The organism is Bradyrhizobium xenonodulans (assembly GCF_027594865.1).
GTDB lineage: Bacteria > Pseudomonadota > Alphaproteobacteria > Rhizobiales > Xanthobacteraceae > Bradyrhizobium > Bradyrhizobium xenonodulans.
The window spans coordinates 7,626,198-7,682,195 of sequence record NZ_CP089391.1; the positions used below are offsets into that span (position 1 = coordinate 7,626,198).

The window sequence follows — 55,998 nt, forward strand, 5'->3', positions numbered from 1 at the left end:
CGAGCGCGCCTGTTCAGCGGCGACGAACATATCGGAGGCACGATGCTGGAGCGACTGGAACGAGCCGATCGCGACGCCAAACTGCTTGCGCGTCTTGATGTACTCGACCGTGGTCTTGAGCGACTCGTCCATCAGGCCGACCGCCTCGGCGCAGAGCGCGATGCGGGCTTCGTCCACCACGCGCTCGATCAGCGCAAGCGAGTCGTCGGGATTGCCGAGCACGGCGTCCGCGCCGATCTCGACACCGGTGAAGCTGATGTCGGCCGCGTGCAGGCCGTCCTGGGTCGGGTACGATTTCCTGGTGACGCCCTTGGCATTCGCAGGCACCAGGAACACGCCGATGCCGGTCTTGTCGCGGCGATCGCCCTTGGTGCGCGCGGTGACGATCAGCGTTTCCGCGTTCTCGCCGTTGAGCACGACGAATTTCTCGCCGTCGATGATGTAGCCGTCGCCCTTCTTCTTCGCGGTCGTTGCGACGTCGAACAGATCGTAGCGCGAGTTCTTCTCGAGCTGGGCAAACGCCAGCGTCTTGCTGCCGTCGATGATCCCGGGCACGTGCGCGGCCTTCTGCGCATCGGTGCCGGCATGGCGCAGGAAGCCGCCGCCGATCACGACCGTTGCCAGATAAGGCTCCAGCACCAGCGCCTTGCCGAGCGCTTCCATCACGATCATGGTCTCGACGCCGCCGCCGCCGAAGCCGCCATCGGCTTCGCTGAAGGGCAGGCCGAGCAGGCCCTGCTCCGCGAGCTTGAGCCAGACGGCCTGGCTCCAGCCGCCCTTCTCCTTCATGTATTTCTTGCGGCTCTCGAAATCGTAGGAATCGGTCAGCAGGCCGTCGATGCTGTCCTTGAGAAGCCGCTGCTCCTCGTTCAGATCAAAATCCATCTCTGTTTCCTCAAACTAACAGTCTTTGCTCGGAGAGAGGCCCCTCACCCCAACCCTCTCCCCGCGACGTGCGGGGCGAGGGAGAGGCGAGAGCATCACAATCCCAGCACCGCCTTGGCGATGATGTTGCGCTGGATCTCGTTGGAGCCGCCGTAGATCGAGACCTTGCGGTTGTTGAAGTAGCTCGGCGCGATCTGGGCGGTCCAGTCCATGGCTTCGTTGGAGCCGTCGTCGCCGTGCACGTCGTAGGGCGCGGCGAACGGGCCGATCACTTCCATCAGGAGCTCGGTGGTGGTCTGCTGGATCTCGGAGCCCTTGATCTTCAGCACCGAGGAGGCCGGATTGGGCTTGCCCTTGCCGTGCTTGCCTTCGTCGGCGACGACGCGGAGCTGGGTCAGCTCGAGCGCCTTCAGCTCGATCTCGCAGGCGGCCAGCTTTTCGCGGAACGCTGCGTCCTGGATGATCGGCTTGCCGCCGGCCTCGACCTTCGAGGCGAGATCCTTGATGCGGCGGATGCGCTCCTTGGAAACGCCGACCCGGGCGATGCCGGTGCGCTCATTGCCGAGCAGGAATTTTGCATAATCCCAGCCCTTGTTCTCCTCGCCGATGAGATTCTCGACGGGCACCTCGACGTCGTCGAAGAACACTTCGTTGACCTCGACGCCGCCGTCGATGGTCTGGATCGGGCGCACGGTGACGCCCTTCGACTTCATCGAGAACACGATGAAGGAGATGCCCATCTGCTTCTTGGCATTGTTGTCGGTGCGGCAGAGGCAGAAGATCATGTCGGCGTGCTGGGCCAGCGTCGTCCAGGTCTTCTGGCCGTTGATGATCCACTTGTCGCCCCTGCGCTCCGCTTTCGTCTTCAGGGAGGCGAGGTCGGAGCCTGAGCCGGGTTCGGAGAAGCCCTGGCACCACCAATCGTCGACATTGGCGATGCGCGGCAGATACTGCTTCTTCTGCTCCTCATTGCCGAAGGTGTAGATCACCGGGCCGACCATGCTGACGCCGAAGGCGAGCGGCTGCGGCGCCGGATAGGACTGCAGCTCCTCGTTGAAGATGTAATGCTGCACGCTGGTCCAACCAGTGCCGCCATATTGCTTGGGCCAATGGCTGACGCCCCAGCCCTTCTTGTTGAGGATGCGCCACCACGTCACCATCTCGTCCTTGCTGAGGTGACGGCCCTCGACCAGCTTGCGCCGGGTATCCGGCGGCACGTTGTCGCGGAAGAATGACCGCACTTCCTCGCGAAACGCCTGCTCTTCTTTCGTGAATGCGAGATCCATCGGATCCTCCTGTGAATTACTGCAACACCTCGAACAACCCGGCAGCGCCCATGCCGCCGCCGACGCACATGGTGACGACCGCATATTTCGCCTTGCGGCGGCGGCCTTCGATCAGGGCGTGGCCGGTGAGGCGCGCGCCCGACATGCCGTAGGGATGGCCGACCGCGATCGCGCCGCCGTCGACGTTGATCTTCTCGGGATCGATGCCGAGCTTGTCACGGCAATACAGCACCTGCACCGCGAAGGCTTCGTTCAATTCCCACAGGCCGATGTCGTCGACGGTGAGGCCGTGGCGCTTGAGCAGGCGCGGCACGGCGAAGACCGGGCCGATGCCCATCTCGTCCGGCTCGCAGCCGGCGGAGACGAAGCCGCGGAAGATGCCGAGCGGCTTGAGGCCGCGCTTGGCCGCTTCCTTGTCGCTCATGATGACGGAGGCGCTGGCACCGTCGGAGAGCTGGCTGGCATTGCCGGCGGTGATGGAAAACCCTTCGCCGCGCACCGGCTTGAGGCCGGCGAGGCCTTCGGCGGTGGTCTCGGGCCGCGGACCTTCGTCCTGCGACAAGGTCACTTCCTTGAACGACACCGCGCCGGTCGCCTTGTCGGTCACCGCCATCTGCGTGGTGATGGGCGCGAGTTCGTCCCTGAACTTGCCACCCTGCTGCGCCGCCGCTGTGCGGCGCTGGCTTTCCAGCGAATATTCGTCCTGCTTCTCGCGCGAGATGCCGTAGCGCTTGGCGACGATTTCGGCCGTGTCGATCATGGGCATGTAGACCTCGCCCTTGATCTCGAGCAGCGCCGGATCCTGCGCATGGAAGCCGTTCATCTTGTCGTTCTGCACGAGGCTGATCGACTCGCCGCCGCCGCCGACCGCGATCTCGACGCCGTCGAAGATCACCGAGCGCGCGGCGAGCGCGATGGCCTGAAGGCCCGAGGCGCATTGCCGGTCGATGGTGGTGCCGGCGACGGTGACGGGCAGGCCCGCGCGGAGCAGCGCCTTGCGCGCGATGTTGCCGCCGGTCGAACCTTGCTGGAGCGCTGCGCCCATCACGACGTCCTCGACCTCCTTCGGATCGACCTTGGCGCGCGCGACGGCTTCGCCGATGGCGTGGCCGAGCAAGGTCGCGCCTTCGGTGGCATTGAGCATGCCGCGATAGGCCTTGCCGATCGGGGTGCGGGCGGTGGAAACGATGACGGCGTCGGTCAAGAACGAGCTCCTGATGCGGTTTTGGTGGATTGTGACGGTTTCTGCTGCTGGCGCAATTCGTGGCGCGACAATTTTCCGACCGGGGTGCGCGGCAGATCGTCGACGAACTCGACCTCGGCCGGCAGTTCGTGCTTGCCGAGCTTGCCCGCAAGCTGCGCGCGCAGCTCGTCGAGCGAGAACGGCTTTGCGTCAGGCCGGAGCTTGATGAAGGCCTTGGCGGCCTCGCCGCGATAGGGGTCGGCAATGCCGAGCACGATCACCTCGTGCACGCCCGGCATGGTGTAGATCGCCTGCTCGATCATCTGCGGATAGACGTTGAAGCCGCCGGAGATGATCATGTCCTTCTTGCGATCGACCAGGAAGAAATAGCCGTCGGCGTCGACATAGCCGATGTCGCCGGTCAGGAAGCGGCCGTCGACGAAGGCTTCCGCGGATCCCTCGGGCTTGTTCCAGTACCCCTTGGTGACGTTCGGGCCCTTGATGCGAATCTCGCCGACCTCGCCCGGCGGCAGCACGCGCCTCGGATCGTCCAGCGCGACGACGTCGAGCTCGATGCCGGGCAGCATCAGGCCGATCGAGCCGGGCTTGTCCGGGCCCGAGGGCGGATGGCCGGTGCCGGGCGAACAGGTCTCGGTCATGCCCCAGCCGCTGCGCAGCTTCTTGCCGACCTTGCGCTCGAAGAAGTTCGCGATCTCCACCGGCAGCGGCGCACCGCCGGAGCCGATGACGTTGAGCGAGGAGAAGTCGCGCTTGTCGAGATCGGGCAGCGCGGCGATCGCGATCCACATCGTCGGCACGCCCGGGAAGTAAGTGGCGCGCTTGATCTCGATGTCGCGCATCACCGCTTCGACGTCGAACCGCTGATGCAGCGAGATCAGATTGCCGCGGCTGAGCGAGGACAGCAGCACCACGGTGAGCGCATAGATGTGGAACAGCGGCAGCACGCAGATCACGCGCTCGACGACATCGCCGCGCGCGGCGCGGGACGGCTTGCCCCAGACGTCGTAGATCGACACCGCGGAGGTGAGATTGCCGTGGGTGAGCATCGCCCCCTTGGGCAGGCCAGTGGTGCCGCCGGTATATTGCAGCAGCGCGACGTCGTCGGCCGTCACGGACGGCCACGCGGCCGGCACGGCCGCGCCTTCGACGAAGGTCTTGAAGGTGACGATGCGGGGATCGCTGGGGATCGCCGCCTGCGGCGTGCCGATTTTGCCCCAATCGTCGTCCTCGCAGACGACGAGGCGATCGATCAGGCCCTTCTCCAGGAACTTCAGCGCGGTCGGAAGCAGCGCGGCAAGGTTCGAGGTGACGAGCAGGCGGGAGCCTGAATCGGACACCTTGTGCGTCAGCGCGATCTCGCCGTCGAGCGGCGAGAGATGCGCGACGCGGGCGCCGGCCTTCAGCGCGCCGAAGAAGTTGACGGGATGGTCGGGCGTGTTGCCGAGGAACAGCGCGACCGAGCTGGTCTTGCCGCAACCGGCGCGCAGGAAGGCCGCAGCTGCACGCTCGGCCATGGCGGCGAGCTCGGTATAGCTGATCGGACGATCGCGGAATTCCAGCGCGGTGCGCGGGCCGTAATCGGCGGCGGCCGTCGACAAGAGGTCAGGCAGCGAGCCCTGGACGATGGTGTCGTCCCAACGCACGCCCTCGGGATAAAACTGTTCGCCGGGATGGGTCATTGCTTCCTTGGATCATGCAGACCGTCATTCCGGGACGATGCGAAGCATCGAACCCGGAATGAGGCGCGGGCAGTCAGCGGCCATCAAGCCGCCTTCGACGCGGCCGCAAGCGATGCGAACGTCCCACCTTCCGCCGCGAGCTTCTTCAGAAGCGGCGCGGGCTCGAGGCTCGGATCGTTGGTCTCCTTGGCGTAGAAGGCCAGGCGATCGGCGATGTGCTTGAGCCCGACGCTGTCGGCCCAGAACATCGGGCCGCCGCGGTAGATCGGCCAGCCGTAACCGTAGAGCCAGACCACGTCGATGTCGGAGGGTCGCGCCGCGATGCCCTCTTCGAGGATCTTCGCACCCTCATTGATCATCGGATACATCATGCGCTCGAGGATCTCCTCGTCGCTGACGACGCGCTTCTTGCGGCCGAGGCGGGCAAGCGTCTCGTCGATCAGCTTCTCGACCTCAGGATCGGGCAGCGCCGAACGCGAGCCGGCCTCGTACTTGTAGTAGCCCTTGCCGGTCTTCTGGCCGAAGCGGCCGGCTTCGCACAGCGCGTCCGCGATCTCCGACTTGATGCCGCGGTCTTTCCGCGAGCGCCAACCGATGTCGAGGCCGGCGAGGTCGCCCATCGCGAACGGCCCCATCGGCATGCCGAATTTCGTCACGACGGCGTCGACCTGCTGCGGCAGCGCGCCTTCGAACAACAGCTTCTCCGACTGCTTGCCGCGCTGCGCCAGCATGCGGTTGCCGACGAAGCCGTCGCAGACACCGACCACGGCCGGCACCTTCGCGATCTTGCGCGCGATCGAGACAGCCGTCACGAGCGCATCCGGCGCGGTCTTGTCGGCGCGCACGATCTCGCACAGCTTCATGACGTTGGCCGGCGAGAAGAAGTGCATGCCGAGCACGTCCTGCGGACGCTTGGTCGACTTCGCGATCTCGTCGATGTTGAGATAGGAGGTGTTGGAGGCGAGCACGGCGCCGGGCTTGACGTACTGGTCGAGCTTGCCGAACACTTCCTTCTTCACCGCCATGGTCTCGAACACGGCTTCGATGACGAGGTCGGCGTCGCCGACATTCTCGATGCCGACGACGCCGTTGATCAGCGCCATGCGCTTGGCGGGCGCATCGGCCGGAATGCCGCCGCGCGCGGCGGTCGCCTCCCAGTTCTTCTGCATGATGCCCATGCCGCGCTTGAGCTGCTCCTCGCCGGTCTCGATCAGGGTGACGGGAACACCGGCATTGGCAAAGGACATCGCGATGCCGCCGCCCATGGTGCCGGCGCCGAGAATGGCGACGCGGTTCACGGGGCGCGACTTGGTGCCTTCAGGCACGCCGGCGATCTTGGCGGCCTCGCGCTCGGCGAAGAAGGCATAGCGCTGCGCCTTGGACTGGTCGCTGGCGACGAGCTTCAAAAAGCCCTCGCGCTCCTTCTTCAGTCCCTCGTCGAACGGCAGGTCGATGGCATAGCCGACGGCGTCGGCGGCCGCGAACGGTGCTTCCAGGCCGCGCGACTTCTTGGTCATGGCCGCGACGGCATTGGTGAAGATCGAACGGTCGGCCTTGGCCGCGGCGATCTTGGAATCGTCGTCGCGCAGGCGCCGCAGCGGACGCTTCTCGGCGAGCAGTTTTCGCACGAAGGCTTCGCCGCCCGAGGCCGGGCCTTCGACGATCTCCTCGATCAGGCCGTTCTTGAGCGCCTCGGCAGCACCGATCGGATCACCGCCGACGATCATCTTGACCGCGAGCTCGGGACCGACCGCGCGCGGCAGGCGCTGGGTGCCGCCGGCGCCCGGCAGCAGGCCGAGCTTCACCTCGGGCAGGCCGAGCTTGGCCTCCTTGACAGCGACGCGGAAATGACAGGCGAGCGCGACCTCGAGGCCGCCGCCGAGCGCGGTGCCGTGGATCGCGGCCACGATCGGCTTCGGCGAGTTTTCCATCTCGGCCAGAACTTCGTTCAGGCCCGGCGGCTTCGGCGGCTTACCGAACTCGGTGATGTCGGCCCCGGCAATGAAGGTGCGGCCGGCGCAGGTCAGCACGATGCCCTTGATCGCGGGATCGGCGATCGCGGCCTTGATGCATTCGAGGATTCCGCCGCGCACTGCGGCACTCAGCGCATTGACCGGAGGGCTGTTCACCGTGACGATCCCGACTTCGTCATGACGCTCAAGCTTGACCACTTCGCTCACGGCTTCCCTCCTTGGTGGGGATTTACTTTTGTTCGATTTCGCGGTGCGGAATTTAATTCCGCATCTTGACGGCAGGGTTATTTTGAAGCACGGACGTTGTCAACGACTCCGCGCAAGAAGCAGATCAGGGATGAAGCGTACAGGAAAGAAGACTGCGACCGATCGGAATTTCGTCGTCGCGCTTTCCCGCGGACTGGATGTATTGCGCGCATTCCAACCCAATGACGGCCTTCTCGGCAATCAGGAGATTGCGGCTCGCACCAACCTGCCGAAGCCGACGGTCTCGCGACTGACCTACACGCTGACGAAGCTCGGCTATCTGGCGCCGGTTCCCCGTTTCGAGAAGTACCAGCTCACGCCCGCGGCGATGTCGCTCGGTTACGCCGCACTGGCCAATCTCGGCGTTCGGCATTTGTCCGAGCCGTTTCGCGAAGACCTGATGCGCGCCACGGGAGGCGCCGTCGCAGTCGGCGGCCGCGACCGTCACAGCATGATCTATTTCGGGCAAAGTCGCGGCAGCGAGACGGTCGGCGTTCAACTTGACGTCGGCTCCCGCGTGCCGATTGCAACCAGCGCGATGGGCCGGGCCTATTTCTGGGCGCTCGACGACGAGAACCGCGCTGAAGTGTCCCGCATCCTGCGCGAACATTACGGCAGCCGCTGGCCCAAGATGCGCGATGGCCTCGAGCGTTCCGGCGAGACCGTTGCGAAATACGGTTTCGCGATTTCAGTCGGCGACTGGCACGACGACATCGGCGCCGCCGGCGTCGCGCTCAAGCTCAACGACGGAACCGGACCTTACGCATTCAATTGCGGCGCGCCCGCATTCCGCTTCACGGAAGAGCGTTTGATCAACGACATTGGACCGCGTCTGCTTGCGATGGTAAGGAACATCGAAGCGGCACTCGGGGGACTGATGCCGCAATCCAAAAAAGAAGTCAGCAAAAAGCTGAAATCAGGAGGAAAAGTTGCGCGCGTGGCCGAGGGGTTCAGATAGCCTTTGTCATCACCAGGAGCGGTTCGCATCGCCCCTTCGCCCACTGAAAAGTGTGGGCGAGACGACATGACGCAGGCACAGCTCGCGCAGGGGACATCGCCCTTGCTCGCGGTTCGCGACGTCAGCGTCGTGTTCGGCGGCATCATTGCGCTCAACGGCGTATCCTTCGACATGCACAAGGGTCAGATTCTCGGACTGATCGGCCCCAACGGCGCCGGCAAGACCACGCTGTTCAACTGCCTTTCACGGCTCTACCAGCCGTCGTCCGGCGACATCCTGATGGAAGGCGTGAGCATTCTATCGCGGCCTCCGCACCGGATCGCCGAGATTGGCATCGGCCGTACCTTCCAGAACGTGGCGCTGTTTCCGAATCTTTCGGTGATGGACAACGTCCGCGTCGGCGCCCACTCGAAGACATCCAGCGACATCATCAGCGACTCCCTGAGACTGGCCTGGGTCCGGCGCAGCGAGAACGACGTCAACAAGAAGGTCCACGAGATCCTCGCTTATCTGAAGCTCGAGGACGTCGCCCACACCGTCGTCTCAGGCCTGCCCTTCGGCACACAGAAGCGCGTCGAGCTGGCCCGTGCACTGGCGGCCGATCCAAAAATCCTGCTGCTCGACGAGCCCGCCGGCGGCCTCAATCACGAGGAAGTCCATGTGCTCGGCGACCTCATCCGCAAAATCCGCGATGAGCGCCACATGACCGTGCTGCTGGTCGAGCACCACATGGGCCTCGTGATGTCGATCGCCGACCACGTCGTCGCGCTGAATTTCGGCAAGAAGCTCGCGGAAGGCACCCCAGCCCAGGTGCAGGCAGACCCCGACGTCATCAAGGCCTATCTCGGGAGCAAGGACCAATGACGGCACTGCTCAACGTCAAGGACCTGCGCGCCTATTACGGCCAGGTCCAGGCGCTCCATGGCCTGTCCTTCTCGCTCAACGAGGGATCGCTGACGACGCTGCTCGGCGCCAACGGCGCCGGCAAGACCACGACCTTGCGCGCGATCTGCAACATGGTGCGCTCGACCGGCGCGATCGAGTTCGAAGGCCAGCCGCTGAGCAACCGCTCCACCGAGAGCATCGTGCGCTTCGGCATCGCCCACGTGCCGCAGGGCCGCGGCACCTTCACCACCATGACGGTGGAGGAGAATCTTCAGCTCGGGGCCATCACCCGCAAGGACAGCGCCGGCATCGTCTCCGACATCGAGCGCATGTACGCGCATTTCCCGGTCTTGAAGCAGCGTCACACCCAGCAGGCCGGCACGCTCTCGGGCGGCGAGCAGCAGATGCTCGCGGTCGCCCGCGCGCTGATGCTGCGGCCGCGCCTGATGCTGCTCGACGAGCCATCCTTCGGACTCGCGCCGCTGGTGGTGCGCGACCTGTTCGGCATCCTCGGCAAGATCAACCGCGAGGACAAGGTGTCGATCCTGGTGGTCGAGCAGAACGCCCAGCTCGCGCTCGAGCTCGCCGACCAGGCCTATGTGATCGAGACCGGGCGCATCGTGATGTCGGGCAATGCCAAGGACATCGCGAACAACGAAGAAATCCGCAAATCCTATCTGGGTTATTGAGGAGCCGGCACGATGGAGCTTTTCACCAACCAAGTGCTGGCCGGCATCGCCACGGGCGCGATCTATGCCTGCATGGCGCTCGCCGTGGTCATGATCTACCAGGCGATCGACCATCTCAACTTCGCGCAGGGCGAGATGGCGATGTTCTCGACCTTCATCTCCTGGCAGCTGATGCAGTGGGGCGTGCCTTACTGGGCCGCCTTCGTCATCACGCTGGCGTTCTCCTTCGTCGCCGGCATCGCGATCGAGCGCATCCTGTTCAAGCCGCTGGCGAAGGCGCCGGTGCTGACCAACGTCGCCGGCTTCATCGCGCTGTATGCGATCATCAACTCCTCGGCCGGGCTACTCTGGGACTTCACCATCAAGCAGTATCCGACCCCGTTCGGCTCCTCGCCGTTCCTGGGTAGCCAGCTGATCTCGACCCACCAGGCCGGCATGATCGGCGTCACGGTGCTGCTGCTGCTCGGCCTCTACTTCTTCTTCCAGTACACGCGGATCGGCCTTGCGATGCGCGCCGCCGCGTCGGTGCCTGAATCGGCCCGGCTGGTCGGCATCAACACCAGCTGGATGATCGCGCTCGGCTGGGGCATGGCGACCGCGATCGGCTCGATCGCCGGCATGCTGATCGCTCCCGTCGTGTTCCTCGAGCCCAACATGATGGGCGGCGTGCTGATCTATGGCTTCGCGGCGGCGGTGCTCGGTGGCCTCACCAGCCCGTTCGGCGCCGTGGTCGGCGGCTTCCTGGTCGGCGTCTTCGAGAACCTCGCCGGCACCTACATTCCCGGCGTCGGCAACGAGCTCAAACTCCCGATCGCACTCGCGCTGATCATCTCCGTCCTGGTCGTCAAACCCGCTGGCCTGTTCGGCCGGCACATCGTCAAGCGAGTTTGATCATGAGCGCTGCAGAAGAAGTCGTTGAAGGCCACCAGGCGGTCGAGGCCGTTCCGAAGCGGGCCATGACGCTCGGCATGGGCACCTCGCTGGTCGTGCTCGCCGCGCTCATCATCGCGCCGGTCTTCGTCAAGAACTTCATCATCTTCCAGATGACGATGCTGCTGATCTATGGGCTCGCGGTGCTGGCGCTGAACATCCTGACCGGCGGAAGCGGCCAGTTCTCGCTCGGCCAGAGCGCGTTCTACGCCGTCGGCGCCTACACGACCGCGGTGCTGATGGAGCACTTCAACGTCAATTACGCGCTGACCTTGCCGATCGCCGGCGTGGTCTGCTTCGGCTTCGGCTTCCTGTTCGGGCAGCCCGCGCTGCGGCTCTCGGGCGTCTACCTCGCGCTCGCGACCTTCGCGCTCGCCACCGCCATGCCGCAACTTCTGAAGCTGAACTTCCTCGAGCACTGGACCGGCGGCGTGCAGGGCCTCGTCGTCACCAAACCGGACGCGCCGTTCGGCCTGAAGATGTCGCAGGACATGTGGCTCTATTACTTCACGCTCGTGGTCGTGATCGGCATCTACATCCTTGCCGTGAACCTGCTGCGCTCCCGCTCCGGCCGCGCCTTCATGGCGATCCGCGACAACGAGATCGCGGCCTCGGCGATGGGCGTCGACGTCGCGCTGTACAAGACGCTGGCCTTCGGCGTCTCCGCGGCCATCACCGGCATCGCCGGCTCGCTCGGCGCCATCGCGGTGCAGTTCGTCGCGCCCGACAGCTATACCATCACGCTCGCGATCTCGCTGTTCCTCGGCATGGTGGTCGGCGGCGTCGGCTGGCTGCCCGGCTCGATCGTGGGCGCCGCCTTCATCATCTTCGTCCCGAACATCGCGGAAGGCATCTCCAAGGGCCTCTCCGGCGCGGTGTTCGGCGTGCTGCTGTTCCTCGTCATCTACCTCGTTCCGCACGGTGCAAGGCAGGTCGCGATCCTGGGCCAGCAACTCGCCGGCAAGCTCAGGAAGAACTGAAGACTTCATCAAGACCGTTGCTTAACCAAGGAGACCCAATTGCTTTTCGGAAGAACACTGCGAACCGCCGCGCTCGCGACGGCGGTCGCGACCCTCGCCTCCGGCGCTGCCCTTGCCCAGAAGAAATACGACACCGGCGCGTCCGATACCGAGATCAAGATCGGCAACATCATGCCGTACAGCGGTCCGGCGTCGGCCTACGGCATCATCGGCAAGACCGAAGAAGCCTATTTCAAGATGATCAACGACAAGGGCGGCATCAACGGCCGCAAGATCAACTTCGTCAGCTATGACGACGCCTATTCGCCGCCGAAGGCCGTCGAGCAGGTCCGCAAGCTGGTCGAGAGCGACGAGGTGCTGGCCGTCTACAATCCGCTCGGCACGCCGTCCAACACCGCGATCCAGAAGTACCTGAACGCCAAGAAGATTCCGCAGCTGTTCGTCGCCACCGGCGCGACCAAGTGGAACGACCCGAAGAACTTCCCCTGGACCATCGGCTGGCAGCCCTCCTACCAGAGCGAAGCGCAGATCTACGCGAAATGGCTGATGAAGGAGAAGCCGAACGCCAAGGTCGCGATCCTCTATCAGAACGACGATTTCGGCAAAGACTACCTCAAGGGCACCAAGGACGGTCTCGGCGCCAAGGGCGCGTCCATGATCATCATGGAAGAGAGCTATGAGATCTCCGAGCCGTCGATCGACGGCCACATCGTCAAGATCAAGGCCGCCAATCCCGACGTGCTGCTGATCTACGCGATGCCGAAATTCGCCGCCCAGACCATCAAGAAGACCGCCGAGCTGAGCTGGAAGCCGCTCCAGATCCTCACCAACGTGTCGATCTCGGTCGGCAGCGTGATGAAGCCGGCCGGCTTCGAGGCCTCGCAGGACGTGCTGTCGGCGGCCTATGCCAAGGACTCCACCGACCCGCAATGGGCCAACGATCCCGGCATGAAGAGGTGGAACGAGTTCGTCGACAAGTACATGCCCGGCGCCGACAAGACCGACACCGGCATGGTTTACGGCTATGGCGCGGCGTCGACCCTGGTCAAGACGCTAGAAATGTGCGGCGACGACCTCACCCGCGCCAACCTGATGAAGCAGGCCGCCAGCCTGAAGGATTTTGCGCCGGACACGTTGCTGCCCGGTGTCAAGATCAACACCAGTACCACCGACTTCGCCCCGATTTCGCAGCTCCAGATGCAGCGCTTCAAGGGCGAGAAATGGGAACTTTTCGGCGAGATCATCAGCGGCGACGTCGCCTCCGAGTGACGCACTGCGTCATAGTCCAAACCTCATCCTCATCGACGAAGCCCCCGCGGACAACCGCGGGGGCTTTTTGTTGACGTCAAGCGTCAATCTTGTTCAATGCAGCGCCGATCCATTCCGGGTGGAGAAAGATGACTGTCGTTCGATTTCAGGTTGCGGCCTTCTCGGCCGGGCTCGCTTTGTGCACTGCGATGAGCGGCCCGGCACTGGCGCAAAAGAAATACGACAGCGGCGCCTCCGATACTGAAATCAAGATCGGCAACATCATGCCTTATAGCGGGCCAGCCTCCGCCTATGCCGCGATCGGCAGGACCGAGGAAGCCTATTTCAACAAGGTCAATGCCGAAGGCGGCATCAACGGCCGCAAGATCAAGTTCATCTCCTACGACGACGGCTATTCGCCGTCGAAGACGGTGGAGCAGGCGCGCAAGCTAGTCGAGAGCGACAATGTGCTGCTGATCTTCGGCTCGCTCGGCACCTCCACCAACGGCGCCATCCGCAAATACATGAACGAGAAGAAAGTCCCGCAGCTGTTCGTCGCGAGCGGCGCTTCCAAGTGGAACGATCCGAAGCAATATCCGTGGACGATGGGCTGGCAGCCGAGCTACGCCAGCGAGGCGCGCATCTACGCCAAATACATCATGAAGGAGAAGCCGGACGCGAAGATCGGCGTGCTCTACCAGAACGACGATTTCGGCAAGGACTATCTGAAGGGCCTGAAGGATGGCCTGGGCGCGAAAGCGTCGATGATCGCGATGGAAGACAGCTACGACACCTCCGAGCCCGCGATCGACGAGCACGTCGTCAAGCTGAAGGCCTCGGGCGCCGACGTCTTCATCAGCATCACCACGCCGAAATTCGCGGCGCAAGCCATCAAGAAGGCGGCCGAGATCAACTGGCACCCGGTGCATATCATCTCCAACGTCTCGGCATCGGTCGGCGGCGTGCTGGAGCCGGCGGGGATCGAGATCTCGCAAGGCATCCTGTCGGCGAGCTACACCAAGGACGGCTCCGACCCACAATGGAACGGCGATGACGGCATGAAGAAGTTCTACAACTTCCTCGCGCAATACGACCCGAAGGCCAGCAAGCTCGATGCCGGCGTGGTGTTCGGCTACGCCGCCGCCCAAACCATGGTGAAGGTGCTGCAGATGTGCGGCGACGAGCTCACCCATGAGAACGTCATGAAGCAGGCGGCGTCCTTGAAGGATTTCGAGCCGGACACGCTCTTGCCCGGCATCAAGATCAACACCGCCCCGGACAATTTCGCCCCGATCGAGCAGCTCCAGATGATGCGCTTCAAGGGCCGGAAATGGGAGCTGTTCGGCGACATCATCTCGAGCGAGATCGTCCACTGAAGCCACGCAACTCAAGATCGCTTCTGACCAGCAAATCAACTCAAGACAGCCAACCTTCTCGCAACCGCACACGCGCGCGCGCCGATCCTTAACGACTAAAGAAGCAGCCCCCGCGACGCAGCCGCGGGGGCTTTCTGTTGAACGCTCCCGTCAAATCGTATTGAATTGCGTTCGCGACGCCAAAAATAATCAAGCCAAGAAAAGGGACGCACACACACCAAGAAAATAGGGAGATAGGAATGCCCGCTGTCACCGGCAAACTCGCGACCGCGTCACTGGCCCTCGCGCTCATTGCGGCCTCGGCCTCAACTGCATCGGCCCAGAAGAAATACGATACCGGCGCGACCGATACCGAAATCAAGATCGGCAACATCATGCCCTACAGCGGACCGGCCTCCGCCTACGGCATCATCGGGCGGACCGAAGCCGCCTATTTCAAGAAGATCAACGACGAGGGCGGCATCAACGGCCGCAAGATCAACTTCATCAGCTACGACGACGCCTATTCGCCGCCGAAGACGGTGGAGCAGGCGCGCAAGCTGGTCGAGAGCGACGAGGTGCTGTTGATCTTCAACTCGCTCGGCACGCCGCCGAACACGGCGATCCAGAAATACATGAACTCGAAGAAGGTGCCGCAGCTCTTCGTCGCCACCGGCGCCACCAAGTGGAACGATCCGCAGAACTTCCCCTGGACGATGGGCTGGCAGCCCAACTACCAGAGCGAGACGCAGATCTATGCGAAGTGGCTGCTGAAGAACAAGCCGGACGCCAAGATCGCCGTGCTCTTCCAGAACGACGATTACGGCAAGGACTATCTGAAGGGCCTGAAGGACGGCCTGGGAGCGAAGGCCGCCTCGATGATCGTGATCGAGGAGAGCTACGAGACCTCCGAGCCGACCATCGACAATCACATCGTCAAGCTGAAGTCGACCGGCGCCGACGTCTTCATGAACATCACGACGCCGAAATTCGCGGCGCAGGCGATCAAGAAGAATGCCGAGATCGGCTGGAAGCCGCTGCACTTCCTCAACAACGTCTCGGCCTCCGTCGGCAGCGTGATGAAGCCGGCCGGATACGAGAACGGCCAGGACATCATCTCGGCCGATTATCTGAAGGACGCCGCGGATCCACAGTGGGCCGCCGATCCCGGCATGAAGGACTTCCTGGCCTTCATGGACAAGTACTTTCCGGAAGGCGACAAGCTCGATCACGGCACCATCGTCGGCTATGCCGTCGCGCAGACGCTGGTTCAGGTGCTCAAGCAAAGCGGCGACGACTTGACGCGTGCGAACATCATGAAGCAAGCCGCCAGCCTGAAGGACTTCCGCACGGAGGTGCTGCTGCCCGGCATCCAGATCAACACGTCCCCGACCGACTTCGCGCCGATCAGCCAGCTCCGGCTCGAGAAGTTCAAGGGCGAGAAATGGGACTTGTTCGGCGATGTGATCAGCGCCGACGTCGGCGGTTAGTCCCCTGAGAATACGACGATAACAAGCCCCCTGCGAGATCATCGCAGGGGGCTTTGCCATGCGCCGATTATGATCACGCGATTGCACAATCGAATGATGGTAAAGTCTGCTTACGATTTCGCGCCCGATGCGGTAGGCATGTGAACCGGCGCGCTTGCCGCCGGTCTCTTCCGTTCGCCTAGGGCTTTTCGTCATGACCGACCGACGTCCCCTGCTCCGCGCGCTCTACGACGCCGCCGTTGCCGCCGCCCATCCCAGCACGATTCTGGCGCCTCACTTGCGGCCCGCACCAAGAGGGCGCGTGATCTGCCTCGCCGCCGGCAAGGGCGCAGGCGCGATGGCCGCGGCCGCCGAGCGGCACTATCTCGACACGCTGAAGCTCGCGCCGGAGCGCCTCGTCGGCATCGCCACCACGCGCCACGGCTACGGCGTGCCGACGCGCCGCATCCGCGTGGTCGAGGCCGGCCATCCCGTGCCTGACGAGGCCGGCCTCAAGGGCGCGGCCGACACGCTCGCGCTCGCAGGCGAGGCCGGGCCGGACGATCTGCTCCTGGTGCTGCTGACCGGCGGCGGCTCGGCGAACTGGATCGCGCCGGTGGACGGCATCAGCTTTGCGCAGAAGCAGGCGGTCAACAAGGCGCTGCTCCGCTCCGGCGCGCCGATCGGCGAGATGAACACGGTCAGGAAACATCTGTCGCGGATCAAGGGCGGCCGTCTCGCGCGCGCCGGCAGGAATGCCGCCGAGATCGTGACGCTCGCGATCTCCGACGTGCCGCATGACGATCCCTCGGCGATCGCCTCCGGTCCCACCGTGCCGGATCCGACCACGCTGGCGGATGCGCGCGCGATCGTGGCCAGATACAAGCTCGACATCGACGATGCCGTCCGCCGCGCGCTCGACGATCCCAACAACGAAAGCTGCAAGCCCGACGATGCCGCCTTCGCGCGGGCATCGTTCGAGCTGATCGCGCGGCCCAAGCAGTCACTCGACGCCGCGGTGAAGCTCGCGCGCGAGGCCGGCTACGAGACCATCGACCTCGGCGCCGACCTCGAAGGCGAAGCGCGCGAGGTCGCTGCCGATCATGCCAGGCTCGCGCTCGAGGCTCGCGCGCAAGGCAAGCGCATCGCGATCCTCTCCGGCGGCGAGCTCACCGTCACCGTCCGCGGCAATGGCCGCGGCGGCCCCAACCAGGAATACGCGCTGGCGCTCGCCGCGTTGTTGAAGGACACGCCCGACATCTCGGCGCTTGCCGGCGATACCGACGGCGCCGACGGCGGTGCCGGCCATCCCACCGATCCCGCCGGCGCGTTGATCGACGCCGCGACCTTCGCGAAGATGAAGACGCAGGGGCTTCAGCCGCAGGCCTATCTCGACAACAACGACGCGACGACGTTCTTCGAGGCGACGGGCGATCTGCTGCAGCCGGGCCCGACGCTGACCAATGTGAACGACATCAGGGTGATTCTCGTCGATTGACCCGGCGCGTCGCGGGAGCGCCACCGGCTCGCGGAAGGCTTTCCGCGCCACCATAGTTAACGATGTCTGAGCCGGCGCGGCCATTCCCGTGACCGCCGGCGTCGCCCTTAACCTCGCGTTCGCCGCAGTTTCAGGAAGATGCCCTGGAACCGGGCAAATTGTTGGGCTCATTCACCACCGCCTGCTCTAATCCGCGCTGGTCTGGGGACAGCGCGCATGGACAGTGATCAGGAGGCCGCAGGCATTGACCCGCTCGTGCTCGGCGAGCTGCTGACCTGCGCCGCCAATAATCTGTGGCTCGGGATCATCCTCTTCGGCAGCGACCGCAAGGTCATCTTCTGCAATCGGCGCTACACGGAAATGTACGCGCTCGCGCCCGCGCAGGTGCGCGCAGGCACGCCGATCAGGAACCTGATCGAGCATCGGCTCAAACTGGGCCTCAACGTCCGCGGAGACGCCGGCGCCTATGTCCGCGCCCGCACGGAAGGTGCCGTCACCAGAGAGCAAACCGTCCAGCAATTCGCCGACGGAAGGATCATCGCCTACACCATCCACCCCCTGCCCGACGGCGGCGGCATGGCGACCCACGAAGACATTACCGAGCGCGAAGAGCTCAGTGCACGGCTGCAGGAGCGCAACTTTCAGTTCGACATCGCGATCAACAACATGTCGCACGGGCTCTGCTTCTTCGACGCGAACCACCGCCTGCTGGTCTGCAATACGCACTATGTCGACATGTACGGCCTGCCGCCCGACCGCGTTCGTCCGGGCACACCGCTCTCGGAGATCCTGGACCTGCGCTTCGAGGCCGGCAGCGTGCCGGCGATGACGCGCGAGGAATACGCCAGATGGCGGACCGGTGTCGCGACGTCCGCCGAGCCTACCGACAGCATCGTCGAGATGCGGAACGGACGCACCTTCAAGATCAGGCACCGGCCGATGCCCGATCTCGGCTGGGTTGCGACCCACGAGGACATCACCGAGCAGCGCAAGGCGGAGCTGCGGATCGCGCATATGGCGCATCACGATGCGCTGACGGACCTTGCCAACCGTGTCCTGCTCGGCGAGCGCCTCAAGCAGGCGCTCGAACAGGACCGGATGTTCGCGGTCCATCACATCGACCTCGACAAGTTCAAGGCCGTCAACGACACGCTGGGCCATCAGGCCGGCGACATCCTGCTGCAGGACGTCAGCCGCCGCCTCAGGCTGCTCGCCCGCGACAGCGATACGATCGCGCGCATGGGCGGCGATGAATTCGTCATCCTGCAGACGCCGATTTCCGGCCGCAGCGAGGCGGATGTGCTGGCGCGTGACGTCGTCAGCAGGCTGAGCGCGCCATTCGGGCTCGACGGACACCAGGCCGTTGCAAGCGCCAGCATCGGGATCGCCATTGCGCCGGGCGACGGGTCGACGCCCGAGCAGCTCCTGCACAACGCCGACCTCGCGCTGTATCGCGCCAAGAGCGACGGCCGCGGCATGTACCGCTTCTTCGAACCGGCCATGGACGAAGAGGCGCAAAGCCGTCGCGCGCTGGAGCAGGATTTGCGCAGCGGCCTCGCGGCCGGCGAGTTCGAGCTGCATTACCAGCCGATCGTGAAGACCGACGGCCGCGAGATCACCGGGTTCGAGGCGCTGATCCGCTGGCGACATCCGCGGCGCGGGCTCGTCGCGCCAAACAGCTTCATTCCGCTTGCCGAAGAGATCGGCCTGATCGTGCCGATCGGCGAATGGGTGATCCGGCAGGCCTGTGCCACCGCGAGCCGCTGGCCGTCCCATATGCACGTCGCCGTCAACATCTCGGCGGTGCAATTCCGCCAGGCGGGCCTCACGGAGGTGATCGTCGGCGCGCTGGCCGCTTCCGGGCTCGATCCGCAGCGGCTGGAGATCGAGATCACGGAAAGCGTCCTGCTGCAGGACCGGAACGGCACGCTGGCGACGCTGCACCAGCTCCGCGCGCTCGGCATCAGGATCGCCATGGATGATTTCGGCACCGGCTATTCCTCACTGACCTATCTGCAGTGCTTTCCTTTCGACAAGATCAAGATCGACCGGTCCTTCGTCAGCGGAGTCGGCAATGATGCGGGATCCCTCAGCATCGTGCGGGCGGTGGCGGCGATGGCGCGCGGACTGGGCATGACAACCACGGCCGAGGGCGTCGAGACCGACGAGCAGCGCGACCGGATCACGGCGGAAGGCTGCACGGAAATGCAGGGCTATCTGTTCAGCCGTCCCTTGCCCGCAGCAGAGATCGAGCGCCGCTTCCTGTCCGCGGAAGCGCCTGTCAGGCCCGATCGGTTCGCTGCGGCGTAACCGCCGGCGACCCGGGCGGGACCGCAGCCCTCAAAACTCGTTCGCGATCTTCGAGAGCATCCCGAGCAGAGCTTCACGGTTGGCCTGGCCGAGCAGCTCGTTCAGCCGCGACTCGTGCTTGGTGGCGACGAGCTTCTTGGCCCGCGTCAGCACGGCCTTGCCCTTGTCGGTCAGGACCAGGATGTGCGAGCGGCGGTCGTTGGTGGAGCGGATCCGCGCGCAAAGGTCGCGGCTCTCGAGATTGTCGAGCAGGGCCACGAAATTCGGACGCAGGATGCCGAGGGTGGAGGCGACCTCGGTCTGGTTACGGCCCGGATTCTTCTCGACCAGCAGCAGCACGGAGAACTGCGCCGGCGTCAGCTGGAGCGAGGCCATGCAGCGCAGGAAGTTCTCGAACACCTTCAGCTGCGCCCGTTTCAGCACATAGCCGAGCTGCTCCGAGAGCTCGCCGAGTTGGAGGGCCTCGGGCTGCGCCTCGGCCGCGTCCTTGCGGCCCTTGGCGGCCTCGCCGGGTTTTTCAGAAGACTTTTCAGCGGTTTTGGAAACGGTCATCGCCTCGTGCTCGTGATCCCGCTAAATTCGAGGCGGGTCGTCCGCCCACCCTTGAAGTTATATTTGATAATTGTTATGGACCATATCAAATATCGTCAGCGTTTCAATGGCTGTGAGCGGACCGTCCACCGCAATTGCGGAGACGGTCCTTGATCTTGAGGGGGAGCGTCCGGTCTTGAATACCACCATCATGCTGTTCCTGGTGCAGGACGGCATCACCAATGGCGCGATCTATGCGCTGCTCGGCCTGGCGCTGGTGCTGGTGTTCGCCGTCACGCGCGTCATCCTCATTCCCCAGGGCGAATTCGTCACCTATGGCGCGCTGACCTACGCTTCGCTCGCCGCGGGCCAGATGCCCGGCACGGCCAAGCTGGCGCTGGCGCTGGGCATCGGCGCCTTCGCCTTCGACCTGTTCGTGGCCCGCAAGGCGCTGCATGGCAGGCTGATCGTGCGCAGCTTCGTCGCCAACATCGTGCTGCCTTCCATCGTGCTGGCGCTGACGATCTACTTCGCCGCCCAGAAGCCGCCGGTCGCCGTCTGCATCGCGCTGTCGCTGGTGATCGTGGCAATGACCGGCCTGTATCTCTACCGCATCGCGTTCCAGCCGCTGGCGCACACCTCCGTGCTGGTGCTGCTGATCGCCTCCGTCGGCGTCCATCTCGCGCTTCAGGGACTGGGCCTCTTGTTCTTCGGCGCCGAAGGCCAGCGCGGACCCGCCGTGCTGTCCGGCGCCTTCACCGCCGGTGCCCTGCGCTTCACCGGCCAGAGCCTCACCGTCTACGGCATCACCATCGCCTTCATCGTCGGGCTCTGGCTGTTCTTCGGGCTGACGCTCTACGGCAAGGCGCTGCGCGCAACCGCCGTGAACCGGCTCGGTGCGCGGCTGGCCGGCATCCGTACCACCCTGTCGGGACAGATCGCCTTCCTGCTCGCGTCCGTCATCGGCGCGCTGTCGGGCATCATGATCGTGCCGATCACGACGCTCTATTACGACAGCGGCTTCCTGATCGGCCTGAAGGGCTTTGTCGCCGCGATCATCGGCGGCCTCGTCAGCTACCCCCTCACCGCCGTCGCGGCGCTGGTCGTCGGCATCGTCGAGGCGTTCTCGTCCTTCTATGCCTCCAACTACAAGGAGGTGATCGTCTTCATGCTGCTGATTCCCGTGCTGCTGCTGCGCTCGCTCGCCGCGCCTGCGGTCGAGGAAGAGAAGGACTGAGGCCAAGATGCAGAGCCGGCTCCCCATCCTCATCTTTGCGCTTGTCATGGCGACGATCCCGTTCGTGCCGGGCATGCCCCCGTTCTGGATCGTGCTGCTCGACAATATCGGCCTTGCGGCCCTCGTCGCCATGGGCCTCGTGCTACTGACCGGCGTCGGCGGCCTGACCTCGTTCGGTCAAGCCGCCTTCGTCGGCTTTGGCGCCTACACCACTGCGGTGCTGTCGACGGCCTACGGCCTGTCGCCGTGGCTGACGCTGCCGTTGTCGCTCCTGGTCAGCGGATCGCTCGCGGTGCTGCTCGGCCTCGTCACCGTCCGCCTCTCCGGCCACTATCTGCCGCTCGGCACCCTCGCCTGGGGACTCGGCCTGTTCTACCTCTTCAGCAAGCTCGAATTTTTGGGGCGCAACGACGGCATCTCGGCGATCCCGCCGCTGTCGATCGGCACCTTCAAAATGCTTTCGCCCGGCTCGATCTATTACGCGATCTGGGTGGCCGTGATCCTCTCGGCCCTGCTGACCATGAACCTGCTGGACTCCCGCACCGGCCGTGCCATCCGGGCGCTGCGCCGCGGCCATGTCGCGGCCGAGGCGTTCGGCGTGCACACGCCGCGCGCAAAACTGCTCGTGTTCATCCATGCCGCCGTGCTGGCCGGCCTGTCCGGCTGGCTCTATGCCCATCTCCAGCGCGCGGTGAATCCGACGCCGTTCGGTGCGCAGGCCGGCATCGAATATCTCTTCATCGCCGTGGTCGGCGGCGCCGGCTATGTCTGGGGCGGCGTGCTCGGCGCGGCGATCGTCGTGGTCCTGAAAGAGGTGCTGCAGAGCTATCTGCCGCTGATCCTGCCCGGCTCCGGCCAGGTCGAGACCATCGTGTTCGGCATCATGCTGGTGGCGCTGCTGCAGCTGGCGCCCGGCGGTCTCTGGCCCTGGCTGATGTCGTTCCTGCCCGAACGCACCAGCGGCAAGAAGCCCGACACCTCGCTGAAGCTGGAGCAGCGCACCCGCGCGCCCGGCGAGGCCAGCGTGCTCCTCCAGGTCGAGAAGGCGCGCAAGCAATTTGGCGGCGTGGTCGCGGTCAACAACGTCTCCTTCGACGTCCAGGCCCGCGAGATCGTCGCACTGATCGGACCGAACGGCGCCGGCAAGAGCACGACGTTCAACCTGATCACCGGCGTGCTGTCGGCGACATCAGGCTCGATCTCGGTGCTCGGCAACAAGGTCGACAACGCCCCTCCGCAGGAGATCGTCAAGCTCGGCATCAGCAGGACCTTCCAGCACGTCAAGCTGGTCCCCGATATGACCGTGCTGGAGAATGTTGCGATCGGCGCACATCTGCGCGGCCATTCGGGCCCGATCTCCTCGATGCTCCGGCTCGACCGCGCGGACGAAGCCAAGCTGCTCGCGGAGGCCGCCCGCCAGATCGAGCGCGTCGGCCTCACCGAGCAGATGCACCAGCTTGCAGGCAGCCTTTCGCTCGGCCAGCAGCGCATCGTCGAGATCGCGCGCGCTCTCTGCGTCGATCCGATGCTGCTGCTGCTCGACGAGCCGGCCGCCGGCCTGCGCCACATGGAGAAGCAGCGGCTCGCGACGCTGCTGCGCGAGCTGCGCGACGGCGGAATGTCCGTCCTTTTGGTCGAGCACGATATGGGCTTCGTGATGAACCTCGCCGACCGCATCGTGGTGCTCGATTTCGGCACCAAGATCGCCGAAGGTACCCCCGCCACGATCAAGACCAACCCCGAAGTGATCAAGGCCTATCTCGGAGTGGCGGCATGAGCACGCTGTTGTCCGTCGCCGACGCGCATGTCGCCTACGGCAAGGTCGAGGCGGTGCGCTCGGTCTCGCTCGAGGTCGGCGCCAACCAGATCGTCACCATCGTCGGCGCCAACGGCGCCGGCAAGACCACGCTGCTGTCGGCCATCATGGGCATTCTGCCGCTGAAGGGCCGCGTCGCCTTTGCCGGGCAGGATCTCGCCCGGTTCGACATCGAGGATCGCGTCGCGATGGGGCTTGGGCTCGTGCCCGAGCACCGCGAATTGTTCGTGACCATGAATGTCGAGGACAATCTCGAGCTGGGCGCCTTCCGCATCGAGCGAAGCAAGGCCAAAGCCTCGATAGAGCGGATCTACACGCTGTTTCCCCGGCTGAAGGAGCGCCGCAAGCAGCTCGCCGGCACGCTCTCCGGCGGCGAGCAGCAGATGCTCGCGATGGGCCGCGCGCTGATGGGCGAGCCCAAGCTGCTGATGCTGGACGAGCCGAGCCTCGGCCTCGCCCCCATCATCGTCGCCGACATCTTCCGCATCGTCACCGAGCTCCGCGCCAGCGGCGTCTCCGTGCTGCTGGTCGAGCAGAACGCACAGGCCGCGCTGAAGATCGCCGACCAGGCCTATGTGATGGAGCTCGGCGAGTTCGTGCTCAGCGGCAAGGCCAGCGACATCGCCGCAAACGAACGCGTCGCGGCGAGCTATCTCGGCTTCCAGCACGAAGGCGCGAGTGTCATCTGACATTGCGGCTTGCTCCCCCACCCTCTCCCACAGGGGAGAGGGTGCACCGAGCGTGTCGCATCTGCTTTCACTTGAAAACTCAACCCGCCGCCTTCTCGCCCTTCAACGCCGCCACCTCCTCCTCAAGCTCCGCGATCCGCTGGTCCCTTGCCGCCAGCGCCGCCGCCACATCCGGCGCGTCGAACTTCTGCGGGATGTGCTGCGGGCAGTTGGTGTCCCACGCCGCGATCTTGAACAGGATCACCTGCTCCGGCCTGGCGCGGTATCCCTTCGGCATCAGCGACGTGGTCAGCGCCTCGTCGTCCTCGACCACGCGCGCCTCGCCCCAGATCTTCACGCGGCGGCGATGGGCGTAGTCCATCACGAAGATGTAGGCCTTGGGATTCTCCGACAGGTTTCCCTGCGTGATGTATTGCCGGTTGCCGGCGTAGTCGGTGAAGGCCAACGTCTGCTTGTCCAGCACCTTCAAGAAGCCTTTCGGCCCGCCGCGGTGCTGGATGTAGGGCTGGCCGTCGGCCGAGGCTGTCGCAAAGTAGAAGCTGTTGGCGTCGGCCAGGAACGCTGCGAGGTTGTCGTCGACCTCGGTGCGCCATCCCCGCTGCTCGGCATGGGCGTAGCCGTCGCGCGATCCCTTTCGGGTCTGGATCGATTTCACCGCCGGCGAGAAGGCGACGTCGCTGGCATAGGTGTGAACTGCGGTCATCGGAATATCTCCTGGAATCCCGGCGCATTGCTGCGTCTTTCGGGTACTAAGGTGGACCTCCCCGCGGTTAAAACAATCGCGACGCTTGACACTTCATCGTTGCAATATATGCAATAATGCCATGGACCGCCTCGAAGCCATGCATGTCTTCGTCACCGTCGCCGATCTGCGCGGCTTTGCGCCGGCAGCGCGCAAGCTGCGGCTGTCGCCGTCGGCGGTGACGCGGCTGATCGCGGCGCTGGAGGAGCATCTCGGCGCGCGGCTGCTGCAGCGGACCACGCGGCAGGTGCGATTGACCGACGTCGGCACCCGCTATCTGGAGCGCGCCCGGCGCATTCTTGCCGATGTCGAGGAAGCCGACGGCTCGGCGCGGGAGGAGCGCAACCGGCCGAGCGGACGTCTCGTGGTGTCGGCGCCGGTCGGCTTCGGCCGGCTCCACGTCGGGCCGGTCATGACCGCGTACCTGAAGCGCTATCCCGAGGTGGCCTGCGAGCTCCGCCTGTCGGACCACCTCGTCAACCTCGTGGAAGATGCGGTCGACGCCGCGGTGCGGATCGGCCATCTCGCCGACTCCTCGCTGGTCGCGCGCCAGGTCGGCGAGATGCGGCGGATCGTGGTGGCAACGCCGGGCTATCTCAAGCGTCATGGCGAGCCGAAGACGCCGGAGGAATTGCCCGTGCATCAGACCATCGCGTTCGGTCCGTCCGTGAGCTGGCGCTTCGTGCAGGACGGCCGCGACATCGAAGTCACGCCGACGCCACGTTTTACCAGCAACAGCGCCGACGCCGCATTGCAGTACGCCGAAGCCGGCGGCGGCGCGACGCGCGTGCTGGCCTATCAGGCCGCCGAAGGCCTGAAGCGCGGGCGCTTGAAAATCGTGCTGGCCAAATACGAGCAGCCGGCGCTGCCGATCCACATCGTCTACCCGACCTCGCGCCTGCTCTCGGCCAAGGTGCGCGCGTTCATCGATCTCGTGGTCGAGACGACGGAGTGGAAGTTTGGGTGACGACCGTGTCCCGGCTCTGCAGCGCACCGCAGGAGGCGCTGCGCTGCGTCCGGGGCAGGAGACCGGCTACCCCTTCTTCGGCACCACGCGGAACGTGCCGCTGGCCCGCGCAATCACGGCATCGTCGGCCTTCACCAGGCACTGTGCGAAGCAGATCGTCTTGCCGGTCTTGATCACGTCGCTCTCGATCGAACACCACTGGCCGATCTCGGCGGAGCCGACGAAATCGATCGCGAGCGAGACCGTCACGAACGAGATGGTCCAGTTCGTCACCTGCGCGCAGCTATAGCCCATGGCGTTGTCGGCGAGCGCCGTGATGAGGCCGCCATGGATCAGGCCGCGACCATTGGTGTGCGGCCTTGCCAGCCGCAGGCCGATGATGACGGCCTTGTCAGTTTTCTTTGCGTAGAGCGGCTCCCAGGGTTCGGTGAGCGGGCTCTTGCGGGAGAGCGGCTCGAAGCCGTCGGGGATGTCGGTGTCGGTCATGAATGTCTCGCGTCGTTGCTTGCCGGCATTGAACGCGAAGTCGATGACAGTTTCACCGCCTACAAAGTTTTAAACGGGATTTGCGCGGGTGTTTGAAATGGGCGGGCGGGCGCAAACACAGATCTCGTAGGGTGGGCAAAGGCACGAAGTGCCGTGCCCACGACCTCGCCATGATCGAGAGCGCTGGTGGGCACGCTGCGCTTTGCCCACCCTACGGCACCGACATCGCCGTCAAAGCGGCAGCCCCACGTAATTCTCCGACAGCGAGGTCATCGCGGCCTGTGACTGCGTGACGTAGTCGAGCTCGGCGAGCTGGATGCGCGCGCCAATGGTGCCGGTATCCGGAAATTTGTGCAGCATCGAGGTCATCCACCAGGAGAAGCGCACGGCTTTCCAGACCCGCGCCAGCGCCGTGGTGGAATAGGCATCGATGCCCGCGCTGGATTTCTCGTCGTAGAATTCGCGCAGCGCGCTCGACAAATAATGCGCATCGCTGGCGGCGAGATTCAGGCCCTTGGCGCCCGTCGGCGGCACGATGTGCGCGGCGTCGCCGCACAAGAACATCCTGCCGAAGCGCATCGGCTCGGCGACGAAGCTGCGCAGCGGCGCGATGCTCTTTTCGATCGAGGGGCCGGTGACGAGGCTGTCGGCCGCCTCCTGGTCGAGCCGGCGCTTCAATTCGTCCCAGAAACGGTCGTCCGGCCACTGATCGACATGGTCGTCGAGCGCACACTGCACGTAATGCCGGCTGCGCTTCATCGAGCGCATGGTGCAGAGCGCAAAGCCGCGGGCGTGGTTGGAATAGATCAGCTCGTGGCTGACCGGCGGCGTATCGGAGAGGATGCCGAGCCAGCCGAATGGATAGACCCGCTCGAACTCCTCGATCGCCATGGCCGGGACGCTGGCGCGGCTGACGCCGTGAAAGCCGTCGCAGCCGGCGATGAAATCGCAATCGAGCGTATGGGTGACGCCGTCCTTCACCCAGGTGACCCGCGGGTGACTGCCGTCGAAATCATGCGGCTGCACATCCTTGGCTTCATAGATCGAAACGAGGCCCGCGGCCTTGCGCGCATTCATCAGATCGAGCGTGACCTCGGTCTGGCCGTAGATCATCACCGTCTTGCCGGTCGCGCCCTTCATGTCGATGCGGTGACGGCGGCCGGAAAACGCAAGCTCGATGCCTTCATGCAAGAGGCCCTCGGCATGCGCCCGTGCGCCGGCGCCGATCTCGTCGAGCAGCGCGACGGTTCCCTCCTCCAGCAGGCCGGCGCGGATGCGTCCCAGCACGTAATCCGGGCTTTGCCGCTCCAGGATGACATTGTCGATGCCATATTGGTGCAGCAGTTGCCCAAGCAACAATCCGGCCGGCCCGGCCCCGATGATTGCGACTTTTGTCCGCAATACTCGCTCCTCCCGATCCTGTAGGCTTTCGTCGCGGCTCGCTTGTCGCGGTCATCCGCACACGATAATTATATCATATAATTGTTGGGAAAAGGGGAGCGCGCGTCGCAGCTCACGGCGACAAATCCAAGCGACATCGATGACGCGGCGGCACGCCGCGCCAGTTCCGGCTTGAACGCGCCGGGCAATTAGATAACATGTTAATTAAAGAAACCGGGCCAAGAAGCCTGCCGTCAAAAAGAGGGAGACGACCGATGAGGAAAGCGTGCCTGGCGCTACTGCTGGCAGCTAGCGTGACGCCTGCATTCGCGCAGGACAAGACCATCGACCTGAAGGTTTCGCACTGGGTGCCGGCCTCGCACCCGCTGCAGAAGTCGCTGGAAGACTGGGTCGCCGCGGTGAACAAGGATTCCGGCGGCACCATCACCGGTAAGGTGTTTCCAGCCCAGCAGCTCGGCAAGGCGTTCGACCATTACGACATGGCGCGCGACGGCATCGCCGACGTCACCTATGTCAATCCCGGCTACCAGCCCGGCCGCTTTCCGGTGATCGGCGCCGGCGAGCTGCCATTCCTCGTCTCCGACGCCAAGGGTGGCTCCATGGGCCTGGATGCCTGGTACCGCAAATACGCCGAGAAGGAGATGAAGGACGTCAAATATTGCCTCGCCTTCGTCCACTCGCCCTCCTCGTTCCATTCCAAGGCCAAGAAGATCGTGATGCCGGAGGACGTGAAGGGCATGAAGATCCGCCCTGCCCACGCCACCATGGCCAATTTCGTCACCTCGCTCGGCGGCACCAATGTGCAGTCCTCGGCGCCGGAAGTGCGCGACATCATCGAGCGCGGCGTCGCCGACGGCGTGACCTTCCCCTGGGGCTCCCTCGTGCTGTTCGGCATCGACAAGGTGACCAAGTACGACATGGAGGCGCCGCTCTACACCACGACTTTCGTGTTCGTGATCAACAAGGACAAGTACAATGCGATGTCCGACAAGCAGAAGGCGGCGATCGACAAGAACTGCTCGGTCGAGATGGCGGGTGTGGTCGGCGAGCACTGGGGCAAGTTCGAGGACGCCGGCGTCGACAAGGTCAAGGCCGAGAGCAGTCACGAGGTCTACAAGCTGACGGCCGAGCAGACCGCCGCCTGGAAGAAGTCCGCCGAGCCGCTGGTCAAGACCTGGGGCGACGGCGCCAAGAAGGCGGGTGCTGATCCGGATGCGGCGCTGGCGGACTTGAAGGCGTCGTTGAAGAAGTACAACGCGCTGGCGGAGTAGCCGCTACTGCGGCCGCGCACTCGCTGCACCTCTCCCGCCTGCGGGAGAGGTCGGCGCGAAGCGCCGGGTGAGGGTTCTCTCCGCTTGGGGGGGCTCGCCCAGCGGAGACACCCTCTCCCCAACCCTCCCCCGCAAGCGGGGGAGGGAGCCCACCTTCCTCGCGGAAACGGCTGCATCCAACTTCGCTGACTTTAAATAGGATTCTTCCCCCATGAAGCGCTCCTGGATGGACCGCATCATCGACACGATCGAATGGATCGCGGCCGGCTTCGTCGGCATTGTCGCGCTCGACATCTTCCTGTCGGTGCTGCTGCGCAACACGCTGAACTATTCGATCCCGGACTCGTTCGACATCGGCCGCATGCTGCTCGGCATCCTGATCTTCTGGGGCATCGCCGCGACCTCCTATCGCGGCACCCACATCACGGTGGATCTCGTCTGGGGCAATGTCGGACCGCGCTATCAGCGCTGGATCGACGTGTTCGCGACGCTGGTGCTGCTGTTCGTCGTCACCGTGCAGACCTGGACGCTGTTCGACAAGGTGCGCGGCACCTACAACGACAACGTCCAGACCTTCGACATGCACATGCCGACCTGGCCGTTCTTCGCGATCGCCTGGATCGGCGACGTCTCGGCCGTGCTGCTGATCGCGATCCGCACCTACCGGCTGATCTTCCATCCCGAAGAGATGCACGACCCCAAGCTGAAGGCGACGGAGTAATCATGAGCACCGATGCCGTCGCCGTAATCGGCTTCGTTTCCCTCTTCATCCTGATGCTGCTGCGCGTGCCCGTTGGCATGGCCATGGGCCTCGTCGGCGTCTCCGGCTTCGCCTATCTCGTCAACGGGACGGCGGCGCTGAAGCTGGTCGGCCAGACCTCGATGCGCACGGTCACCGACTATACTTTCGGCGTCATCCCGATGTTCCTGCTGATGGGCTCCTTCGTCAGCCATTCCGGCATGAGCCGCGAGCTGTTCCGCGCCGCCAACGGTTTTGTCGGGCATCTGCGCGGCGGGCTCGGCATCGCCACCGTCGGCGCCTGCGGCGGCTTCGCCGCGATCTGCGGCTCGTCGGTCGCGACCGCCGCGACCTTCTCCGCGGTCGCGTATCCCGAGATGCGCCGCTTCGGCTATCCGCAATCCTTCGCCACGGGCGTGATCGCGGCGGGCGGCACGCTGGGCGCGATGCTGCCGCCCTCCACCGTGCTCGCGGTCTACGGCATCATCACCGAGCAGGACATCGGAAAACTCTTCATCGCCGGCATTATCCCGGGCCTGCTGGCGATGAGCATGTACATGATCACGATCTTCCTGATCGGCTATTTCCGCCCCGACTTCCTGCCCAAGGGCAAGGTGCTGCCGTGGCGCGAGCGCTTCGCCGGATTGAAGGAGATCTGGGCGCCGGTGCTGCTGTTCGTGTTCGTGATCGGCGGCCTCTACGGCCTGCCCTTCCTGCCGCGCTTCACGCCGACGGAAGCGGGCGGCGTCGGTGCCGCGGGCGCCTTCATCATCGGCGTGGTCACGGGCCGGCTCGACCGCGAGAAGATTCTGGCCTCGCTGCTCCAGGCGACGCGCACCGCGGCCGCGGTGTTCACCGTGCTGATCGGCGCGTTGATCTTCGGCTATTTCCTCACGGTGACGCAGACGCCGCAGAAGGTGACCGAATTCCTCACCGGCCTCGGCCTCGGCCCCTACGGCGTGCTGGCGTTGATCATGGTGATGTATCTCGTGCTCGGCTGCCTGATGGACGCCATGGCGATGATCATCCTGACCGTGCCGATCATCTTCCCCGTCATCACGCATCTCGGCTTCGATCCGATCTGGTTCGGCGTCATCATCGTGATGACCGTCGAGCTCGGCCTGATCCATCCGCCGGTGGGAATGAACGTCTTTGTCATCAAAAGCGTGGTGAAGGACGTGTCCTTCTCCACCATCTTCAAGGGCGTGATCCCGTTCGTCGCGACCGACCTCGTGCGCCTCGTGATCCTGATCGCCTTCCCGCTGCTGGCGACATGGCTGCCGACGCGGATGATGGCGCATTGACGAGGTGAAGCGATGACCACACCTGCGCTCGAGACCAAATACGTCTTCACCATCACCGCCAAAATCGGCGACGTCGTCACCGCCGGCGAGACCGGCATCGGCGTGCGCCGGATCATTCCGATCATCGGCGGCGAGGTGACGGGCGGGATCGCCGGAAAAGTGCTGCCGTTCGGCGCCGACTTCCAGACCATCCGCCCCAACGAGCTGATCGACCTGGAGGCCAAATATGCATTCGAGACCGATGACGGCGCCATTGTCTATGTCGAGAACAAGGGGATGCGCTTCGGCCCGGTCGAGCTGCTGCAAAAGCTCAAGCGCGGCGAGCCGGTCGACCCAAAACTGATCTATTTCCGCACCGTGCCGAAGTTCGAGACAGGGCACGAGAGGTACCGCTGGCTGATGCAGCACATCTTTGTCGGCTCGGCCGCGCGGCACGCAGATCGCGTGGTGATCGACGTGCATCAGGTGGTGTGATCCGCGCCTCGGCGCGCTTGCAACGAAGCTTCCGCAAAAATAGCATCGGACCCATTGCAAGTATGGATCCGATCATTTTTGATTTGAGGAGGCGACGATGGACGTTCAGTCGATGCGCCGTTTACTGGGAATGCTTGGCTTCACTGGCTTGCTGGTCGCGGGCCCCGCCGCAGCGGGAGGTGCTCCGTCCGGCCTTTTGAACAAGACGGTCACGATGTCGTGGAGCACGAGCGGGACCGCGAAGCGGGCGGACGGTACCAATGTCAGCTTCTCGAACGTCAACACGCGGCTGGTCTATGTCAGCTCGGCGGGGCGGCCATTCCTGCGGGCGCAGGTGCGCGGCGGGAAGAAGACCAGAGAGGGCGAGCTTGCTCCCGGCGAAGGCGGCGGATCGCGCGGCGTGAGCTTCCAGGGCGACAAGCTGGTCGGCACCGAAGCCTTCGCCAGCGGCGCCCGCCGCTACGTCGCGAGCTTCGACGCCTCGTTCTCCAGTTGCTCGCTGTCAGTGATCGACGCCAAGGAGGGCAGCGCCCAGATCAAGCGCCGCGGTCCCGACGGCGCCATGTACGAGATATCAAGTGTCAGTACGGGATCGCCGACCTGCTCGATCCAGACCGGCAACGCTTTCGCGCATTAGGCCGGACTGGCGCCCTGATGCTGCTTCCCGCCCTCCATCCGAGGGCGCCGGAAGGCCGCGCCGCCCCCTTGTTGACTCTCCCAGAATTCGTTATAGAACATAACTATTCTGATAAGGACGCAAATGACACAGGGAAACGCCGAGACCGCTGACGCGGGTGCCTCCGGGCTGCTCCGGATCGAGCGGGCGGACCGGGTTCTGACCGTGGGCCTGAACCGGCCGGCCAAGCGCAATGCGCTCAACGACGGCATCATCCTGGAAATCGGCGAGTGCTTTGCGTCGCTGCCCGAGGATATCGGCGCGGTCGTCATCCATGGCATCGGCGATCATTTCTCCAGCGGGCTCGATCTGTCCGAACTCCAGGACCACGACGCCACCGGCGGCCTTCTCCATTCTCAAATGTGGCACCGGGTGTTCGACCGTATCCAGTACAGCCGCGTGCCCGTGATCGCAGCGCTGAAGGGCGCCGTGATCGGCGGCGGGCTGGAGCTCGCTTGCGCCGCCCATATCCGCGTCGCCGAGCCCTCGACCTATTTCGCGCTGCCGGAAGGGCAGCGCGGCATCTTCGTCGGCGGCGGCGGCTCGGTGCGGCTGCCGCGGCTGATCGGTGTCGCCAGGATGATGGACATGATGCTGACCGGGCGCGTCTATAGCGCGACCGAAGGCGCCTCCTACGGCTTTGCGCAATATGTGACTGAGGCCGGCAACGGGCTCGGCAAGGCGTTGGAGCTTGCGACCAAGGTCGCCTCCAACGCGCCGCTGACGAATTTCGCCGTGATTCAGGCGCTGCCGATGATCGCGGAGGCCAATCCGCAGACCGGCCTGCTGATGGAATCGCTGATGGCGACCGTCGCGCAGAGCGACAAAGAGGCAAAGCGCAGGATCCGCGAATTCCTCGAGCACAAGACCGCAAAGGTGAAGCCCAAGTCATGAGCGCGCAGCCGTCCTCTTCCAGCATGGAGCGCGGCGCGAGCACTTCCCCGCTGCGGCCCATTTCGTTCGGCGATCCCGCCGTCAACATCGAGCGCCGCGACGACGGCACCATCTATCTGCGGCCGAAGCAGCCGCTCGGCGACTATCCCGCCCGCATCACCGATCGCCTGCATCACTGGGCGACGACGACGCCGGACCGCATCTTCATGGCGGAGCGCGAAGGCGGCCGCGGCTGGCGCAAGATCACCTATGCCGAGCTGCTGACCGCGAGTCGGCACATCGCCTCCGCGCTGATTGCACGCGGCCTCTCGGCGGAGCGGCCGGTCGTCATCCTCTCCGGCAATTCGATCGATCACGCGCTGCTCGCGTTCGGTTCGTTCTATGCCGGCATTCCGTTCTGCCCGGTGTCGCCGGCCTATTCGCTGGTGTCGAAGGACTACGGCAAGCTGTCTTACCTGATGAAGCTGCTGACGCCCGGCCTCGTCTTCGCCGAGGATGCCGACAGGTTCGCGGATGCGCTCGCCGCCAACGTCTCGCTCGGCACCGAGATTGCCGCCTCCTTTGGCCACGTGCCGGGCCGCGACGTCACGCTGCTCGCCGATCTCATGGCAACGCCGATCCGCGGCGATCTCGACGCGGTGCACGGCAGGATCGGCCCCGACACGATCGCGAAATTTTTGCTGACCTCGGGCTCGACCGGCAATCCCAAGGCCGTCATCAACACCCAGCGCATGATCTGCGCCAACCAGGTGATGCTGCGCGAGACGCTCGCCTTCCTCAAGGACGAGCCGCCCGTCATCATCGACTGGCTGCCCTGGAACCATACCTTCGGCGGCAACCACAATATCGGGCTGACGCTCTACAATGGCGGCTCGATGTATCTGGACGCCGGCAAGCCGGTGCCCGGCGGCATCGAGGAAACCGTGCGCAATCTCCAGGAGATTTCGCCGACGGTCTATTTCAACGTCCCCAAGGGCTACGAGTCGCTGCTGCCCTATCTGCGCGACGACCAGGGCCTGCGCGCAAAATTCTTCGACAAGCTGCATGCGATGTTCTTCTCGGGCGCGGCGCTCTCGCCTTTCGTCTGGAACAGCCTCGACGAGCTCGCGATAAAGGAAAAAGGCTATCGCGTGCCGATGCTGACCGGCCTTGGCGCGACCGAGACCGCGCCGTTCTTCATGTCGGTCAATCCGCGCACCAGCCGCTCCGGCCATGTCGGGCTTCCCGTGTCCGGCAATGACGCCAAGCTCGTGCCGAACAACGGCAAGATGGAAGTGCGCGCCAAGGGTCCGAACGTGATGCCCGGCTACTGGCGCCAGCCCGACATCACCGCGAAATCCTTCGACGAGGAAGGATTTTACATGATGGGCGATGCGCTCAAGCCCGCCGATCCCGACGATCTCAACGCCGGCTTCGATTTCGACGGCCGCGTCAGCGAGGATTTCAAGCTCGGCAGCGGCACCTGGGTCAGTGTCGGCCCGCTGCGCGCGCGGCTCACCGCGGCCTGCGCGCCGCTGGTGCGCGATGTCGTCATCGCCGGCATCAACCGCGACGAAATCTCCGCGATCGTGCTGCTCGACCTCGACGGCTGCCGCCTGATCAACCCGACACTGCCGGCCGACGATCTCACCGTCACCGCACGCGACCGGCTGGTGCGCGAGGCCTTCCGCGAACGCCTGATGCGCTTCCTCAGCCAGGCCACCGGCTCCTCGACGCGGATCACGCGTGCGATCCTGCTGGATACGCCGCTCTCGATCGACAAGGGCGAAGTCACCGACAAGGGCTCGATCAACCAGCGCGCGGTGCTCGAGCATCGCGCCGCATTGATCGACGAGCTCTACGCTGCCAATCCATCGGACCGTGTGATATCGGTCGCTTGAGAAATCATCGCACCAGGAGAACGCCATGTTGTTGAAGGATCAGGCAGCCATCGTCACCGGCGGCGCATCGGGACTGGGTGCTGCGACCGCGCGAAAGCTGGCGGCGCAGGGCGCCAGGGTCGCGGTGTTCGACCTCAATGCCAAGCTCGCCGAGACGGTCGCCGCCGAGATCAAGGGCGTCGCCGTGACCTGCGACGTCTCCGATGCGGCGTCCGCTGAAGCTGCGATCGCGCAGGCGACCAAGGCGCACGGGCCGGCGCGCGTACTGGTGAACTGCGCCGGCATCGGCGTGGCCAAGCGCGTGGTCGGCCGCGACGGCCCGATGGCGCTCGCCGATTTCGACAAGGTGATCAAGGTCAATCTGATCGGCACCTTCAACATGCTGCGCCTTGCCGCAACCGAAATGTCCAAGCTCGAGCCGCAGGCCACCGGCGAGCGCGGCGTCATCATCAACACCGCGTCCGTCGCGGCCTATGACGGCCAGATCGGGCAGTCGGCCTATTCGGCCTCCAAGGGTGGCATCGTCGGCATGACCTTGCCGATCGCGCGCGAGCTGGCGCAGTTCGACGTCCGCGTGCTGACCATCGCGCCCGGCCTGTTCCTGACGCCCCTGCTCGCGAACCTGCCGCAGGAAGCCCAGGACTCGCTCGCCGCTGCGATCCCCTTCCCGCGCCGGCTCGGCCACGCCGACGAGTTCGCGGCACTCGCCCTGCACATGGTCGAGAATTCCTACCTGAACGGCGAAGTGGTGCGCCTCGACGGCTCGCTGCGCATGGCCCCGAAGTAACGTCGTAGAGCAAGGCGCGACCTATGTTCGTGAACCGGCGCGAGGTCCAGATCCAGTGGGGCGACTGCGACCCCGCCAACATCGTCTATTACCCGCGCTATTTCGCGATGTTCGACGACTCGACGTCGACCCTGTTCGAGGTCGCCGGGTTCTCCAAGCAGGACCTGGTCCGCAAATACGGCCTGGTGGGGATTCCCATGGTCGACACGCGGTCCAAGTTCTACATCCCCTCGACCTATGGCGACTGGATCACCATCGAAACGAAGATCGAGAGCATCAAGCGCTCGAGCTTCGAGGTGAAGCACAACGTCTACAAGGGCGAAGCGCTGGCGATCGAGGGTTTCGAGACCCGCGTCCTGGTCGGCCGCGATCCCGTTAACCCCGACAAATTGAAATCGGCACCATTCCCGGCGGAAATGGTAGCCAAGTTCACCGGAAGCTAAATCGCCGCATCACCAAAAGAGGGGGCTGAATTACCCCCCGATTTCTGCTTTCAAAGAAACATGTCAAGGGAGGAATCAATGAAACGCTTTTATTTGACCGCCGCCATCACCGCGGCGACGCTTGCCCTGCCGGCGCTGCCCGCGTTGGCACAGACCGCCGAAGTCACCATCGGCATCACCACCACCACGACCGGCCCGGGCGCAGCCCTCGGCATTCCCGAGCGCAACGCATTGGAATTTGTGCCGAAGGAAATCGGCGGCGTGCCGCTGAAGGTGATCGTGCTCGACGACGGCGGCGATCCCACCACGGCGACCACCAACGCGCGCCGCTTCGTCACCGAATCCAAGGCCGACATCATCATGGGCTCGGCGCTGACGCCGCCGACGATCGCGGTCTCCAACGTCGCCAATGAAGCCGGCATTCCGCATTTCGGCCTGGCGCCGTTCCCGATCACGCCGGAGCGCATGAAGTGGTCGGTGGCGATGCCGCAGCCGATCCCGATCGTGGGCAAGGTGCTGTACGACCACATGAAGGCCAAGGGCGTGAAGACCGTCGGCTATATCGGCTATTCCGACTCCTATGGCGACCTCTGGTTCAACGATTTGAAGGCCCAGACCGGACCGATGGGCATCGCCATTGCCGATGAGGAGCGCTTCGCCCGCCCCGACACGTCGGTGACCGGACAGGTGCTCAAGCTCGTCGCCGCCAATCCCGACGCGATCCTGGTCGGCGCGTCCGGCACCGCGGCCGCGCTGCCGCAGACCGAGCTGCGCGAACGCGGCTATCAGGGCCTGATCTACCAGACCCACGGCGCCGCCAGCATGGACTTCATCCGCATCGCCGGCAAAGCGGCGGAGGGCGTGCTGATGGCCTCCGGTCCCGTCATGGACCCCGAGGATCAGCCGGACGAGGCGGCCACCAAGAAGCCTGGCCTCGCGCTCAACGCGGCCTATGAGGCCAAGTATGGCCCGAACAGCCGCAGCCAGTTCGCCGGCCATTCCTATGACGCCTTCGAGCTCCTCAAGCGCATCATTCCGGCGGCGCTGAAGACGGCAAAGCCCGGCACGCCGGAGTTCCGCGAAGCGATCCGCCAGGCCTTGCTATCCGAGAAGGAGCTGGCGGCGAGCCAGGGCGTCTACAACTTCACCGAAAAGGACCGCTACGGCCTCGACGAGCGCTCGCGCATCCTGCTCACGGTGAAGAACGGCAAGTACATGCTGGTGAAGTAGGCGCGGCGAAAAGTTGCGAGACGACGAGAGCCGGCCCATCGGGCCGGCTCTTTTGTTTTTGATTTTGAGACCGAGCTGCAGCTCCGACGCTGGTGTACCCCCTCTCCTGCTTGCGGGAGAGGGGCACCGAGCTCGCCGCGGGACTGAGCGCTACGCCGCCTGCCGCAGCGGGGTCCAGGCGAACTCCGGATAGTAATTGTCCATCATCCGGTCGACATAGGCGGTGAGGTTCGCAAATCCCTCGGCCCGCTGGCGAAGGCCGGATTCGAAGAACGGCGTCAGGATCCCGGCGAGCGCGCCGAAGGCGGTGGCATCGACGCCGCAGGGCTTGTTGCCCATCAGATAGGACTTGTCGCCGAGCTGCACCGACAGCGCGAACAGCGAACGCACCGCGAGATCGACGTCGTCATCGGGCGCGTGGCGGCCGAGGCCGGAGAGCAGATAGTTCTCAGCAACACGGAATTGTGCGTCCTCGCGCAACTTCTCGCGATTGTGTTCCGGCGCACCGTCGAAGAAATGCGCAGGGCCCTTGGCGAAATTGACCGGATCGACCCAGCGGGCACCGACCAGCCCCCAATAGACGTGATGCTCGATCATGCGCTCAAACGCCCAGGCCTGCGCCCGCTCGGCCAGCGACAGTCCGGCGTCGAAATCGAAGCCATAGCGGCGCTCGATATGGGCGCGGATGAAGGTGGAATCGGCCACGGCCTCGCCGCCATCGTCGATAAAGGGCAGTTGGCCCTTCGGCGAGGCCGGCGGCATCGCGCGCTCCTTCCGGTAGGGCAGTCCCGCCATCTTGAGCTGCACCTCCGTCTTGGTGACGAAGGGGCTGATTTCCGGCAGGCCGAAACCGGTGCCGAAACCGTAAAGCGTAATCATGAGAGCTCTCCTGAACGACCGAAAGAGTTGACGGAACCTAGTGCCGGGCTGCTGCCACCATGGTGGCAGCAGCCGTGATATCTTCTGCGAAACGGGCCCCCTGCCAGGCGCGGGCCATGACGTGGTGGGCCAGTGCGTCCGCAGCTTGGGTCAGCGAGCGTGCCACCACGCTTGCACGGGCAAACCGGAGGTCGACGGCCATGAGATCCAGCGAAACCAGGCGGCTGAACACCGATGCGGACCACACGGGTGCCCGCAGCGTCGGAAGGGCCGGGCCGAAATGGGTTGGAATGATCATGGACAAATCCTCTTCAGTCGATGTGTTGTCCCGGTATAGAACCCCCCTGCTGCCAACATCCTGTCAGCAGCAGCGCGCCGTTGCCTGATCCGCCCCCGATAAGAGAATTGTCATGAGACGCGCCGACCGGCTGTTTCAAATCATCCAGGTGCTGAGGCGCACCCGTAAGCCGCTGACCGCGGACGCGATCGCGGCCGAACTCGAAACATCGAAGCGCACCATCTATCGCGACATCGCAACCCTGATCGGCCAGCGCGTGCCGATCCGCGGCGAAGCCGGCATGGGCTACATCCTGGAAAAGGGTTTTGACCTGCCGCCCTTGATGCTGACACCGGACGAGATCGAGGCCGCGGTGCTCGGCGCGCAATGGGTCGCGGGCCACGCCGATTCCGCGCTGGCGCGCGCGGCCGAAGATCTGATGGCCAAGATCGCCGACACCGTTCCCGAGCGCCTGCGTCCCTTCGTGCTGGAGCCTGCGAGCCGCGCGCGGCCGAGCTGGAACAGGGAGCCGGATCGCCTCGACATGGTGCGCACCCGCACCCAGATCCACGAAGGCAAGAAGATCATGCTGCGCTATCGCGATGAGCAGGGCCGCCCCAGCGAGCGAATGATCTGGCCGATCTCGGTCGGCTATCTCGAAGCCGTGCGCCTGCTCGCCGCCTGGTGCGAGCTGCGCGGCGACTTCCGCAGCTTCCGCACCGACCGCGTGGTGGAGGCCTCCTATCTCGACGAAAGATATCCGGAGCGGCGCGACGTGCTGCGCGCAAGATGGCGGCAGAGCCTGGTCTGGGGCCCGCCAAAGGACACGTGACGAGGATGGAAGAGATCGACCTGTCGAGCTGTTGCCAGAGCTGCGGCGCCTGCTGCGGCTATTCGGAGAACTGGCCACGCTTCTCGATCGAGAGCGAGGAAGAGCTGGCCGCAATCCCGGAAGCGCTCGTCAACGCGCGGCAATCCGGCATGCGCTGCCAGGGTGATCGCTGTTCGGCGTTGCAGGGAGAGATCGGAAAGCAGACGGCCTGCGGCATCTATGAGGTGCGGCCGGAGGTCTGCCGCACATGCATGCCGGGCGACGCCGAATGCGCGATGGCGCGGCGGAAATTCGGACTGCCGGTGATCGTTAGCACATGATCCGGAAAAGTGTGCAGCGGTTTTCCACGCGACAAACGCGGCGCGTTTGCGCGGAGATCATGCGCCAACAAACAAGGCTTAGGCGGGAACGGCTTCGCTGATCTCGTCGTCGATCTCGTCGTCCAGCGGTGCAAGCACCGAGAGCGGCTTGGTCGACAGCGTGATCGGCTTGCGGCCACCCGACAGCGACGGCGACGATTTGGCCGAGCCTCCGCGCGACAGCGCGTAGAGCGTCGAGCCGACACGGCCACCGTTCTCGATCAGGTCGCGCTCGTTGCAGCTGCCTGCGATCGCGACGGCCAGCGAATGAAGGTGGCTGCGGCGATAGCAGAACAGCGCCAGCCTGGCGCGTGCGTCAGGGGAAACACTCTCAACCAACCTCGGCAGGCCACTCTCGCTGGCGCGGTACATCTCGCCAAGGAGCTCGTCGCGGACCGGGCAGAAATCGCTTTCAAAGGCGTCGCGGCTTGAAAACATTGCAGTTCTCCCTCGTGTGGGGAAGATGCAGTGCAATTCTCTAATGAAAGGTTAACCACGCTGCCCGGTAGTCGTCCGGGGTGGTTGCGCCCTCGCCGCGAATCGGAGGCAACAGGCAGCTTCCCCGTGGCCATCCTTCGAGACGCCCGCCTTCGGCGAGCCCTCAGGATGAGGTCTGGTCCTGCTGAAAGATTCTATCCCCTGATGGTGAGGAGGCGCGAAGCGCCGTCTCGAACCATGCAGGCCCGGCAGCTACTCCGAACGCCGCCAGCCTCAGTTCGCCGCCATGAAGATGGAGAGGCCGAAGCCGGTCAGATGGTGCAGCGCCTGATCGACGCCGATCAGGGTCCAGAACCAGGGATGCTGGAGGTCGACGCCGCAATTGGCGGAGACGAGCCCCTTGGCCCGGTCGATCGTGATGTGGATCACGAAGTCGATGAAGGCGACGAACCAGAATTTGGGCGCCACGATCAGGATCAACGGCAGCGCAACCGCAAGGTGAATCAGGCAATGCACCAGAAGCGGGAGGGCCCAGCCGTGCTTCTGGTCCTTGCCCTGCGCCATCCAGGCGGTCTGGAGGACGAAATCGGCGATGATGTGCTTGAAGGTGAGAAGCAACATCCAGCCAATGAGCGCTTCGACTGGAACCGCCGATGACAGGGGTGGAAACGACAAAGCTGACGCCCTCATTGACGTGGCAAGAAGAATTGGAGCGTTCAGCGCAACTTCTTCTCGGACCGGTCAAGTCGCCGGGACGTGTGATTTATGACATCTCCCGCGGCGGAATGCAGCCGGGGGGAACCGGAAAATCGCAAACTGTGGCTAACTGGTGATAGGATGATCAATCGCCGCGCCGGATCGAGTAAGGTTACCTTCGGCTCGAAATTTGCATTCCGGTTCCGGCGCGCTATCATTGTCGGCAGAGAATATCGTTCTTTTTTCAGACGGTTAGGAATTGCAGGCGCCCGCCGCGATCACATCCGCGAGCTACCCGTCACCCAGGAATAAGGCCCGAGTGCTGCCATGGGTACTGACATGAGTACTGAAGGCCCGACCTCGTCACCATCAGAGCCGCCGCCGCGGCGTCCCAAGGTGATCAAGACCAATCAACAGCAGGTCTTTCTCTACGTCGTGCTGACCCTGCTGCTGTCGCTCGCCACCGTCTGGGGCGGCCGCGCCCTGGTCCACAGTTCGGAGACGCTGACCTTTGCGGTCGGCGCGCCCAACAGCGACGAGGCGATGTTCGCCGCCAAGCTCGCCACGGTGATGAAGAACAACGCCTCGCGTTTCCGGATCAAGATCGTCAACAATCCAGACAGCGCCAAGGCGCTCGCCCAGTTCGACCGCAAGCAGGCCGACCTCGCCGTGTTGCGTACCGATGCCAAGGTGCCGCTGCGGGCGCGCACGCTCGCAATCCTCGAGCACGATCTCGTGCTCCTGCTCGGCCCCGGCAACAAGAAGATCAAGTCGCTCGCCGAGCTGAAGAAGAAAAAGGTTGCGGTCGTCGCCGAGAGCGAGGCCTCACTCGCCTTCGTCCGCAGCATTCTCGACATCCCCGACGGTCCTGATGCCGCGAAAATCCAGATGGCGCTGCAGGGCGCGACGCTCGACAAGCTGTTCGCCCCGGCGAGCGGCTTCGGCGCGGTGATCGCCGTCGTGCACGCCTCCAGAGCGGTGCGCGACAAGGCCTATGAGCAGGCCGCCAGGCGCGGCGGCTTCACGCTCAACGCGGTCGACGAGGCCAAGGCGCTGGCGCGCAGGATCCCCGGCATTTCCAGCGAGACGCTGAGCGCAGGCACGCTCTCGGCCTCGCCGGAAATTCCCGATGACGACCTCGACACGATCGGCCTCGAATGGCTGCTGGTGACGCAATCGAAGATGTCGGCATCGACGGCGGGCGAGCTGGCGCGCACCATCTATGAGAACAAATCCGCGCTCGGGCTCGACAACGGCTTTGCCAGCAGGATCGAGCCGGCCTCCGTCGAGAAGGACGCCTACGTGATGGCGCATCAGGGGGCGGCCGACTACATCAACGACGACACCAAGTCGTTCATGGATAAGTACAGCGACCTGATGTATCTGGGCGCCGCCGCGCTCAGCGTCATCGGCTCGATCTTCGCTGCGATCTACGCCAAGATCACCCGCATCGCGCCGGAGAAGGCCAGCGAGCTCTCCACCGCCATCCTCGACGTCGGCGAGCGCATCGAGCATGCCCATTCGCTGGATCAGCTCGAATGTCTCCAGGACGAGCTGGAGGGCATTTTGCGCGGCGCCGTCATAGGCCTTCGAGACGGCACGATCAGTACCGATGGGCTCGATACCTTCAAGCTCGGCTACGAGTTCGTCCGCGACGAGATCGGCATGCGCCGCGATTACCTCAAGCGCCACGCCGGCGAGGCCGACAAGCTCGCCCAGGATACGGCCCCTCCCCAGCAGGACGAGAGCAATATCGTGGTGGTGAAAACCGCTCAGAGCGCCTGACCTATCGATTCGGGGGTCTTGCTGCGGCACCTTGCCGATCTTTCCCGCGAATCACCGGGATGAATTCGGGAACCGTCCCTGCCCACAACCGTTTGTTCCCGGATACAACCGGAGAACGCATCATGCGTACGCTCCTCCTCATCATCCTTCTGGGAATGCTGGTTGCGGCTGGTTACTTCGCCTATTCGGCAATGGCGGTCGAGGGTGGGCCGATCCCGACGGAAGGCTATGTGGCACTGGCGCTCGGGGCGGGTTTTTCCGTCGTGGTCGGCGTCGGCCTGATGATGCTGCTCTTTTTCAGCAGCCGCCGCGGCTACGACGAACCGCCGCATTTCAGGTAGGGCCACCTCGGCACCGGACCGTGCAGCCCTGTTCGTCGATGTCCAGGGCGGCCCGGGCTCGTCGTTGACGGCCCCTGCCCGGGCGGGCACTTTGGCGCTGGCGTCCCAGCCGGGACCGCAGCAGCCAAGTCCAAGACCGAGCCCGCTCTCCCGCATGTCCAAGCCGCTGATCCCCGCTCTGGCCCAGTTCGTGGCCGCCACGGCCGGCCGCAACATGACCAAGGCGGCTTACGCGGCTGTGACCGTTGGCGTGCTCAGCATGGTCTTGCTGACCGACAACCGGGCCCATGAGGCGCGCGGCTGGGTCAGTGGCCTGCTCTGGACCTGCCTTGCTTATTTCGTGTTCGAATGGCTGGTCCGGCTGCGCCATATGGCGCGGCAGGGGCGGCTGTCGCTCTATGTGTCCTCCTCCGCCGGGCTGGTCGATGCGGTGGGTGCGCTGGCCGTGCCGGCCGCGCTGCTTCTCGGCGTCGAGCCGAAAACGGCCTGGCTGCTCAGCGTGCTCTGGGTATTGAAGGTGGTGCCCGGCATTCCCGGCCTGCGGCAGCTCCGCCGCGTGCTGGTGCTGGAATCCGGGCCCCTGGTCAGCGTGCTCGTGATCTTCCTGATGGTGGTCTTCCTCGCCTCCGTCGCCGAATATTTTCTGGAGCGGGACGTGCAGCCGCAGACGTTCGGCAGCGTGCCGGCCGCGCTGTGGTGGGCCGTCGTCACATTGACCACGACGGGCTATGGCGACGTCGTGCCGATCACGCCGCTCGGCCGCATCGTCGCGGCGATGGTGATGATCTCCGGCCTCGGCGTATTCGGGCTCTGGACCGGTATCCTGGCGACCGGGTTTGCCTCCGAGACGAGGCGCGACAATTTCCTCAAGACCTGGGAATCCGTCAGCAAGGTGCCGTTCTTCGCGGCGCTCGGGCCTTCGGCGATCGCCGACGTCACCCACATGCTGCGCACCATGGAGCTGCCGGCGCGCACCATGATCATCCGCAAGGGCGCGCAGGGCGACTGCATGTATTTCATCGCCGCCGGCGAGGTCGAGGTCGACCTGCCCGGCAAGAAGGTGCAGCTCGGCGAAGGCGCTTTCTTCGGCGAGATGGCGCTGCTCGGCAACAACAAGCGCGGCGCCAATGTCTCGACGACGAAAGTGTCGCGGCTGCTGGTGCTCGACCTCGTCGACTTCCGCGTGCTGATGGCACGGCACCCCGATCTCGCCGAGACCATCGACACCGAGGCGAAACGACGCGCGCTCGAAAACAAGTAAATGGAGACAAGAATGTCGGATACAGCCGACGCGGCGTCCAGCCCCGTGCTCGAAATCACCGGCGCACGCGCCACCATCCGTCTGAACAGACCCAAGCATCTCAACCGGCTCCAGGCGGAAGACCTCGGCGAGCTGACAAAGCTGTTCGACCGGGTCGAGGCCGATCCTGCCATCCGCGTGCTGGTGCTGACCGGCACGGGCCACGCCTTCTCCGCGGGCTACGACCTCAACTCGGTTGCCGAGCGCGCAGTGAGCGCCAATGAGCAGCAGAGCGCGGGCTCGGCGTTCGAGGTGGTCGTCAACCGCCTGGAGGATCTGGGCGTGCCGACGATCTGCCGCCTCAACGGCGGCGTCTATGGCGGCTCGACCGACCTCGCGCTCGCCTGCGATTTCCGCATCGGCGTCGACACCGCCGAGATGTTCATGCCGGCGGCGCGGCTCGGGCTGCACTATTACAGAAGCGGCATCAAGCGTTACGTCACGCGGCTCGGCGTCGACAATGCGAAGAAACTCTTCCTCACGGCGCAGAAGATCAGCGCGCCGGAGATGCTGCGCATCGGCTATCTCACCGCCATGGTGCCGGTGGAATTGCTCGACGAAGAGGTCGACAAGCTCGCCAATATCCTCGCCGGCAACGCGCCGCAAGCGATGGCAGGCATGAAGCGCGCCATCAACGAATTCGCCCGCGGCGAGCTCGATGAGCCAGCTGCCGACCAGCGCCACCGCGACAGCATGCGCGGCGACGAGATCAAGGAAGGCATCAAGGCGTTTGCGGAGAAGCGGCCGCCGCGGTTTTGAGGCGAACCCCTCAGCCGCCAACGACCGCGGCATGCTGCGCCGCCATGTCGGCATCCGCAGCAGTGATGCGCTGGAATGCCGGCCGCGAGGTCATGCGTTCGGCATAGCGGACGAAGACGTCCTTCTTCGGCACGATGCCGAACATCATGGTCCAGCTGAATGCGACACCCCACAACACATCGGCGGCCGTCATGCGCTCGCCGAGCAGATAGGGCCCCATCGACAGCTGCGCCTCGAGCGCGCCGAGCATGGTGTCGTAATCGGCATAGGGCGACTGCGTGATCGGCGCCGGCTCGCGCTGCATGAACTTGTCGATCAGGGCCGGCTCGAAGGATGCGCCATAATAGGCGATCCAGCGCAGATAAGGCCCGCGCAGCGGATCGTTCAGCGCGGGCGTGAGACCGGCCTGCGGAAACAAATCGGCGAGATAGATGGTGAGCGCGACCTGCTCGGTGACGAGCTGCCCGCCGCGGTGGATCGCCGGCACCTTGCCGAGCGGGTTGATGGCGAGATAGGCCGGCTTACGCTGCTCGCCGGCCTTCATGTTGAGGACATGGAGATCGTAGGGCGCCCCCAGCTCCTCCAGCAGCACCCGCGTGCCGGTGGCGCGGCTTTGCGGCGAATAATGCAGGGTAATGCGGTTCGGATCGGTCATGGCAGGTCTCCATCTGGCCGGCTGGCAATGGCGCTTGTAGCGGACCATACCTGACATCCTGTGTCAGGTATGGTTTAAGGGATCATGCGCGCGAGCCGGATGCTGTCGATCCTCACCACCCTCCAGGCCAGGGGACAGGTCACCGCGCCCGAGCTCGCCGAGGCGTGGGAGGTCTCGGTGCGCACGATCTATCGCGACATCGACGCACTCGCGGCCTCCGGTGTCCCAGTTTACGCCGACCGCGGCGCCGAGGGTGGCTATCGCCTGCTCGACGGATATCGCGTGCGGCTGAACGGCCTGTCGCAGAGCGAAGCGGGTGCGCTGTTCCTCGCAGGGCTCCCGGGCCCGGCCGCGGCGCTCGGGCTCGATGCCGCGATGATCGCCGCACAGAACAAGCTGATGGCCGCATTGCCAGCGAATTTGCGCGAGGACGCCGGCCGGATGCAGGAGCGTTTTCACCTGGACGCACCGGGCTGGTTCGGCGAGGCGGAAGAGCCAAAGCATCTGCGCGCGATTGCCGGCGCGGCGCTGCGCGGGACGCTGATCAAGATCCGCTACCAGAGCTGGCGCGCGGAGAAGCAGCGCCGGCTCGCCCCGCTCGGCCTCGTGCTGAAGGGCGGCAGCTGGTATCTCGCGGGCCAGGTCGACGGCAGCGTGCGCACCTATCGCGTCGCGCGGGTGCTCGACTGCACCGCGCTCGACGATTGCTTCGACCGCCCCGCCGATTTCGATCTCGCCGCCTATTGGCGAGACGCAACGCTGCGTCTCGAAGCGGAGATGCATCCCAATGTCGCGGTCGTCCGGCTGTCACCGTTCGGCGTCAAGCTGCTGGACGCACTGAGCCAGCCTTACGTCAGGGCACGCACCCAGATCGACGAGACGACCGACGCCGACGGCTGGCGCATTGCCCGCGTACCGACCGGCAAGACCTCGTGGCACGCCGCGTCTGAATTGCTGCGGCTCGGCTCCGAAGCCGAAGTGCTGGAGCCCGCCGATCTCCGCGAGAAGATGGCGGAGATGACGCAGGCGATGGCTGCGCGTTATGGCGCAGCGGCGCGGAAAGCATGACGGCCGCGCGTATTTCCGCAGCCCACGAAACAATCCTGAAACACGATTCTCCCCGTCTCGCGTGAACGCGTTCGCATCTCGGCCCGACGGAGATGCAGGGACACAACAACGGCCTTAGCGCCACACTGGAGAATGAAAATGTTTCGTAAGCTTGCTCTTGGTCTGATCGCTGCCAGCTCGCTCGGCGTCGCCGCTCTCGCGCCCACCGCGGCGTCGGCCGGCGGCTTCTATCCGCATCATCACTGGGGTCACGGTTGGGGCTACGGCGGCGGCATCTACCTCAACACCGGCGTCAGCAACTGCTACCAGGAGCGCCTCGTCCAGACTCGCCACGGCCTGCGCGTCCGCGTCGTGAATGTCTGCGCCTACGGGATCTACTGATATCCCGCCCTCGACAAAGCTCCGGTCGCACCGCGGCCGGAGTTTTGCGTTTGGTTAATCGATTCTTGAATTAGACGCCCTGCCGATGCCGGCGAAACCAGGCCCAGGTCTCACGCGTCGTTCGGATGTAGCCGCGACCGCGATAGACGATCTCGCCATCGACGATCTCGTTCAGCTTCGGCAGGGCGTGAAACGGGATCGAGGGATAGGCGTGATGTTCGACATGGTAGGGCATGTTCCACGCGAACCATTTGACGATCGTGCCGGTGTAGGTGGTGCGGGTGTTCTGGAACGCACTGCGGGTGCGCTCGCATCCGGTATGCTCGGCATAGAGATAGGGGCGCAGGAAGAATTGCCCGATCGCGAGCGGCACGATCCAGGCCCAGAGCAGCAGGGCTGAAGTGAACCACAGCGAGAGTGCGAAGAGCAGCGCATAGAGCGCGGCATAGACGCGCGCTTCGGTGACGATGGTGGCGCGCTTGTTCTCGGGAATCCAGGGCACGACGACCTTGCCGGTGACGGCATGACCGAGCATCAGCCGGAGCCGGCCGGCGACCTGAAGCAGGCCGCTATAGGCGATCGCAAGCTGCGGGTCGGATTTTGGTTTCACGCCGACGACCAGCTCCGGGTCCTTGTCCGGATCCTGGGTGTAACGGTGATGGTCCCAGTGGAACAGGCAGTAATATTCGTAGGGCAATCCGACGATGAAGCCCGAGAGATAGCCGACCACGAGGTTGAGACCGCGGCTTCTAAAAGCGGTCTTGTGCGCCGTCTCGTGCACCGCCATGAACAGGAAGGCGACGAAATAGCCCTGCACGGCCACCAGTGGCAGAGCCCAGAGGACGCCGTATGTCGCGCTAACTTTCCAGATCAGCGCGCCGACCAGCATGACCACGCCGTAATGGCAGAGGCTGCGTGCGGCGCCCTGGACATTGGAACGGGCCGACAATTCGCGCAGCATCACCGGTGTCAGCGGCTTCAGGCGATGGCCGGGCTCTGAAACGGTCGCATCAGTCATGATCGGGGACCTGCTCTATTTGCTGAGAAGCGTTGCGATCTCGGCCTTGATGAAGGCCTGGTCGCGCGGATTGTTGACGGGGTTGCCGGCGCGATGGCCGTGCAATGACGGGATCGGATGCAGCACCGCGGATTTCGCGTTGACCAGCTTGCCGAGCTCATCCTCGTTGTCGCGAACGTCGAAATAGCGATCGGTCGCGCCGGGCATCAGCAGCATATGGGCCTTGACCGCCGCGAGCGCCCGATCGAAATCACCGCCGAATGAAGCGCAACGGCTGACGTCACCACGCTGCCAGATGCCGATTTGCGCCAGCAGATCGTTGGCGTCGCGGCGCGCAAAGGTCGCGTCCCAGGTGCGAACGAGATAATCCTCCAGAGACGTAAAGCCCGCCTCGCGCCAGAGCTCGTCGCGATAGAAACCGTGCGACATCGCCCAGCCGGCATAGACACGCCCCATGGCGCGGTAGCCGGCGACGGGCTTCTCGACGAAGCGGCCATTGCGGAAGGCGGGATCGCTTGTGAGAGCCGCCTTCACGCTTTCGAGAAACACATGATTGTAGGGCGCACAGCGCGCGCTGCCGCAGACCACCGCCGCGCGCGCGACCATATCGGGATGCAACGCCGCCCAGTGATAGGCCTGCATGCCGCCCATCGACCAGCCATAGACCAGCGCGAGTTTGGACACGCCGAAGCGCTCGGTGATGAGCCGGTGCTGGATCGCGACGGCATCGTGATAGTCGAGCTGCGGAAGCGGCGCCTCGCCGGAGTTCGACGGCGAGGACGACAGGCCGTTTCCGAACAAATTCGGGATGATGATGAAATAGTGGGTGGGATCGAGCACGCCATCGGGCCCGATCAGCCATTCGGTGTCGAAGTGCTGCGCGCTGAACGAGGTCGGATAGAGGATGACGTTGTCCTTTGCCGGGCTCAGCGTGCCGTAGGTCTTGTAGGCAAGCTTCAGCGCAGGAAAAACAGCGCCGGACTGGAGCGCGACGTCGCCGGCTTCGAAGATGTCGTAGTCGCGCTGCGCCGTCATGGTTAGAACTCCGGCTCACGCGGCCGCAGAGTGCGCCGCTGAAACGGCAATGCATCGATCGTGCCGGACCAGCAAACGCATCGTTGCGCCGCGCTTATTAAATGTACTTATAGTACAGTTATTAGAGGCAGGCAACTGGATTTCTCGCCGCCGCGCGTCAGGCGATGGCCGCAATGTATCGCTCCACCGAGGCCGCGAAGGCGGCCTTGGCGCCTGAGGCGATGTTGCGGCCCCACCATGCACCATAGATGCGGTCGAAGGCGAACGGCTCGACCGCAGCCGCGATCCTCCGCACCGCGGCGGCGTTGAGCGGCATGTAGTTCGGGTAGGAGTACATGAAGCTGACGAAGCGGCGGTCCATCGCCACCTGCGCGATATCGCCGGTGAGCAGCGCGCCCTTGCCCTCTGCACCGCCCGACCAATGCATCATCGTGGCGCCTGCGAAATGGCCGCCGGTGCGCAACAACGTCACGTCATCGGAGATGCGATGGTGATCGCCAGTCCAATGCACGATCGACGGATGCGGCCGCATGACCCAATGGCGATCATCGGCATGCAGATAGACCGGCACGCCGCCGAACGCCTCGCTCCAGTCGGCGAGCGCGCCATAGAAATGCGGATGCGAAATCGCGATCGCCTTCAGCCCGCCGAGGGAGCGCACATGCGCGATCGCCTCAGAGGTCGCCAGCGGCACGCAATCCCACATCATACAGCCGTCGGCCAATGGCACCAGCAACGCGCGCTGGCCGATGGCGAAGCTTGGATCGGAGCCAATGCCGGTCAGGCCAAGATCGTCGCGCCAGACAAGGCGGTGGCGCTCCGCCAGGGCGTCGCGCGTGAGGAAGGCTTGGCCTTTCCAGTTCACGAACTGCCTCTCGTCCTCGCAGATCGGACAGGATGCCGGCGGATGTCCGCTGTCCGGAAATTGCGCGCCGCAGGTTTCGCAGGTCCAGAGGGGCATGGCCATGATCCAGAAAGGGGAGCGGGACACCCATGAGGTGACATCGTCCTCCGATCGCAAGTGCGGAGGAACCAACGCGATCAGTGCATGTTACTGTCCGGTCCGCCTCCGGCGCCAGTTGGCCGGTCATGTCAGCCCGTCTTGTCAGCCCTGCTTGCACGGGACCTCTTACCGTCGGCAGTCGTTCAGCGTCTCGATGACATCGCGCTCCCCCTCCCGAATCTGGCCCCTCTACGCAGTCAACTTCTTCATGGCCGACATGCAGTCGGGCATTGGACCGTTCGTCGGCGTCTTCCTCCAGGAGCGCGGCTGGGCGAGCGGATTGATCGGCACCGCCATGACGATCGGCAATGTCGCGGGCATGCTGGTCACGACGCCGATCGGCGGCTTCATCGACTCCAGCCGCAACAAGCGGCTGTGGGTCGTCATTCCCGGCATCTGCGTGGTGCTGGCATCTGCGATCATCCTGATCTCCCAGAATTTCTGGGCGGTGACGTTCTCGCAAGTCGCGCAATCGCTGGCGAGCGCGGCGATCGTGCCGGCGGTAACAGGCATCACGCTCGGCATCGCCAGGCAGAAGGGATTCAACGCGCTGAACGGCCGCAACCAGGCCTTCAACCATGCCGGCAACATGGTTGGTGCGGCCCTGTCGGGCTATCTCGGCTACAAGTTCGGCTATGTCGCCGTGTTCGTGCTGGCAGCCATATTCGGCGCTATCACGATCGCCTTCGTGCTGATGATCCCCGCCAAGGCAATCGACGACCGCGCTGCGCGCGGCAGCAAGGAGGACGATTCCAAGGCGCCGCCGGATGCGATGACGATACTGCTCAAGCACAAGGCGCTGCTGGTGCTGGCACTCGCGCTCGCCCTTTTCCATCTCGGCAATGCCGCGATCGTGCCGCTCTACGGGCTCGCGGCCGTGGCCGAAGGCCAGGCCAACGGCCCGAGCTTCGTCGCGACCACCGTCGTGATCGCACAAGGCGTCATGATCGTAACCTCGCTGATTGCGATGAAGGCAGCGAGCAAGCGCAATTATTGGCCGGTGATCCTGATCTCTTTCATGTTCCTGCCCATCCGCGGCGTGCTTGCTTTCTTCGTCACGGGATGGTGGGGCGTCGTGCCGATGCAGGTGCTCGACGGCATCGGCACCGGACTTCAGACGGTCGCCGTCCCCGGCATGGTTGCGCGCTCGCTCAACGGCACCGGCCGCATCAATCTCGGCCAGGGCGCCGTCATCACCGTGCAGGGCATCGGCGCGAGCCTGAGCCCCGCGCTCGGCGGCTGGATCGCGCAATGGATCGGCTACGGCCCGACCTTCCTGCTGCTCGGCGGCCTGGGGCTTGCGTCGATAGCGCTATGGCTGGCCTTCGGTGCCGCGGTGAAGAAATATTGAGGTGCCGGTCTTCCTCTCCCCGCAAGCGAGGGGAGGCAAAGAGAACGACAGCCTCCGAAGGACGATCACGTCCCGAAATTCTTCTGGATCGCCTTGTCGAGCGTCTCGCCGCCGACGAAACGCTGGCGCAACTCGCGCTTGAGCAGCTTGCCGCTCGGGTTCTTGGGCAGGGCATCCACGAAGATCACGCGCTTGGGCACCTTGAAATGCGCCATCTGGCCGGCGCAATGCTTGATGACGGCATCCTCGTCCAGCTTCTCGCCGCTCTTGACCACGACGATCGCGGTCACCGCCTCGATCCAGCGCGGATCAGGCAGGCCGACGACGGCGACCTCGGAAACCGCGGGGATGCGATAGACCATCTCCTCGACTTCGCGGCTCGCGACATTCTCGCCACCGGTCTTGATCATGTCCTTGACGCGGTCGACCACGGTGATGTGGCCATCGTCGTCAACGGTGGCGAGATCGCCGGAGTGAAACCAGCCGCCGGCGAACGCGGCCGCAGTCTTGACCGGATCATTGTAATAGCCGGAGAGCAGGTGCGGCGAGCGGTGCACGATCTCGCCGACTTCACCGACCTTGACGTCCTCCATCGCCGTGTTGACCACGCGCGTCTCGACATTGATCACGGGCTTGCCGGCCGAGCCGGCCTTGCGGAGCTGGTCTTCCGGCCGCAACACGGTCGCGAGCGGTGCGATCTCGGTCTGGCCGTAGAAATTCCAGAACTTGACGTTGGGCAGGCGACGCTGCAATTCGAGCAGGACCTCCACCGGCATGATCGAGGCGCCGTAATAGCCCTTCTGAAGCGTCGACAGGTCGGTCTTGTCGAAATTCGGCGAGCGCAGCATCGCGATCCAGATCGTCGGCGGCGCGAAGAAGGAGGTGATCTTGTGCGCCTGGATCAGCGCCAGGATGTTGTCCGCGGTCGGCTTGCCCGTGATCACGCCGGAGGCGCCGAGATACACCTGCGGCCCCAGGAAGACGTCGAGCTGGGCGCAATGATAGAGCGGCAGCGCGTGCAGGAACCGGTCGTCCACGCTCATGCCGCCGTCGATGATGCAGCTGACATACTGCCACATCACGGCTTCATGGGTCAGCATCGCGCCCTTGGGCAGGGATTCCGTGCCGCTGGTGTAGACGATCTGTGCGAGATCGCGACTGTCGACGGAAGCCTCCAGGAACGAGCCGTCGGCATGAAGCAGATCGTCGAAGGTGGTGAGACCGGCTGGCGCGGTCGCGGGATCTTCACCCGGCAGCCAGATCATCTTCTCGACCGCGCAATCCTTGGCGCTGGCGGCCTTCGCCGGCTCGACGAAGTCGGGCCCTGCCGCGAGCAGCTTGGCGCCGGAGCTCTTGAGAATAAAATAGATCTCGTCCGGGTTGAGCATGAAGTTGATCGGCACCAGCACTGCACCGATCCGCGCCACCGCGAAGCGCAGCGCGGCAAAGGCGTGCGAGTTCCGCGAGAGCACGGCGAGGCGGTCGCCCTTCTTCACGCCGAGCCCGAGCAGGCCGCGGCCGAGCCGGTTGCAGATCGCGTCCATCTCGGCAAACGTCCAGCTCACGCTGCCACAGCTCACCGCGAGCCTGTTCGGCTCGCGCCCCGCGGAGCGGCGCAACAGATCGCCGATGGAGTGCTCGCGTGCTTTCGAGATGGTGGCTGCGATGTCGCCGGTCATGTGTCCCTCCGTGTGACGTTTTTGTTTGTTGGATGATTGGTGCGCTATCTGCGCCGGGCCGCCTGCGCGTGCTCCATGTACATGTGCTCGACCGAGCGATCGAGCGAGGCGATCTTCTCGAAACCGCGCCGCCAGTCCTGCAAGTGCCGGCGCGTCCACAACACGCCGGCCTCGCGGTCACGGCCGCGGATCGCATCGATGAGATAGCGGTGCGCGGCGACAAGGCGCGGCCCGCCTTCGGCGACACCCGTCACGATCATCTCGGTGGTCGGATAGAACAATTGCGCGGCCGGCTCGCGCGCAAGCTGGAGCACGCGGTTCTGCGAGGCCTTTGCGACCAGCACGTGGAATTCGGCATCGCATTCGGCCAGCATCGCGGGGGCGCCGACCACGGCTTCGCTGCGCAGGAGATTGTCATCGAGCTCGGCGAGGTTCTCTTCCGTCGCACGCTCCACCGCGCCTTCGATGCTGGCAACCTCCAGCGTCATCGAAGCCTCGTAGAGCTCGCGGAAGGTCACCTCGTGCAGCACCAGCGCGCGGCTGAGGCGGCTTGCGAGCTTGCTGTAGCGCGGCAGGCAGGCGTGCAGACGGCGCGAGGAATCGCGGCTGATCAGCCCGCCCTCCTCCAGCACGCGGATGCCTTCGCGAATGGTCGAGCGATTGACGCCGAACTGCCGCACGAGGTCATGCTCGGTGCCGATGGGATCGCCGGGCTTGATGCGGCCGTTGACGATCTCGCGCTCGATGGCGTCGGCGACCTTCTGATACGCCGGCGCGACATCGATCGGACGAAAGAGCGGCGCGAGGGGCAAAATTCAGCTCCAATGGCGATTGTCCGACAAACTATAGGAGCGGCTTGGGATCGCGTCAAACTGCATCATTTATGCCGCAGATGCAGCAAATTGACTCCTGAAGAACCTCGCTCTAACTTTGTCGGACAAAGGGACAGCATAGTCCCGAACAAGAGGAAACGTGTCCATGAGACCACTCGCAGCCCTCGTGTCTGCGGCCGGCCTGCTGTCGGCTGCCCTGATCGTCCCCGCCTCTGCCCAGCAGACCCCGCTCAAGATCGGCGTGCTCTCCGACTTCTCCTCGGTCTATTCCGACATCGGCGGCATGGGGAATGTCGAGGCCACCAGGATGGCGATCGAGGATTTCGGCGGGCAGATGTTCGGCAAGTCGATCGACATGGTCTCGGCCGACGTCCTGAACAAGCCTGACGTTGCCTCCACCATCGCGCGAAAGTGGTGGGAGACCGAGGGCGTCGACATGATCATCGACCTGCCGACGTCGGCGACGGCGCTTGCGGTGATGGAGCTGTCGAAGCAGTACGAGAAGATCATGATCGTGACGGACGCGGCGAGTTCCGACATCACCGGAAAATCCTGCTCGCCTTATACTGCGCACTGGACCTACGACACCTACGCCAACGCGCACACGGTCGGCAGCGCCATCGTCAAGAACGGCGGCGACAGCTGGTTCTTCCTCACCGCCGATTACGTGTTCGGCCATTCGGTCGAGCGCGACACCGGCGATGTCGTGAAGGCCGCCGGCGGCAAGGTGCTCGGCAGCGTCAAGCATCCGCTCAACACCGCGGACTTCTCGTCCTTCCTGCTCCAGGCCCAGGCCTCCAAGGCCAAGATCATCGGCCTCGCCAATGGCGGCGGCGACACCATCAACGCGATCAAGCAGGCCGGCGAGTTCGGCATCGTCGCCGGCGGCCAGAACCTGGCTGCGATCGTGATGTTCATCTCTGACGTGCACAGTCTCGGCCTGAAGCTCGCGCAAGGGCTGATCATCACCGAGGCCTATTATTGGGACCTCAACGACAAGACCCGCGCCTTCGGCAAGCGTTTCCTCGAACGGGTCAAGCGCATGCCGACGATGAACCAGGCCGCGACCTACAGCGCGACGCTGCATTACCTCAAGGCCGTGCAGGCTGCCGGCACCAAGGACACCAAGACCGTGATGGCCAAGATGCGCGAGCTGCCGGTGAAAGACGCTTTCACCGACAACGGCATGCTCCGCGAGGATGGCCGCATGGTACACAGCATGTACCTGTTCCAGGTGAAGAAGCCCGAGGAATCCAAGGGCCCGTGGGACTATTACAAGCTGCTCGCCGAAGTCCCCGCCGATCAGGCGTTCCGGCCGCTGAAGGACGGCGGCTGTCCGCTGGTGAAGTGAGGCAACCGGACGCGCGGGGCATAGCCTCGCCTGTCCAGCCGACCCGAGCTCAGAGCTTGTGCCCCTTCTGGCGCAGCGCCTCGATCAGGCGCTGCTTCAATTCGTCGGCGGCCTTCTGGCTGACGTCCTGGCTGATCTGCGCGCTCGCCCGCGCCAGCGCATCCGACTGCTCCAGGAATTTTCGTCCCGCGGGCCCCGCATAGAACGCCTCGATCTGGCGCAGCTCATCGGCGCTGAAGCTTTGGGCATAGAGGGCGGCGAGCTGGTCGATCATCGACGTGAGCGCCGGCGTGTAGATCCCGGAGCCAGGCGCCGTCATCGCGTCATAGTCGCGCTCGATCTCCGGCCTGTCCTGCGCGACCACGGGCCGAAGCTTGAGCAGGAGTTGCGGCAGTTGTGCGCGATACTGATCCGCGATCTTGAGGGTGGCGATGAGCTTGCGCGCGGCAGTCATCGCCTCGGGTGACGGCGCCTGCGCGGAGGCAGCGCAGACGAAGAGCAGGAGGGCGCCGGCGATCGTCAACAAACGTCTGGGCATTGATATCTCCGTTGGACGTCTTCCCGAGATGCAAGCTGCTCAATGCCCCGCCGGGGCGGCGGTCGCGGCCGGTGCACGTTCCAATGCCGTGTCGGCCTCCTCGAGCTCCGTCACCTTCACGAACAGGTTCGGCACGCGCTCGGCCCGACCGAGCAGCCAGGCCGCGCCGACCATGATGACGATGCCGGCGATGGAGACGGCGAGCTGCTCCCAGACGCCCTTGGTGTACTGGGTCAGGATCCAGTGCGCCGAGAACGA

General features: G+C 64.6%; 55 protein-coding genes (2 of these 55 running past the window's edge). 34 read left to right on the forward strand and 21 right to left on the reverse strand.

Annotated features, from left to right (window positions below; translation table 11 throughout):
• The 5 genes from pimD to I3J27_RS36000 form a co-directional block, all read right to left on the reverse strand.
• On the reverse strand, window positions 1-885 hold the 5' portion of the coding sequence (gene pimD / locus I3J27_RS35980; protein WP_270163542.1) for a pimeloyl-CoA dehydrogenase small subunit. It extends 258 nt beyond the left edge of the window; 885 of the gene's 1,143 nt are visible here — the first part of the coding sequence; the start codon lies at window positions 883-885; the stop codon falls past the left edge of the window.
• 95 nt (window positions 886-980) lie between these two features.
• Entirely contained in the window at window positions 981-2,171 is a 1,191-nt protein-coding gene (gene pimC / locus I3J27_RS35985; RefSeq protein WP_270163543.1) for a pimeloyl-CoA dehydrogenase large subunit, read from the reverse strand.
• Window positions 2,172-2,187: 16 nt separating this feature from the next.
• Window positions 2,188-3,375 (reverse strand): acetyl-CoA C-acyltransferase, encoded by a 1,188-nt coding sequence (locus tag I3J27_RS35990; RefSeq protein WP_270163544.1) that lies wholly within the window; start codon window positions 3,373-3,375, stop codon window positions 2,188-2,190.
• Window positions 3,372-5,054: a dicarboxylate--CoA ligase PimA gene (gene pimA / locus I3J27_RS35995; protein ID WP_270163545.1), complete on the reverse strand. Its 1,683-nt coding sequence runs from the start codon at window positions 5,052-5,054 to the stop codon at window positions 3,372-3,374. The genes I3J27_RS35990 and pimA overlap by 4 nt, the downstream gene beginning before the upstream one ends.
• Window positions 5,055-5,137: 83 nt before the next feature.
• Entirely contained in the window at window positions 5,138-7,234 is a 2,097-nt protein-coding gene (locus I3J27_RS36000; protein WP_270163546.1) for a 3-hydroxyacyl-CoA dehydrogenase NAD-binding domain-containing protein, read from the reverse strand.
• A 130-nt stretch (window positions 7,235-7,364) separates the two neighbouring features.
• Here I3J27_RS36000 and I3J27_RS36005 point away from each other — a divergent pair, with 130 nt between their 5' ends.
• From I3J27_RS36005 to I3J27_RS36050, 10 genes are all read left to right on the forward strand, one after another.
• Window positions 7,365-8,231 (forward strand): IclR family transcriptional regulator, encoded by an 867-nt coding sequence (locus I3J27_RS36005; protein ID WP_270172975.1) that lies wholly within the window; start codon window positions 7,365-7,367, stop codon window positions 8,229-8,231.
• Between the two features lie 66 nt (window positions 8,232-8,297).
• Entirely contained in the window at window positions 8,298-9,095 is a 798-nt protein-coding gene (locus I3J27_RS36010; RefSeq protein WP_270163547.1) for an ABC transporter ATP-binding protein, read from the forward strand.
• Window positions 9,092-9,805 carry an ABC transporter ATP-binding protein gene (locus tag I3J27_RS36015; protein ID WP_270163548.1) on the forward strand — a complete coding sequence of 238 codons (714 nt, stop codon included), beginning with the start codon at window positions 9,092-9,094 and terminating at the stop codon, window positions 9,803-9,805. Before I3J27_RS36010 ends, I3J27_RS36015 begins: the two co-directional genes overlap by 4 nt.
• Window positions 9,806-9,817: 12 nt before the next feature.
• Window positions 9,818-10,696, forward strand: a complete 879-nt coding sequence (locus I3J27_RS36020; protein WP_270163549.1) for a branched-chain amino acid ABC transporter permease — start codon at window positions 9,818-9,820, stop codon at window positions 10,694-10,696.
• Between the two features lie 2 nt (window positions 10,697-10,698).
• The gene (locus I3J27_RS36025) at window positions 10,699-11,715 is read left to right on the forward strand and encodes a branched-chain amino acid ABC transporter permease (protein ID WP_270163550.1); all 1,017 of its coding nucleotides are present in this window, start codon (window positions 10,699-10,701) and stop codon (window positions 11,713-11,715) included.
• 39 nt (window positions 11,716-11,754) lie between these two features.
• Complete coding sequence (locus tag I3J27_RS36030) at window positions 11,755-12,984, forward strand: ABC transporter substrate-binding protein (RefSeq protein WP_270163551.1); 1,230 nt, start codon at window positions 11,755-11,757, stop codon at window positions 12,982-12,984.
• Window positions 12,985-13,112: 128 nt separating this feature from the next.
• Entirely contained in the window at window positions 13,113-14,339 is a 1,227-nt protein-coding gene (locus tag I3J27_RS36035; RefSeq protein ID WP_270163552.1) for an ABC transporter substrate-binding protein, read from the forward strand.
• Window positions 14,340-14,578: 239 nt separating this feature from the next.
• Entirely contained in the window at window positions 14,579-15,808 is a 1,230-nt protein-coding gene (locus I3J27_RS36040) for an ABC transporter substrate-binding protein (RefSeq protein ID WP_270163553.1), read from the forward strand.
• A 193-nt stretch (window positions 15,809-16,001) separates the two neighbouring features.
• Window positions 16,002-17,285 (forward strand): glycerate kinase type-2 family protein, encoded by a 1,284-nt coding sequence (locus I3J27_RS36045; protein ID WP_270163554.1) that lies wholly within the window; start codon window positions 16,002-16,004, stop codon window positions 17,283-17,285.
• Window positions 17,286-17,501: 216 nt separating this feature from the next.
• Window positions 17,502-19,595: a putative bifunctional diguanylate cyclase/phosphodiesterase gene (locus I3J27_RS36050; protein ID WP_270163555.1), complete on the forward strand. Its 2,094-nt coding sequence runs from the start codon at window positions 17,502-17,504 to the stop codon at window positions 19,593-19,595.
• Window positions 19,596-19,625: 30 nt separating this feature from the next.
• Here I3J27_RS36050 and I3J27_RS36055 read toward each other — a convergent pair whose 3' ends face one another.
• Window positions 19,626-20,147 carry a MarR family winged helix-turn-helix transcriptional regulator gene (locus I3J27_RS36055; RefSeq protein WP_270163556.1) on the reverse strand — a complete coding sequence of 174 codons (522 nt, stop codon included), beginning with the start codon at window positions 20,145-20,147 and terminating at the stop codon, window positions 19,626-19,628.
• A gap of 175 nt (window positions 20,148-20,322) precedes the next feature.
• Between I3J27_RS36055 and I3J27_RS36060 the strand changes: the two genes are divergently transcribed.
• From I3J27_RS36060 to I3J27_RS36070, 3 genes are read left to right on the forward strand one after another with little or no spacing between them, the layout of a single operon-like run.
• Entirely contained in the window at window positions 20,323-21,363 is a 1,041-nt protein-coding gene (locus I3J27_RS36060; protein WP_270163557.1) for a branched-chain amino acid ABC transporter permease, read from the forward strand.
• Window positions 21,364-21,370: 7 nt separating this feature from the next.
• Entirely contained in the window at window positions 21,371-23,140 is a 1,770-nt protein-coding gene (locus I3J27_RS36065; protein WP_270163558.1) for a branched-chain amino acid ABC transporter ATP-binding protein/permease, read from the forward strand.
• Complete coding sequence (locus tag I3J27_RS36070; protein WP_270163559.1) at window positions 23,137-23,868, forward strand: ABC transporter ATP-binding protein; 732 nt, start codon at window positions 23,137-23,139, stop codon at window positions 23,866-23,868. The genes I3J27_RS36065 and I3J27_RS36070 overlap by 4 nt, the downstream gene beginning before the upstream one ends.
• A gap of 79 nt (window positions 23,869-23,947) precedes the next feature.
• Here I3J27_RS36070 and I3J27_RS36075 read toward each other — a convergent pair whose 3' ends face one another.
• On the reverse strand, window positions 23,948-24,571 hold the full coding sequence (locus tag I3J27_RS36075) for a pyridoxamine 5'-phosphate oxidase family protein (RefSeq protein ID WP_270163560.1): 624 nt from the start codon (window positions 24,569-24,571) through the stop codon (window positions 23,948-23,950).
• Window positions 24,572-24,692: 121 nt separating this feature from the next.
• On the opposite strand from I3J27_RS36075, the gene I3J27_RS36080 reads away from it, so the two are divergent.
• Window positions 24,693-25,577, forward strand: coding sequence for a LysR family transcriptional regulator (locus I3J27_RS36080; RefSeq protein ID WP_270163561.1), 885 nt, complete (start codon window positions 24,693-24,695; stop codon window positions 25,575-25,577).
• Window positions 25,578-25,643: 66 nt separating this feature from the next.
• On the opposite strand, the gene I3J27_RS36085 is transcribed toward I3J27_RS36080, so the two are convergent.
• Entirely contained in the window at window positions 25,644-26,063 is a 420-nt protein-coding gene (locus I3J27_RS36085) for a PaaI family thioesterase (protein WP_270163562.1), read from the reverse strand.
• A gap of 231 nt (window positions 26,064-26,294) precedes the next feature.
• On the reverse strand, window positions 26,295-27,464 hold the full coding sequence (pobA, locus tag I3J27_RS36090; protein ID WP_270163563.1) for a 4-hydroxybenzoate 3-monooxygenase: 1,170 nt from the start codon (window positions 27,462-27,464) through the stop codon (window positions 26,295-26,297).
• A gap of 254 nt (window positions 27,465-27,718) precedes the next feature.
• Here pobA and I3J27_RS36095 point away from each other — a divergent pair, with 254 nt between their 5' ends.
• From I3J27_RS36095 to I3J27_RS36140, 10 genes are all read left to right on the forward strand, one after another.
• A complete protein-coding gene (locus tag I3J27_RS36095; protein ID WP_270163564.1) occupies window positions 27,719-28,735 on the forward strand; it encodes a TRAP transporter substrate-binding protein in 1,017 nt (338 codons plus the stop codon).
• Window positions 28,736-28,946: 211 nt separating this feature from the next.
• The gene (locus I3J27_RS36100; protein WP_027565044.1) at window positions 28,947-29,456 is read left to right on the forward strand and encodes a TRAP transporter small permease; all 510 of its coding nucleotides are present in this window, start codon (window positions 28,947-28,949) and stop codon (window positions 29,454-29,456) included.
• Window positions 29,457-29,458: 2 nt separating this feature from the next.
• A complete protein-coding gene (locus I3J27_RS36105) occupies window positions 29,459-30,778 on the forward strand; it encodes a TRAP transporter large permease (RefSeq protein ID WP_270163565.1) in 1,320 nt (439 codons plus the stop codon).
• Window positions 30,779-30,790: 12 nt separating this feature from the next.
• On the forward strand, window positions 30,791-31,252 hold the full coding sequence (locus I3J27_RS36110; RefSeq protein ID WP_270163566.1) for a DUF3237 domain-containing protein: 462 nt from the start codon (window positions 30,791-30,793) through the stop codon (window positions 31,250-31,252).
• 97 nt (window positions 31,253-31,349) lie between these two features.
• Complete coding sequence (locus I3J27_RS36115) at window positions 31,350-31,889, forward strand: hypothetical protein (RefSeq protein WP_270163567.1); 540 nt, start codon at window positions 31,350-31,352, stop codon at window positions 31,887-31,889.
• Window positions 31,890-32,012: 123 nt separating this feature from the next.
• Entirely contained in the window at window positions 32,013-32,822 is an 810-nt protein-coding gene (locus tag I3J27_RS36120) for a crotonase/enoyl-CoA hydratase family protein (protein WP_270163568.1), read from the forward strand.
• A complete protein-coding gene (locus I3J27_RS36125; protein ID WP_270163569.1) occupies window positions 32,819-34,702 on the forward strand; it encodes a feruloyl-CoA synthase in 1,884 nt (627 codons plus the stop codon). The genes I3J27_RS36120 and I3J27_RS36125 overlap by 4 nt, the downstream gene beginning before the upstream one ends.
• A gap of 25 nt (window positions 34,703-34,727) precedes the next feature.
• Window positions 34,728-35,489 carry an SDR family NAD(P)-dependent oxidoreductase gene (locus I3J27_RS36130; protein WP_270163570.1) on the forward strand — a complete coding sequence of 254 codons (762 nt, stop codon included), beginning with the start codon at window positions 34,728-34,730 and terminating at the stop codon, window positions 35,487-35,489.
• A gap of 23 nt (window positions 35,490-35,512) precedes the next feature.
• Complete coding sequence (locus I3J27_RS36135) at window positions 35,513-35,932, forward strand: acyl-CoA thioesterase (RefSeq protein ID WP_094976668.1); 420 nt, start codon at window positions 35,513-35,515, stop codon at window positions 35,930-35,932.
• A gap of 78 nt (window positions 35,933-36,010) precedes the next feature.
• On the forward strand, window positions 36,011-37,162 hold the full coding sequence (locus I3J27_RS36140) for an ABC transporter substrate-binding protein (RefSeq protein ID WP_270163571.1): 1,152 nt from the start codon (window positions 36,011-36,013) through the stop codon (window positions 37,160-37,162).
• A gap of 150 nt (window positions 37,163-37,312) precedes the next feature.
• Here the strand turns inward: I3J27_RS36140 and I3J27_RS36145 are convergent, their stop codons facing one another.
• On the reverse strand, window positions 37,313-38,041 hold the full coding sequence (locus tag I3J27_RS36145) for a glutathione S-transferase family protein (RefSeq protein WP_270163572.1): 729 nt from the start codon (window positions 38,039-38,041) through the stop codon (window positions 37,313-37,315).
• Between the two features lie 37 nt (window positions 38,042-38,078).
• Entirely contained in the window at window positions 38,079-38,339 is a 261-nt protein-coding gene (locus I3J27_RS36150) for a hypothetical protein (RefSeq protein ID WP_270163573.1), read from the reverse strand.
• A gap of 112 nt (window positions 38,340-38,451) precedes the next feature.
• Here I3J27_RS36150 and I3J27_RS36155 point away from each other — a divergent pair, with 112 nt between their 5' ends.
• The gene (locus I3J27_RS36155; protein WP_270163574.1) at window positions 38,452-39,150 is read left to right on the forward strand and encodes a helix-turn-helix transcriptional regulator; all 699 of its coding nucleotides are present in this window, start codon (window positions 38,452-38,454) and stop codon (window positions 39,148-39,150) included.
• Between the two features lie 5 nt (window positions 39,151-39,155).
• Window positions 39,156-39,470, forward strand: a complete 315-nt coding sequence (locus I3J27_RS36160) for a YkgJ family cysteine cluster protein (RefSeq protein ID WP_270163575.1) — start codon at window positions 39,156-39,158, stop codon at window positions 39,468-39,470.
• A gap of 78 nt (window positions 39,471-39,548) precedes the next feature.
• Here the strand turns inward: I3J27_RS36160 and I3J27_RS36165 are convergent, their stop codons facing one another.
• On the reverse strand, window positions 39,549-39,947 hold the full coding sequence (locus I3J27_RS36165) for a hypothetical protein (protein WP_270163576.1): 399 nt from the start codon (window positions 39,945-39,947) through the stop codon (window positions 39,549-39,551).
• A 273-nt stretch (window positions 39,948-40,220) separates the two neighbouring features.
• The gene (locus I3J27_RS36170; RefSeq protein WP_270163577.1) at window positions 40,221-40,568 is read right to left on the reverse strand and encodes a DUF3307 domain-containing protein; all 348 of its coding nucleotides are present in this window, start codon (window positions 40,566-40,568) and stop codon (window positions 40,221-40,223) included.
• A 414-nt stretch (window positions 40,569-40,982) separates the two neighbouring features.
• Here I3J27_RS36170 and I3J27_RS36175 point away from each other — a divergent pair, with 414 nt between their 5' ends.
• The 4 genes from I3J27_RS36175 (at window position 40,983) to I3J27_RS36190 (ending at window position 44,828) form a co-directional block, all read left to right on the forward strand.
• A complete protein-coding gene (locus tag I3J27_RS36175; RefSeq protein WP_270163578.1) occupies window positions 40,983-42,428 on the forward strand; it encodes a TAXI family TRAP transporter solute-binding subunit in 1,446 nt (481 codons plus the stop codon).
• A 122-nt stretch (window positions 42,429-42,550) separates the two neighbouring features.
• A complete protein-coding gene (locus I3J27_RS36180; protein WP_270163579.1) occupies window positions 42,551-42,769 on the forward strand; it encodes a hypothetical protein in 219 nt (72 codons plus the stop codon).
• 154 nt (window positions 42,770-42,923) lie between these two features.
• The gene (locus I3J27_RS36185; RefSeq protein ID WP_270163580.1) at window positions 42,924-44,030 is read left to right on the forward strand and encodes a cyclic nucleotide-gated ion channel; all 1,107 of its coding nucleotides are present in this window, start codon (window positions 42,924-42,926) and stop codon (window positions 44,028-44,030) included.
• 12 nt (window positions 44,031-44,042) lie between these two features.
• Window positions 44,043-44,828, forward strand: coding sequence for an enoyl-CoA hydratase/isomerase family protein (locus I3J27_RS36190; protein ID WP_270163581.1), 786 nt, complete (start codon window positions 44,043-44,045; stop codon window positions 44,826-44,828).
• Between the two features lie 10 nt (window positions 44,829-44,838).
• Here the strand turns inward: I3J27_RS36190 and I3J27_RS36195 are convergent, their stop codons facing one another.
• Complete coding sequence (locus I3J27_RS36195; protein ID WP_270163582.1) at window positions 44,839-45,483, reverse strand: glutathione S-transferase family protein; 645 nt, start codon at window positions 45,481-45,483, stop codon at window positions 44,839-44,841.
• An 84-nt stretch (window positions 45,484-45,567) separates the two neighbouring features.
• On the opposite strand from I3J27_RS36195, the gene I3J27_RS36200 reads away from it, so the two are divergent.
• Both I3J27_RS36200 and I3J27_RS36205 read left to right on the forward strand, forming a co-directional pair.
• Complete coding sequence (locus I3J27_RS36200) at window positions 45,568-46,551, forward strand: helix-turn-helix transcriptional regulator (RefSeq protein WP_270163583.1); 984 nt, start codon at window positions 45,568-45,570, stop codon at window positions 46,549-46,551.
• A gap of 138 nt (window positions 46,552-46,689) precedes the next feature.
• A complete protein-coding gene (locus I3J27_RS36205; RefSeq protein ID WP_270163584.1) occupies window positions 46,690-46,932 on the forward strand; it encodes a hypothetical protein in 243 nt (80 codons plus the stop codon).
• Window positions 46,933-47,002: 70 nt separating this feature from the next.
• On the opposite strand, the gene I3J27_RS36210 is transcribed toward I3J27_RS36205, so the two are convergent.
• From I3J27_RS36210 to I3J27_RS36220, 3 genes are all read right to left on the reverse strand, one after another.
• On the reverse strand, window positions 47,003-47,950 hold the full coding sequence (locus tag I3J27_RS36210) for a fatty acid desaturase (RefSeq protein ID WP_270163585.1): 948 nt from the start codon (window positions 47,948-47,950) through the stop codon (window positions 47,003-47,005).
• A 15-nt stretch (window positions 47,951-47,965) separates the two neighbouring features.
• The gene (locus I3J27_RS36215) at window positions 47,966-48,985 is read right to left on the reverse strand and encodes an alpha/beta fold hydrolase (RefSeq protein WP_270163586.1); all 1,020 of its coding nucleotides are present in this window, start codon (window positions 48,983-48,985) and stop codon (window positions 47,966-47,968) included.
• 157 nt (window positions 48,986-49,142) lie between these two features.
• The gene (locus tag I3J27_RS36220; protein ID WP_270163587.1) at window positions 49,143-49,946 is read right to left on the reverse strand and encodes an MBL fold metallo-hydrolase; all 804 of its coding nucleotides are present in this window, start codon (window positions 49,944-49,946) and stop codon (window positions 49,143-49,145) included.
• A gap of 196 nt (window positions 49,947-50,142) precedes the next feature.
• Between I3J27_RS36220 and I3J27_RS36225 the strand changes: the two genes are divergently transcribed.
• The gene (locus tag I3J27_RS36225; RefSeq protein WP_270163588.1) at window positions 50,143-51,339 is read left to right on the forward strand and encodes an MFS transporter; all 1,197 of its coding nucleotides are present in this window, start codon (window positions 50,143-50,145) and stop codon (window positions 51,337-51,339) included.
• A gap of 65 nt (window positions 51,340-51,404) precedes the next feature.
• On the opposite strand, the gene I3J27_RS36230 is transcribed toward I3J27_RS36225, so the two are convergent.
• Window positions 51,405-53,018 (reverse strand): acyl-CoA synthetase, encoded by a 1,614-nt coding sequence (locus tag I3J27_RS36230; protein WP_270163589.1) that lies wholly within the window; start codon window positions 53,016-53,018, stop codon window positions 51,405-51,407.
• 44 nt (window positions 53,019-53,062) lie between these two features.
• Window positions 53,063-53,830, reverse strand: a complete 768-nt coding sequence (locus tag I3J27_RS36235) for a FadR/GntR family transcriptional regulator (RefSeq protein WP_270163590.1) — start codon at window positions 53,828-53,830, stop codon at window positions 53,063-53,065.
• 166 nt (window positions 53,831-53,996) lie between these two features.
• Here I3J27_RS36235 and I3J27_RS36240 point away from each other — a divergent pair, with 166 nt between their 5' ends.
• Window positions 53,997-55,202 carry an ABC transporter substrate-binding protein gene (locus I3J27_RS36240; protein ID WP_270163591.1) on the forward strand — a complete coding sequence of 402 codons (1,206 nt, stop codon included), beginning with the start codon at window positions 53,997-53,999 and terminating at the stop codon, window positions 55,200-55,202.
• 49 nt (window positions 55,203-55,251) lie between these two features.
• Here the strand turns inward: I3J27_RS36240 and I3J27_RS36245 are convergent, their stop codons facing one another.
• Window positions 55,252-55,740, reverse strand: coding sequence for a DUF2059 domain-containing protein (locus I3J27_RS36245; protein WP_270163592.1), 489 nt, complete (start codon window positions 55,738-55,740; stop codon window positions 55,252-55,254).
• 39 nt (window positions 55,741-55,779) lie between these two features.
• Window positions 55,780-55,998: the final stretch of an OpgC domain-containing protein gene (locus tag I3J27_RS36250; RefSeq protein ID WP_270163593.1), read on the reverse strand. The gene runs 993 nt beyond the window's last position; 219 of the gene's 1,212 nt are visible here — the last part of the coding sequence; its start codon lies off the right edge, out of view — the gene reads right to left on this strand; the stop codon is at window positions 55,780-55,782.

What these genes read in the sequence shown, in the direction of transcription:
- pimC (WP_270163543.1), bottom strand. Translation starts at nt 2,171, where the DNA reads ATGGATCTCGCATTCACGAAAGAAGAGCAGGCGTTTCGCGAGGAAGTG.
- pimA (WP_270163545.1), bottom strand. Translation starts at nt 5,054, where the DNA reads ATGACCCATCCCGGCGAACAGTTTTATCCCGAGGGCGTGCGTTGGGAC.
- I3J27_RS36005 (WP_270172975.1), top strand. Translation starts at nt 7,365, where the DNA reads ATGAAGCGTACAGGAAAGAAGACTGCGACCGATCGGAATTTCGTCGTC.
- I3J27_RS36010 (WP_270163547.1), top strand. Translation starts at nt 8,298, where the DNA reads ATGACGCAGGCACAGCTCGCGCAGGGGACATCGCCCTTGCTCGCGGTT.
- I3J27_RS36015 (WP_270163548.1), top strand. Translation starts at nt 9,092, where the DNA reads ATGACGGCACTGCTCAACGTCAAGGACCTGCGCGCCTATTACGGCCAG.
- I3J27_RS36020 (WP_270163549.1), top strand. Translation starts at nt 9,818, where the DNA reads ATGGAGCTTTTCACCAACCAAGTGCTGGCCGGCATCGCCACGGGCGCG.
- I3J27_RS36025 (WP_270163550.1), top strand. Translation starts at nt 10,699, where the DNA reads ATGAGCGCTGCAGAAGAAGTCGTTGAAGGCCACCAGGCGGTCGAGGCC.
- I3J27_RS36035 (WP_270163552.1), top strand. Translation starts at nt 13,113, where the DNA reads ATGACTGTCGTTCGATTTCAGGTTGCGGCCTTCTCGGCCGGGCTCGCT.
- I3J27_RS36040 (WP_270163553.1), top strand. Translation starts at nt 14,579, where the DNA reads ATGCCCGCTGTCACCGGCAAACTCGCGACCGCGTCACTGGCCCTCGCG.
- I3J27_RS36045 (WP_270163554.1), top strand. Translation starts at nt 16,002, where the DNA reads ATGACCGACCGACGTCCCCTGCTCCGCGCGCTCTACGACGCCGCCGTT.
- I3J27_RS36050 (WP_270163555.1), top strand. Translation starts at nt 17,502, where the DNA reads ATGGACAGTGATCAGGAGGCCGCAGGCATTGACCCGCTCGTGCTCGGC.
- I3J27_RS36055 (WP_270163556.1), bottom strand. Translation starts at nt 20,147, where the DNA reads ATGACCGTTTCCAAAACCGCTGAAAAGTCTTCTGAAAAACCCGGCGAG.
- I3J27_RS36065 (WP_270163558.1), top strand. Translation starts at nt 21,371, where the DNA reads ATGCAGAGCCGGCTCCCCATCCTCATCTTTGCGCTTGTCATGGCGACG.
- I3J27_RS36070 (WP_270163559.1), top strand. Translation starts at nt 23,137, where the DNA reads ATGAGCACGCTGTTGTCCGTCGCCGACGCGCATGTCGCCTACGGCAAG.
- I3J27_RS36075 (WP_270163560.1), bottom strand. Translation starts at nt 24,571, where the DNA reads ATGACCGCAGTTCACACCTATGCCAGCGACGTCGCCTTCTCGCCGGCG.
- I3J27_RS36080 (WP_270163561.1), top strand. Translation starts at nt 24,693, where the DNA reads ATGGACCGCCTCGAAGCCATGCATGTCTTCGTCACCGTCGCCGATCTG.
- I3J27_RS36085 (WP_270163562.1), bottom strand. Translation starts at nt 26,063, where the DNA reads ATGACCGACACCGACATCCCCGACGGCTTCGAGCCGCTCTCCCGCAAG.
- I3J27_RS36095 (WP_270163564.1), top strand. Translation starts at nt 27,719, where the DNA reads ATGAGGAAAGCGTGCCTGGCGCTACTGCTGGCAGCTAGCGTGACGCCT.
- I3J27_RS36100 (WP_027565044.1), top strand. Translation starts at nt 28,947, where the DNA reads ATGAAGCGCTCCTGGATGGACCGCATCATCGACACGATCGAATGGATC.
- I3J27_RS36105 (WP_270163565.1), top strand. Translation starts at nt 29,459, where the DNA reads ATGAGCACCGATGCCGTCGCCGTAATCGGCTTCGTTTCCCTCTTCATC.
- I3J27_RS36110 (WP_270163566.1), top strand. Translation starts at nt 30,791, where the DNA reads ATGACCACACCTGCGCTCGAGACCAAATACGTCTTCACCATCACCGCC.
- I3J27_RS36115 (WP_270163567.1), top strand. Translation starts at nt 31,350, where the DNA reads ATGGACGTTCAGTCGATGCGCCGTTTACTGGGAATGCTTGGCTTCACT.
- I3J27_RS36120 (WP_270163568.1), top strand. Translation starts at nt 32,013, where the DNA reads ATGACACAGGGAAACGCCGAGACCGCTGACGCGGGTGCCTCCGGGCTG.
- I3J27_RS36125 (WP_270163569.1), top strand. Translation starts at nt 32,819, where the DNA reads ATGAGCGCGCAGCCGTCCTCTTCCAGCATGGAGCGCGGCGCGAGCACT.
- I3J27_RS36130 (WP_270163570.1), top strand. Translation starts at nt 34,728, where the DNA reads ATGTTGTTGAAGGATCAGGCAGCCATCGTCACCGGCGGCGCATCGGGA.
- I3J27_RS36135 (WP_094976668.1), top strand. Translation starts at nt 35,513, where the DNA reads ATGTTCGTGAACCGGCGCGAGGTCCAGATCCAGTGGGGCGACTGCGAC.
- I3J27_RS36140 (WP_270163571.1), top strand. Translation starts at nt 36,011, where the DNA reads ATGAAACGCTTTTATTTGACCGCCGCCATCACCGCGGCGACGCTTGCC.
- I3J27_RS36145 (WP_270163572.1), bottom strand. Translation starts at nt 38,041, where the DNA reads ATGATTACGCTTTACGGTTTCGGCACCGGTTTCGGCCTGCCGGAAATC.
- I3J27_RS36150 (WP_270163573.1), bottom strand. Translation starts at nt 38,339, where the DNA reads ATGATCATTCCAACCCATTTCGGCCCGGCCCTTCCGACGCTGCGGGCA.
- I3J27_RS36155 (WP_270163574.1), top strand. Translation starts at nt 38,452, where the DNA reads ATGAGACGCGCCGACCGGCTGTTTCAAATCATCCAGGTGCTGAGGCGC.
- I3J27_RS36160 (WP_270163575.1), top strand. Translation starts at nt 39,156, where the DNA reads ATGGAAGAGATCGACCTGTCGAGCTGTTGCCAGAGCTGCGGCGCCTGC.
- I3J27_RS36165 (WP_270163576.1), bottom strand. Translation starts at nt 39,947, where the DNA reads ATGTTTTCAAGCCGCGACGCCTTTGAAAGCGATTTCTGCCCGGTCCGC.
- I3J27_RS36170 (WP_270163577.1), bottom strand. Translation starts at nt 40,568, where the DNA reads ATGTTGCTTCTCACCTTCAAGCACATCATCGCCGATTTCGTCCTCCAG.
- I3J27_RS36175 (WP_270163578.1), top strand. Translation starts at nt 40,983, where the DNA reads ATGAGTACTGAAGGCCCGACCTCGTCACCATCAGAGCCGCCGCCGCGG.
- I3J27_RS36180 (WP_270163579.1), top strand. Translation starts at nt 42,551, where the DNA reads ATGCGTACGCTCCTCCTCATCATCCTTCTGGGAATGCTGGTTGCGGCT.
- I3J27_RS36185 (WP_270163580.1), top strand. Translation starts at nt 42,924, where the DNA reads ATGTCCAAGCCGCTGATCCCCGCTCTGGCCCAGTTCGTGGCCGCCACG.
- I3J27_RS36190 (WP_270163581.1), top strand. Translation starts at nt 44,043, where the DNA reads ATGTCGGATACAGCCGACGCGGCGTCCAGCCCCGTGCTCGAAATCACC.
- I3J27_RS36195 (WP_270163582.1), bottom strand. Translation starts at nt 45,483, where the DNA reads ATGACCGATCCGAACCGCATTACCCTGCATTATTCGCCGCAAAGCCGC.
- I3J27_RS36200 (WP_270163583.1), top strand. Translation starts at nt 45,568, where the DNA reads ATGCGCGCGAGCCGGATGCTGTCGATCCTCACCACCCTCCAGGCCAGG.
- I3J27_RS36205 (WP_270163584.1), top strand. Translation starts at nt 46,690, where the DNA reads ATGTTTCGTAAGCTTGCTCTTGGTCTGATCGCTGCCAGCTCGCTCGGC.
- I3J27_RS36210 (WP_270163585.1), bottom strand. Translation starts at nt 47,950, where the DNA reads ATGACTGATGCGACCGTTTCAGAGCCCGGCCATCGCCTGAAGCCGCTG.
- I3J27_RS36215 (WP_270163586.1), bottom strand. Translation starts at nt 48,985, where the DNA reads ATGACGGCGCAGCGCGACTACGACATCTTCGAAGCCGGCGACGTCGCG.
- I3J27_RS36220 (WP_270163587.1), bottom strand. Translation starts at nt 49,946, where the DNA reads ATGCCCCTCTGGACCTGCGAAACCTGCGGCGCGCAATTTCCGGACAGC.
- I3J27_RS36225 (WP_270163588.1), top strand. Translation starts at nt 50,143, where the DNA reads ATGACATCGCGCTCCCCCTCCCGAATCTGGCCCCTCTACGCAGTCAAC.
- I3J27_RS36230 (WP_270163589.1), bottom strand. Translation starts at nt 53,018, where the DNA reads ATGACCGGCGACATCGCAGCCACCATCTCGAAAGCACGCGAGCACTCC.
- I3J27_RS36240 (WP_270163591.1), top strand. Translation starts at nt 53,997, where the DNA reads ATGAGACCACTCGCAGCCCTCGTGTCTGCGGCCGGCCTGCTGTCGGCT.
- I3J27_RS36245 (WP_270163592.1), bottom strand. Translation starts at nt 55,740, where the DNA reads ATGCCCAGACGTTTGTTGACGATCGCCGGCGCCCTCCTGCTCTTCGTC.